The 56,148-nt window shown below is 74.1% G+C and carries 47 protein-coding genes and 1 pseudogene; 19 read left to right on the top strand and 29 right to left on the bottom strand.

Going from position 1 to position 56,148, the window contains the following annotated elements; all coding sequences use genetic code 11:
- Positions 1-127: 127 nt before the first annotated feature.
- Entirely contained in the window at positions 128-787 is a 660-nt protein-coding gene (locus ABZ449_RS06825) for a rhomboid-like protein (RefSeq protein ID WP_360341342.1), read from the bottom strand.
- Between the two features lie 251 nt (positions 788-1,038).
- Between ABZ449_RS06825 and ABZ449_RS06820 the strand changes: the two genes are divergently transcribed.
- Entirely contained in the window at positions 1,039-1,749 is a 711-nt protein-coding gene (locus ABZ449_RS06820; protein ID WP_360341339.1) for a rhomboid-like protein, read from the top strand.
- Positions 1,750-1,848: 99 nt separating this feature from the next.
- Here ABZ449_RS06820 and ABZ449_RS06815 read toward each other — a convergent pair whose 3' ends face one another.
- The 8 genes from ABZ449_RS06815 to ABZ449_RS06780 all read right to left on the bottom strand — a co-directional run bounded on the left by ABZ449_RS06815 (position 1,849) and on the right by ABZ449_RS06780 (position 10,047).
- Positions 1,849-2,229 (bottom strand): VOC family protein, encoded by a 381-nt coding sequence (locus ABZ449_RS06815; RefSeq protein ID WP_360341336.1) that lies wholly within the window; start codon positions 2,227-2,229, stop codon positions 1,849-1,851.
- A 101-nt stretch (positions 2,230-2,330) separates the two neighbouring features.
- Positions 2,331-3,488 carry a class I SAM-dependent methyltransferase gene (locus ABZ449_RS06810; protein ID WP_360341333.1) on the bottom strand — a complete coding sequence of 386 codons (1,158 nt, stop codon included), beginning with the start codon at positions 3,486-3,488 and terminating at the stop codon, positions 2,331-2,333.
- Positions 3,489-3,773: 285 nt separating this feature from the next.
- Complete coding sequence (locus tag ABZ449_RS06805; protein WP_360341330.1) at positions 3,774-4,673, bottom strand: STM4011 family radical SAM protein; 900 nt, start codon at positions 4,671-4,673, stop codon at positions 3,774-3,776.
- A gap of 11 nt (positions 4,674-4,684) precedes the next feature.
- Positions 4,685-6,019, bottom strand: a complete 1,335-nt coding sequence (locus ABZ449_RS06800; protein WP_360341327.1) for an STM4012 family radical SAM protein — start codon at positions 6,017-6,019, stop codon at positions 4,685-4,687.
- Positions 6,016-6,861, bottom strand: coding sequence for an STM4013/SEN3800 family hydrolase (locus ABZ449_RS06795; RefSeq protein WP_360341630.1), 846 nt, complete (start codon positions 6,859-6,861; stop codon positions 6,016-6,018). The genes ABZ449_RS06800 and ABZ449_RS06795 overlap by 4 nt, the downstream gene beginning before the upstream one ends.
- Before the next feature lie 53 nt (positions 6,862-6,914).
- Positions 6,915-8,039: an STM4014 family protein gene (locus tag ABZ449_RS06790; RefSeq protein ID WP_360341324.1), complete on the bottom strand. Its 1,125-nt coding sequence runs from the start codon at positions 8,037-8,039 to the stop codon at positions 6,915-6,917.
- Positions 8,040-8,053: 14 nt separating this feature from the next.
- Entirely contained in the window at positions 8,054-8,989 is a 936-nt protein-coding gene (locus ABZ449_RS06785) for an STM4015 family protein (protein ID WP_360341321.1), read from the bottom strand.
- A gap of 80 nt (positions 8,990-9,069) precedes the next feature.
- Positions 9,070-10,047 carry an STM4015 family protein gene (locus ABZ449_RS06780; protein WP_360341318.1) on the bottom strand — a complete coding sequence of 326 codons (978 nt, stop codon included), beginning with the start codon at positions 10,045-10,047 and terminating at the stop codon, positions 9,070-9,072.
- 201 nt (positions 10,048-10,248) lie between these two features.
- Here ABZ449_RS06780 and ABZ449_RS06775 point away from each other — a divergent pair, with 201 nt between their 5' ends.
- From ABZ449_RS06775 to ABZ449_RS06760, 4 genes are all read left to right on the top strand, one after another.
- Complete coding sequence (locus ABZ449_RS06775) at positions 10,249-10,575, top strand: hypothetical protein (RefSeq protein ID WP_360341315.1); 327 nt, start codon at positions 10,249-10,251, stop codon at positions 10,573-10,575.
- Positions 10,576-10,715: 140 nt separating this feature from the next.
- Positions 10,716-11,837, top strand: coding sequence for a DUF6745 domain-containing protein (locus ABZ449_RS06770; RefSeq protein WP_360341312.1), 1,122 nt, complete (start codon positions 10,716-10,718; stop codon positions 11,835-11,837).
- 115 nt (positions 11,838-11,952) lie between these two features.
- Positions 11,953-12,750: a MerR family transcriptional regulator gene (locus ABZ449_RS06765; protein WP_360341309.1), complete on the top strand. Its 798-nt coding sequence runs from the start codon at positions 11,953-11,955 to the stop codon at positions 12,748-12,750.
- Entirely contained in the window at positions 12,747-13,964 is a 1,218-nt protein-coding gene (locus ABZ449_RS06760) for a glycosyltransferase (protein ID WP_360341306.1), read from the top strand. Before ABZ449_RS06765 ends, ABZ449_RS06760 begins: the two co-directional genes overlap by 4 nt.
- A gap of 384 nt (positions 13,965-14,348) precedes the next feature.
- Here the strand turns inward: ABZ449_RS06760 and ABZ449_RS06755 are convergent, their stop codons facing one another.
- Both ABZ449_RS06755 and ABZ449_RS06750 read right to left on the bottom strand, forming a co-directional pair.
- A complete protein-coding gene (locus tag ABZ449_RS06755; protein WP_360341303.1) occupies positions 14,349-14,729 on the bottom strand; it encodes a hypothetical protein in 381 nt (126 codons plus the stop codon).
- Positions 14,730-15,022: 293 nt separating this feature from the next.
- Positions 15,023-15,796 (bottom strand): methyltransferase domain-containing protein, encoded by a 774-nt coding sequence (locus tag ABZ449_RS06750; protein ID WP_360341301.1) that lies wholly within the window; start codon positions 15,794-15,796, stop codon positions 15,023-15,025.
- A 428-nt stretch (positions 15,797-16,224) separates the two neighbouring features.
- On the opposite strand from ABZ449_RS06750, the gene ABZ449_RS06745 reads away from it, so the two are divergent.
- Both ABZ449_RS06745 and ABZ449_RS06740 read left to right on the top strand, forming a co-directional pair.
- A complete protein-coding gene (locus tag ABZ449_RS06745; protein WP_360341298.1) occupies positions 16,225-16,560 on the top strand; it encodes a hypothetical protein in 336 nt (111 codons plus the stop codon).
- A 7-nt stretch (positions 16,561-16,567) separates the two neighbouring features.
- Positions 16,568-17,329: a class I SAM-dependent methyltransferase gene (locus ABZ449_RS06740; protein WP_360341295.1), complete on the top strand. Its 762-nt coding sequence runs from the start codon at positions 16,568-16,570 to the stop codon at positions 17,327-17,329.
- 262 nt (positions 17,330-17,591) lie between these two features.
- On the opposite strand, the gene ABZ449_RS06735 is transcribed toward ABZ449_RS06740, so the two are convergent.
- Positions 17,592-19,193: an ABC-F family ATP-binding cassette domain-containing protein gene (locus tag ABZ449_RS06735; protein ID WP_360341292.1), complete on the bottom strand. Its 1,602-nt coding sequence runs from the start codon at positions 19,191-19,193 to the stop codon at positions 17,592-17,594.
- A gap of 274 nt (positions 19,194-19,467) precedes the next feature.
- Between ABZ449_RS06735 and ABZ449_RS06730 the strand changes: the two genes are divergently transcribed.
- Complete coding sequence (locus ABZ449_RS06730; protein ID WP_360341289.1) at positions 19,468-20,388, top strand: alpha-L-glutamate ligase; 921 nt, start codon at positions 19,468-19,470, stop codon at positions 20,386-20,388.
- A gap of 200 nt (positions 20,389-20,588) precedes the next feature.
- Here the strand turns inward: ABZ449_RS06730 and ABZ449_RS06725 are convergent, their stop codons facing one another.
- A complete protein-coding gene (locus ABZ449_RS06725) occupies positions 20,589-21,923 on the bottom strand; it encodes an FAD-dependent oxidoreductase (RefSeq protein ID WP_360341286.1) in 1,335 nt (444 codons plus the stop codon).
- A 483-nt stretch (positions 21,924-22,406) separates the two neighbouring features.
- Here ABZ449_RS06725 and ABZ449_RS06720 point away from each other — a divergent pair, with 483 nt between their 5' ends.
- The 4 genes from ABZ449_RS06720 to ABZ449_RS06705 all read left to right on the top strand — a co-directional run bounded on the left by ABZ449_RS06720 (position 22,407) and on the right by ABZ449_RS06705 (position 25,646).
- Positions 22,407-23,570 (top strand): magnesium and cobalt transport protein CorA, encoded by a 1,164-nt coding sequence (locus ABZ449_RS06720; RefSeq protein ID WP_360341283.1) that lies wholly within the window; start codon positions 22,407-22,409, stop codon positions 23,568-23,570.
- Positions 23,571-24,078: 508 nt separating this feature from the next.
- Positions 24,079-24,960: an SDR family NAD(P)-dependent oxidoreductase gene (locus ABZ449_RS06715; protein WP_360341280.1), complete on the top strand. Its 882-nt coding sequence runs from the start codon at positions 24,079-24,081 to the stop codon at positions 24,958-24,960.
- Between the two features lie 266 nt (positions 24,961-25,226).
- Positions 25,227-25,358: a hypothetical protein gene (locus tag ABZ449_RS06710; protein WP_360341277.1), complete on the top strand. Its 132-nt coding sequence runs from the start codon at positions 25,227-25,229 to the stop codon at positions 25,356-25,358.
- Positions 25,359-25,484: 126 nt separating this feature from the next.
- Positions 25,485-25,646: a hypothetical protein gene (locus ABZ449_RS06705; protein ID WP_360341274.1), complete on the top strand. Its 162-nt coding sequence runs from the start codon at positions 25,485-25,487 to the stop codon at positions 25,644-25,646.
- A 39-nt stretch (positions 25,647-25,685) separates the two neighbouring features.
- Here the strand turns inward: ABZ449_RS06705 and ABZ449_RS06700 are convergent, their stop codons facing one another.
- Positions 25,686-26,042, bottom strand: coding sequence for a hypothetical protein (locus ABZ449_RS06700; RefSeq protein ID WP_360341271.1), 357 nt, complete (start codon positions 26,040-26,042; stop codon positions 25,686-25,688).
- A gap of 142 nt (positions 26,043-26,184) precedes the next feature.
- On the opposite strand from ABZ449_RS06700, the gene ABZ449_RS06695 reads away from it, so the two are divergent.
- The 3 genes from ABZ449_RS06695 (at position 26,185) to ABZ449_RS06685 (ending at position 28,315) form a co-directional block, all read left to right on the top strand.
- Complete coding sequence (locus tag ABZ449_RS06695) at positions 26,185-26,781, top strand: XRE family transcriptional regulator (protein ID WP_360341268.1); 597 nt, start codon at positions 26,185-26,187, stop codon at positions 26,779-26,781.
- 63 nt (positions 26,782-26,844) lie between these two features.
- Complete coding sequence (gene lepB, locus ABZ449_RS06690; RefSeq protein WP_360341265.1) at positions 26,845-27,876, top strand: signal peptidase I; 1,032 nt, start codon at positions 26,845-26,847, stop codon at positions 27,874-27,876.
- 175 nt (positions 27,877-28,051) lie between these two features.
- On the top strand, positions 28,052-28,315 hold the full coding sequence (locus ABZ449_RS06685; RefSeq protein WP_360341262.1) for a hypothetical protein: 264 nt from the start codon (positions 28,052-28,054) through the stop codon (positions 28,313-28,315).
- A 77-nt stretch (positions 28,316-28,392) separates the two neighbouring features.
- Here the strand turns inward: ABZ449_RS06685 and ABZ449_RS06680 are convergent, their stop codons facing one another.
- On the bottom strand, positions 28,393-29,874 hold the full coding sequence (locus ABZ449_RS06680) for an LCP family protein (protein WP_360341259.1): 1,482 nt from the start codon (positions 29,872-29,874) through the stop codon (positions 28,393-28,395).
- 435 nt (positions 29,875-30,309) lie between these two features.
- Here ABZ449_RS06680 and ABZ449_RS06675 point away from each other — a divergent pair, with 435 nt between their 5' ends.
- Positions 30,310-30,711 carry a hypothetical protein gene (locus tag ABZ449_RS06675; protein WP_360341256.1) on the top strand — a complete coding sequence of 134 codons (402 nt, stop codon included), beginning with the start codon at positions 30,310-30,312 and terminating at the stop codon, positions 30,709-30,711.
- 206 nt (positions 30,712-30,917) lie between these two features.
- The gene (locus ABZ449_RS06670) at positions 30,918-32,126 is read left to right on the top strand and encodes an aminotransferase class I/II-fold pyridoxal phosphate-dependent enzyme (protein ID WP_360341253.1); all 1,209 of its coding nucleotides are present in this window, start codon (positions 30,918-30,920) and stop codon (positions 32,124-32,126) included.
- A gap of 186 nt (positions 32,127-32,312) precedes the next feature.
- Here the strand turns inward: ABZ449_RS06670 and ABZ449_RS06665 are convergent, their stop codons facing one another.
- Positions 32,313-34,037, bottom strand: a complete 1,725-nt coding sequence (locus ABZ449_RS06665) for a SpoIIE family protein phosphatase (protein ID WP_360341250.1) — start codon at positions 34,035-34,037, stop codon at positions 32,313-32,315.
- A 326-nt stretch (positions 34,038-34,363) separates the two neighbouring features.
- Between ABZ449_RS06665 and ABZ449_RS06660 the strand changes: the two genes are divergently transcribed.
- Together ABZ449_RS06660 and ABZ449_RS06655 are read left to right on the top strand one after the other, a co-directional pair.
- On the top strand, positions 34,364-35,587 hold the full coding sequence (locus ABZ449_RS06660; RefSeq protein ID WP_360341247.1) for an ROK family protein: 1,224 nt from the start codon (positions 34,364-34,366) through the stop codon (positions 35,585-35,587).
- Between the two features lie 202 nt (positions 35,588-35,789).
- On the top strand, positions 35,790-36,326 hold the full coding sequence (locus ABZ449_RS06655) for a hypothetical protein (RefSeq protein ID WP_360341244.1): 537 nt from the start codon (positions 35,790-35,792) through the stop codon (positions 36,324-36,326).
- A 34-nt stretch (positions 36,327-36,360) separates the two neighbouring features.
- Here ABZ449_RS06655 and ABZ449_RS06650 read toward each other — a convergent pair whose 3' ends face one another.
- The 13 genes and pseudogenes from ABZ449_RS06650 to ABZ449_RS06590 form a co-directional block, all read right to left on the bottom strand.
- Entirely contained in the window at positions 36,361-37,020 is a 660-nt protein-coding gene (locus tag ABZ449_RS06650; RefSeq protein ID WP_360341241.1) for a transcriptional regulator, read from the bottom strand.
- 174 nt (positions 37,021-37,194) lie between these two features.
- Positions 37,195-38,610 carry a DUF6519 domain-containing protein gene (locus ABZ449_RS06645; RefSeq protein ID WP_360341238.1) on the bottom strand — a complete coding sequence of 472 codons (1,416 nt, stop codon included), beginning with the start codon at positions 38,608-38,610 and terminating at the stop codon, positions 37,195-37,197.
- Positions 38,611-38,639: 29 nt separating this feature from the next.
- Positions 38,640-40,859: a hypothetical protein gene (locus ABZ449_RS06640; RefSeq protein ID WP_360341236.1), complete on the bottom strand. Its 2,220-nt coding sequence runs from the start codon at positions 40,857-40,859 to the stop codon at positions 38,640-38,642.
- Positions 40,860-40,924: 65 nt separating this feature from the next.
- Positions 40,925-44,698: a putative baseplate assembly protein gene (locus ABZ449_RS06635; RefSeq protein WP_360341233.1), complete on the bottom strand. Its 3,774-nt coding sequence runs from the start codon at positions 44,696-44,698 to the stop codon at positions 40,925-40,927.
- Positions 44,695-47,904 carry a putative baseplate assembly protein gene (locus tag ABZ449_RS06630; RefSeq protein ID WP_360341230.1) on the bottom strand — a complete coding sequence of 1,070 codons (3,210 nt, stop codon included), beginning with the start codon at positions 47,902-47,904 and terminating at the stop codon, positions 44,695-44,697. The genes ABZ449_RS06635 and ABZ449_RS06630 overlap by 4 nt, the downstream gene beginning before the upstream one ends.
- A complete protein-coding gene (locus ABZ449_RS06625) occupies positions 47,901-48,281 on the bottom strand; it encodes a GPW/gp25 family protein (RefSeq protein ID WP_360341627.1) in 381 nt (126 codons plus the stop codon). The genes ABZ449_RS06630 and ABZ449_RS06625 overlap by 4 nt, the downstream gene beginning before the upstream one ends.
- A gap of 56 nt (positions 48,282-48,337) precedes the next feature.
- Positions 48,338-48,670 carry a hypothetical protein gene (locus ABZ449_RS06620; RefSeq protein ID WP_360341227.1) on the bottom strand — a complete coding sequence of 111 codons (333 nt, stop codon included), beginning with the start codon at positions 48,668-48,670 and terminating at the stop codon, positions 48,338-48,340.
- Positions 48,671-48,684: 14 nt separating this feature from the next.
- Complete coding sequence (locus ABZ449_RS06615) at positions 48,685-49,194, bottom strand: phage baseplate assembly protein V (RefSeq protein WP_360341224.1); 510 nt, start codon at positions 49,192-49,194, stop codon at positions 48,685-48,687.
- A gap of 22 nt (positions 49,195-49,216) precedes the next feature.
- Positions 49,217-50,386: a hypothetical protein gene (locus ABZ449_RS06610; protein ID WP_360341221.1), complete on the bottom strand. Its 1,170-nt coding sequence runs from the start codon at positions 50,384-50,386 to the stop codon at positions 49,217-49,219.
- A complete protein-coding gene (locus ABZ449_RS06605; RefSeq protein ID WP_360341218.1) occupies positions 50,379-50,735 on the bottom strand; it encodes a hypothetical protein in 357 nt (118 codons plus the stop codon). Before ABZ449_RS06605 ends, ABZ449_RS06610 begins: the two co-directional genes overlap by 8 nt.
- A complete protein-coding gene (locus ABZ449_RS06600; protein ID WP_360341215.1) occupies positions 50,732-51,379 on the bottom strand; it encodes a hypothetical protein in 648 nt (215 codons plus the stop codon). Before ABZ449_RS06600 ends, ABZ449_RS06605 begins: the two co-directional genes overlap by 4 nt.
- A complete protein-coding gene (locus ABZ449_RS06595) occupies positions 51,376-51,981 on the bottom strand; it encodes a hypothetical protein (RefSeq protein ID WP_360341212.1) in 606 nt (201 codons plus the stop codon). The genes ABZ449_RS06600 and ABZ449_RS06595 overlap by 4 nt, the downstream gene beginning before the upstream one ends.
- Before the next feature lie 15 nt (positions 51,982-51,996).
- A pseudogene (locus ABZ449_RS06590) lies at positions 51,997-56,148 on the bottom strand (hypothetical protein); the annotation flags it as partial.

Below are 56,148 nucleotides of genomic sequence, written 5' to 3'. Positions count from 1 at the left end.
CTGGCATAGATTTGCAGAGCAATGCAAGAGCATACGAAGACCGGATGGTGGCGGGAGCTCGCCCGGCCGCCGGTCGCCGAGCGATGATCCGGCCGACTCGGTTGGTTGGGGCGGGAGTTGAGGCGGATCAGGAGGCCGGGGCGGGTGCCCGGGTGCGTAGCCAGGCGGTACGGGAGGCGAGCGCGCCCAGCCCGAGGGCGACCAGGTGGCCGGCGTCGGCCAGCTGCTGGTCCAGCGCCCAGACGATGGCCAGGGCCAGGGCGAGTGCCGGCAGGCCGTAGCGGCGCAGCGCGAGTGGGCCGAGCGCGAGGAGGTAGGCACCGGTGGCCACCAGGCCGTAGCTGATGCCCACGTCCCGGGCTCGGGAGAGCGCGCCCGGGATGCGGAGCGTCAGCATCACCCACATGGCGCCCTCGGTGAGCAGGGTGGCGCCCAGGTGACCGAAGACGAAGACCGCACCCGCCCGGGCCGGACCCCAGCGCCACTCGGCCAGGCCCAGGACGACGGCGACCGCCGCGATGCCTGCCCAGGACGGAACCCCGTCGACCACGAGGCCGCTGGTGAACATGGTCCACCACTTGCCCAATTCCATGTGGTGGACGTTGCTGCTGTTGTGCCGTACGAACCGGGCCCGCTCGGCGTGGCTCTGGCTCGCCAGCCAGGCGGCGGTCACGGTCAGCAGCAGGACGTACGCCGTGGTGAGCCGTAGCCGGACGGCGGCTCTCAGTGCGGGGCGGCGGGACGCAACGGGGCCGGTCGGTGTCCTCGTGGCGAGGCGATCGCTCATCTGCCTGGTGCCCTTGTTCGGCGGTTCCCGGAACCGGCTCGCCCGGTGCGTGGCCGGGAGGGTCGCGGCCGGGGCGGTCCGAGCGTCAGCGTACGCGAGCGGCGGGACGGCCTCGGGCCCGGAGGCGGGGTGGAGACGGGGTGGAGGCGGCGCGTGTGGAGGGCCGGGGCGGCGGGTGCGCGTGGTGGCGTGGGTGGCGGTGGGGCCGGGCGGGGGTGAGGGTGAGGGGAAGGAGTGTCGAGGAGGCGTCGATGGCCGACAGCACCGCCAAGGACTCCGAGGTGCACCGGCGGCCCCCGTGGACGCGTGGCGCCCACGGGGTGTGGGCGTACGTCCGGCGCGCGCCGGGCACCTACATCTGGCTGGCGATCCTGCTCGTCACCACCCAGGTGATCCGGCACGTCGACCCGGCGACCGCCGACCGCATCCTGGAACGGCGTTCGACCAACCTGCATCACCTCCAGGTCTCGCCGGTGCGCGTCCTGGTGACCAGTGCCCTGTGGATCGCGGGCGGCGGCTGGCCGTTCTACTTCCTGCTGTACAACCTCTTCCATGTGCCCGCAGAGCGCTGGCTCGGGACGCTGCGCTGGATCTCGGTGGCGGGGCTCGCGCACGTCGGCGCCACCTACCTCAGCGAGGGTGTGCTCGGCTGGGCGATCCACCGTGGGCTGGCCCCGCCGAGGGCGGTCTACACCCTGGACTACGGCGTCAGCTACGCGCTGGCCGGAGTGGTCGCGGTACTCACCTATCTGATCGTGCGGCCCTGGCGGTACCTCTACGCGGCGGGAGTGCTGTTGGTCTACGGGCTGGGTGTGCTGCAGAGCCGGGACTACACCAGTGTCGGCCACTTGAGTGCGGCGCTGATCGGATTCGCCTGCTACCCGCTGACCCGGGACCGCCCGGGCTCCTTCGATCCGGTCGCCGCGGCCCGCACGGTCTGGCGGCGGGCACGCGGGCGGTGACCGACGGCGGTGACCGACGGCGGTGCCGTGTCGTGGGTCGGACGGGTCGGCGGGCGGATTCCGAAGATCGCCCGCCGACCGGGCCGGGCGGCGGTACGACTACCGGCCGACCCGCTGGGACACGCAGAGGATGTTGCCCTCGCTGTCCTTGAACCACGCCGCGCGCATGCCCTCGCCTTCGGCGACGCCGTTGACGGTCTGCAGACCGGGGAAGTCGTACTCCTCGAAGGTGATGCCGCGATCGCGCAGGCTCGCCATCTCGCCGTCGAGGTCGGAGACCTTGAAGCTGGCGAGGGTGTGGGCGGCCTGCCCGCCGCTGGGGGTGCGGTAGACGGTGAACTGGGTGCCGCCGGTGTCGCAGATGAACTCCTCCTCACCCTCCTCGGTGAGCTTGAGGCCGAGGATGTCGGTGTAGAAGGCCTTGGCGCGGGCGAGATCGGTGGCGGGGATGACTGCTTGCAGCGGAGCGTCTCCAAGCATGGTGTTTCGCCTCCTCCCTGTCACCAGGCTAGGGACGTACGGGCGGTACCGCCCGGTGAGGGCGGAGCCGCTTCGGGCTGTGTGCAGGAGGTCGCCGGGTGTCATGCCGGGGCGAGCCTCCAGAGCGAGGTGACCTCGGCGCCGCGGGCGGCGCGCAGGAGGGGGTCGGCCCGGTCGTCGGCGGTGGCCCGAGGGTGGCGGGGGGCGGTGTCGAGGCGTCCGGTGACGCGTAGTCCGGCTCCGGAGACGGTGCCGAGCAGGTCGGCGCGGGACCGCAGGCCGAGGCGCTCTGCGAGGTCGGACAGGACGAGCCAGCCCTCGCCGCCGGGGAGCAGGCGGTCGGCCAGGCCGTCGAGGAAACCGCGGAGCATGCGGCTGTCCCGGTCGTAGACGCCCTCGTCGAGGGTGGAGCTCGGCCGGCCGGGCAGCCAGGGGGGATTGCACACGACCAGGGCGGCACGGCCCCGGCCGGGAGGGTAGAGGCCGGTGCCGGCGGTCTCGACTCGGTCGGCGAGACCGAGGCGGCGGGCGTTGTCGCGGGCACAGGCGAGGGCGCGTGGATTGGCGTCGGTGACCAGGACCTCGCGCAGGCCGCGTCGGGCGAGGAGCGCGGCGAGCACACCCGTTCCCGTGCCGAGGTCGTACGCGGTGGGGTGGACCCGGGCGGCCGGTGGCAGCGGCGCCCGGGCGACGAGGTCGACGTACTCGCCGCGGACGGGGGAGAAGACCCCGTAGTGCGGGTGGATACGAGCGCCGAGGGCCGGAACCTCGACGCCCCTGGTGCGCCACTGGTGTGCGCCGATCACACCGAGGAGTTCGCGGAGGGACACGATTCTGTTGTCAAGGAGCGGTCCGTAGGCCGCCAGGCAGGCCTCGCGGACGTCGGGCGCCCGGTCGAGCCGGATGCGGTGATCCGCGTCGAGCGGCACCAGTAGTGTGCCGAGGACGCGCGCGAGGCGGGCGCGCTCCTGTCGGTGCTGCCGGAAGGCCTCGGCCGGGGAGCCGGGGGCGGATCGGGGTCGGCGCCGCTCGGCGCGGCGGCGCATGGCGTGCAGGAGACGGGGTGCGCCGGGGTAGTCGCCCTGCCAGAGCAGGGCGGTGCCCTCGCAGGCCAGCCGGTAGGCGGCCTCGGCGCCCAGGGTGCCATCGGCGGCGATCAGGCGGCGCGGCGGGGGCGTGCCGTTCTCGCTGTGCCAGGGTGCGGGCAGGACGGAGAGGGTGGACAGGGGGACGATGCTGGGCCGGCGGGTGTCGGACACCGGGGCTCCTCGTGGTCGAACGTGCAAGGGGGCACGAAGAGCACTTCGACGAGGAGGTGAGCAGCAGGCGCGTCGGGCCGGGGCATCGCCAGGAGGCGGGTGCGGGCGTCAGGCCGGGTGCGGCTCACGCGTCGAAGCGCGAGCCGGGGTGTCACCGAGCACGAGGCCCGGCACGACGGCGAGCCGTATGCCACTGATCATCTGCGGGCCTCCTTTCCGAACCTGCTGGAGCTGCACGGTCGTTCGTACGCTTTCACACAGAGTGGCCGGCCCGCAACCGATTTATCACCGATCCTGCGGCCAGCCGTGCGGCACGCGCTCCAGCACTCCCGCACCGAACAGCTCGTACAGCGGGAGGGTCTCCAGGTGGACGTAGCCGATGTGGCAATCGCAGACCGGCAACGGGCAGGCCCGAGAGCGTAGTTGGGCGCGGTAGCTGCCGTCGTAGAGGTTGCCGAGGACGTCCCGGACGAAGTGGCAGCGGCGGACGGTGCCGTCGCCGTCCACCGACAGCACGGACTCGCCGGTGCGGCATGGCAGCCCAGCGCTGGGATGGGCGTGCCGGCTGTAGCCGAAGTGCGGGTCGAGGGCCGTCCACCGGGCGGCCTCGGCGTCGGTGTAGCCGAGGCCCTCGGCGGCGTTGACCCACAGGTAGACGTCCTCGGCGAGCTCGGCGCGCAGCCGGCGGGCCTCGTCGAGGTGCTCGGGCCGACCGACGACGCCCACGCTGTAGCGCACACCGAGCGCGTCCAGCTCGCGGCACTTGGCGAGGAAGCGGTCGCGAGTGACCTGTCCGGGGTGGAAGGTGACCCAGAGGGCGAGGGTGTCGAGGTCCGCCTCGGCGAGCCAGCCCGTGCGGCAGCTGAGGTTGGTCTGGATCGCGACGCGGCGCACGTGCGGCAGACGGCTCAGCTCGACCAGTGCCCGGCGGTACCAGGACCGCACCAGCCCCTCGCCCCAGGGGGTGAACAGCAGCGACAGGGTGTCGCCGGTGCCCGCGCGCCCGGCGGCCCAGCCGGTGAAGCGCTCCAACGCGGCCCGGTCGGACCGCAGTTGCCCGGGGCTGTCGCGCCGCTTCGCGAACGGGCAGTACGGGCAGTCGTAGTCGCAGGAGGAGAGCGGACCGCGGTAGAGCAGGGTGAGGTCCCGCGCGCCGTCCTCCGGCGGCGGGGAGGCGGAGGGCATGCCGAGGAAGGTCATTTCGCCTCGTACGCCGCCATCAGGGCCCGGACCCCGGGCGAGAACAGCATCGGCCCGACGGCGTCCGAGTGCGCCAGCCCCTCCGGGCTGAGCCGCAGGACCGCCGCATCGCCCTCGGCGAGCCAGCCGCGCTCGGCGAACTCCGCCAGTTCCGCAGGGAAGTCCTCGGCCGGTGAACCGCCGAACCGGGCGCGGTAGTCCGCCAGCGGCATGCCCTCGGCCTGGAGCAGCGACTGCACCAGATGGCGCCGGCGCGGCTCCGTACCGTCCATCCAGTGGCCCACTTCGGCACGGTGGAAGTCCTCGGTGGCGACGTAGTCGTCGATGATGCCGCGCACCTGGGTGGCGTTCACCGCGTAGTCGAAGGAGTAGTGCAGCCGCGAGGTGTAGGAGCGGGCGCCGCAGCCCAGGCCGACCATGCCGTCGGTCTGGCAGGCGTACTCGCTCGCCCCGGCCTGCGGGGAGGCGGAGCGGCGGAACATCCGCATCGACACCTGCTGGTAGCCGTGGGCGAGCAGGTGATCGCGACCGGCCCGGTAGAGGGCGAGCCGCCGGGCGTCCCAGGCCGACCGGCTCTCCTGCTCCCCGCGCCGGGCCAGGCCGGTCAGCGGACGGACGTACAGCGGGTAGAGGTACAGCTCCTCGGGCTGCCACGCGAGCGCGGTGTCCAGCGAGCGGAGCCAGCTCGCCTCGGTCTGGCCGTCGATGCCGTAGATGAGGTCGATGTTGAGCACCGGGAAACCGGCCGCGCGGATCCGGCCGAGGGCGGCCTCCACTTCGGCCCGTTTCTGCGGGCGGACGGCGGAGCGCGCCTCGGCGTCGTCGAAGGACTGCACGCCCAGGCTCAGTCGGGTGGTGCCCCGGGCGGCCAGCACCTCCAGCCGGTCGGCGGTCGCGGTGGCGGGCGAGGCCTCCACCGAGAGTGGTATCGCCCGCAGATCGGCACCCATCCGCCGCTCGGCGATGTCGCACAGCCGCTCCAGCTCACCGGCCGTCAGATAGGTGGGGGTGCCGCCACCGAACGCGGCCAGCGCGAACCGGGCCCCGTCGTCCAGGGCCGCGCGGACGGCCATGGCCTGCCGCTCCAGGGCGTCCAGGTAGGCCGTGGTCAGGCCCTCCGGGCTGCCGATCCGGGTGAACAGGTTGCAGAAGCCGCAGCGGACCTCGCAGAACGGGATGTGCAGGTAGAGCGAGAGCGCCTGCTGCGCTTCGCCGGCCCACAGCTCGCGCAGCGGCGGACGCCCGGGCAGCGGGCGGTAGGCCGTCTTGTGCGGGTACGCGTAGACGTAGGAATGGTACGGCGAGTCCGGGCGCAGGGGTGCGGTGGTCATGCGTGCTCCTCGGAGGTCGCGGTGGCGCCCGCCGCCGATCGGACGGGGAGGGTGAAGTGGGCGTACGGGACCGTCCAGACCACCTCGTGGCCGATCCGGTGCCCGGTGTAGCCGTCCTCGCCGTAGGCGGTGCCGTGGTCGGAACAGACGATCGCGAAGCAGGGGCGGCGGGCGCTCATCGCGGCGAACAGCCGGCCGATGTGCGCGTCCACGTACTCCAGGGCGGCGGCGTGGCTGGCCCGCGAGTCCCCGTGCTCGCGGGTGGCGCCGGGCAGGTGGAACCAGTTCGGCTGGTGCAGCGCCGAGACGTTCAGGAAGAGGAACAGCGGCTGTTCGGCGGGCTGTTCGGCGGCGACCCGCTCGGCCCGGGCGACCTGCTCCTCGAAGGACGTCGGCGAGGCCACGCCCGACTCGGGTGCCCAGTGGCTCTCCTGGAAGAGGCCGGGGAGCACCGAGCCCAGCGGGCCCTGCTTGTTGAAGAACCCGACGCCGCCGATGCACACCGTGCGGTACCCGGCCGCGGCCAGGGCCGTCGGCAGGTCGGGGGCGTCGAAGACCCAGGTGCGCGGGGCGGTGCTCTCGGAGCCGGCGAAGCGTGCCGCGAACAGGCGCGGGTGCGGGCCGCCGGGGTTGGCCGGGGTAGGCAGGAAGCCGGCCAGGATCGCCTGGTGGGAGGCGTAAGTGAAGCTGCCGGGCGCGTGTCGGCGTTCCCAGCGGCCGCCGGGGAGGACAGCGGCGAGGTTAGGGATGCGGCCGGCGGCGGCCAGTTCCTCGGCGACGTCGAAGCGGAGCGTGTCGAGGGTGACGAGCAGCAGGTCGTGACTGCCCACGACGGTGTTCATGTCGGGAGCGGGAGCGGGAGCGGGAGCCGGGGCAGGGGCGGTGGTCAGGTGGTTCATCGAGCGGGTTCCGTGATCTGGTGGTCCGTCGTCGCGGGCGACGTCGGGGAGGGGACGGTGAGCGCGGCCAGCTGGGCGCCGTAGGTGTCGAGGCCCTCGGCCGGGCCGCCGGGCAGGCCGGTGAGGTTGGGGAGCAGGTCGCCGAAGGCGTTCACCTCGCCGACCAGGGCGCGCCGCCACCCGGCCGTGGGCAGCACGTCGACGCCGACCATCGGCGAGCCGGGGAAGCAGGCGGCCGCGCGCTCGGCCGTCTCCAGCAGGGCCGGCCAGCCCGGGCCGGCGGCCTCCCGGACCTGCTCGATGCTGCCCCGGGCGCCGCCGAGGTGAAGGTTGGTCATCGGCTGGGTGCTGGTGCGCACCACGGCGTGGGTGGCCCGGCCGGCGACCACCACGACCCGCAGGTCCGCCGAGCGCCCCGCCTGCGAGGCCTTCGGGATCCACTGCTCGACGTGCAGCCCGTCCGGTGCCAGGCCGTCGACGATCGCGGCGACCTCCCGCTCGGTGCGGTAGCGGCGCACCCGCAGCGAGTTGTGCAGGCCGCCGTCGGCGAGTTCCACCGAGGTGGTGGCCTGCAGCTGCCCGCGCGGCCCGAACTCCAGGGCCACCACCCCGGAGGCGGAGGAGCCGTGCGCCGGCTTGACGAAGACCCGGCGCAGACCGGCCTCGGCGAGCCGCTCGCGCAGGTGTTCCCAGCCGGTGACCTCGCCGCCGAGCGCCCTGGGCACCGGCACCCCGGCCGCGGTGAGCAGCGCGTGCGCCCGGCGCTTGTCGAACATCACGGCGATCTCCGCCGGATCGCCGAGCAGCCGTACGCCGGGCCGGGCGGCCAGCCCGCGCAGCGCGGCCACGACCCCCGCGTACCAGACGGCCGTGCCCTCGACCCTGGTCGGCGCGTAACCGGGGCCGAGCGCCGGGCCGCGCAGCAGTCGGTCGACCTCGGGCTCCTCGCCGGGCGACTCGATGCGCAGCAGACCGCCCTCGGGCAGCCGGTACCGGCCGCGCAGCACGTCCAGCCAGGGCAGGATGGCGGGCTCGGGCAGTCCGGCGGCCCGGGCGGCGGCCGCGAACAGCGTCACCCGTCGGTGCCCCGGGTTGCCGAGGACGGTCAGTCGCACAGTCATCGCCTCCGCGCCGGCTACTCGGCGACCGAGACGTAGCGGTCGTCCTCGTCGTCCATCTCGTCCGCCTCGGCGTCACTGAGGTCGATCTCGACCCCGGGGAGGGCCTCGCGCAGACGTCCCTGCATCGCGTCGCTCAGGTAGTGGTGGTGCAGGTCGAGGGAGCGCAGGTGGGTGAGCGGCTGGCCCTCCAGCAGGGCGGTGGCGCCCTCGTCGGAGAGCACACCCATGGAGAGGTCGAGCGACTCCAGCCGGGCGACCACCGGGGCGTGGGTGACGGCGGCGGCGATCTCGTCCTGGATCTCGCTGTTGGCCAGCCCGAGGTGGCGCAGCCTCGGCAGCCGGGAACCGTCCAGGAACGGCGCCAGGTCGTCGATCCCCGTGTCACCGCCGTACTCGTCCACGCCGAGCCAGAGGCTCAGCCGCTCCAGCGCGGGCAGTTCGGAGCCGGCCACCGCGCGCACCACGGTGGCCGGGAGGCCGCCGGACTCGAAGCGCAGGCTGGTCAGCCGGTCGTGCCGCACCGGCTCCAGGGCGAGGTCCGTGCCGCCGCGCACGGCCAGCGACCTCAGCCCGGGGAAGGCGTTCAGCAAGGGGGTGACGTCGTCCATCTCCAGCCAGGAGATCTCGCACTCGTCGAAGGTCACCTCGCCCAGGAACAGCGCCTCCAGGGCGGGCAGGCGCCGGGCCTCGGCGGTGATGGCCTCGATCGCGGGGCGAACGGAGGTGTAGCCGTCCTGCCACCAGGCGCCGATCACCACGGCGCGGACGCCGGCCGGGTCGACCTTCTCCAGGAAGGACCGCCAGAGCTGGACGAAGTCCCGCTTGGAGCCGTACTCGAGGGACAGCCGCCAGGCTACGCCGCCCGCGGCGGGCAGCGGCCGGGCGTCGTCGGGCGTGAACTCGTGGATCGGAAGCTCGTGGAAGCGTTCGATGTGGCGGGAGACGGCCATGGCGGATCCTGGTGGGTCGAGTGGTCGGACGGATGGGCGGACGGACGGATGGGCGGTAGGGCGGGTGCGGGCGGTGACGGTTACTCGGCCACGGCCACGTAGCGCCACCGGTCGTCGGGCTTTCCGGGCTCGGAGAGGTCGACCTCGACCCCGGTCAGGGCCTGGCGCAGACGCTCCTGCACCTCCTCGGTGAGGTAGTGGTGGTGGAGGTCGAGCGAGCGCAGGTGGGTCAGTGGCTGGCCCTCCAGCAGGGCGGTGGCGCCCTGATCGGTCAGCACGCCCATGGAGAGGCTGAGCGACTCCAGCCGGGCGACGACGGGCGCGTGCGCCACCGCGGCCGCGATGTCGTCCTGAAACTCGCTGTTCTGGAGGCCGAGGTGGCGCAGCGCGGGGAAGCGGGTGCCGTCCAGGAACGGCGCGAGGTCGGCCATCGTCGCGTCACCGCCGTAGTTGTCCACGCCCAGCCAGAGCTCCAGCCGCTCCAGGGCGGGGAGGTCGCAGCCGGCCACCGAACGCACGACCGAGCCCGGCAGACCGCCGGCCTCGAAGCGCAGCGCCTTGAGCGCCTCGTGCCGCAGCGGCTCCAGGGCCAGGCCGCCCTTGCCGTCCCAGTCCTGCGAGGCGCCGCGGACCACCAGCTCGGCCAGCTGCGGGAAGGCCTTCACCAGCGGCGTGATGTCGCACTGCTGGATCCAGGAGATCTCGCACTCCTCGTAGGTGATGTCGCCGACGAACAGCGCGCGCAGGGCGGGAAGTCGGTCGGCCGCTGCGAGGATCGCCTCCATCGGCTCCTGGAAGCTCTCCGGCTCCTCCGGCGCCCACTGGCCGATCACCAGGGCGGTGACCCGCGCGGTGTCGACGGTGCCGAGGAACCGCTCCCAGCGCTCGACGAACGTCGCCTCGGACTCGTAGTCGAGCCGGATCCGCCACGCGGCCGCGTCCGCCGCCGGCAGCTGGGCGGCCCCGGATCCGTCCTTCTCCTCGGCTTCCTCCAGGGCCGCCACGAAGTCGAAGACGGGGAGACCGTGGAACCGCTCGATGTGGTCGTTGACAGTCATGCGCTGCTCCTCTGGGGTCGGGGCCGAACAACTGTCTACCAGCCGGGACTGACAATCCGGCGCCCGGGTCGCCGCCCGGGCGCGTTGTCAGACCCTTGCTCTATGTTCGGGTCCTGGCTCCGGAGAGTGACCGCGGTGGACGCGGCGGAGCCGTGGATTCCGGCGTCCGTCGGGGTCCGGCCGTACGGCGAGGGAGGACTGATGTACCGCCAGGGCGATGTGCTGATCGTGCCGGTCGAGGAGAGCGCGGTGCCGCCGCGGGTGGCCGAGCTGGCCGTGCAGCCCCGGGACGCCCGGGGCCGGATGGTGCTGGCGCTCGGAGAGGTCACCGGGCATGCGCACGCCGTGGTCGGCCCCGGCGAGCTGCGCCGCGAGTCCGGGCCGTTCGGTGCGGGCTGGCTGCACCTGCCCGAGGGCGGCCGGGTGGTGCACGAGGAGCACGCGGCGATACCGCTGCCCAAGAGCTGGTACCGGGTGGTCCGTCAACGCGAGTACGTGCCCGGCGCGGTGCGGATGGTCGCGGACTGACGACCGCTCCGCCCACCGGACGGGGGCGCGGGTGAGGACGAGGGCACGGCATGGCACGGCACGGCACGATGCGGTCGGGGCCGCAGCACGGAACGGGAACGGACGGCCGGGTGGGGAGCCCGACCGGGAACGGAGCAGGGATGGAGACGGTGATCCACGACGAGGTCCACGGTGACCGGGCCCAGGCGCAGGCGCGGACGCTGCCCGGGCCGGCCGAGGCGACGGCCCGTTGGCGGGCGGCCGCGGCGGCCACCGGGCCTGGCGACAGGGCGGCGGCCGAGCACGCCGTCCGGGCCGCCTACCGGGCGGCCGGACTGCCCGAGCCCGCGGCCGTCCGCTGGTTCGACTCGCCGCTCGCCGCGACCGAGGCGGCCCTGGAGCTGCGGGCCGCCGGTGCGGAGAGCGTGCGGGAGGCCGTGCGCACCCGGCCCTGGGAACGGGCCCGGCGAGGGGCCGTCGAGCAACTCGGCACCGCCGGCTGGGCGGGCCACTGGGCGCTCACCGGTGGCGAGCTCGGGCCGGTCACCACCCCGCTCGCCGACCGGCTGCGCAACGCCGTGCTCGACCGGCTCGCCCCCGAGGCCGACCGGGAGTCCGATGTCGCGGTGGCCGAGGAGGCACGGGACCGCCGCACCGCCGTCCGGCTCGCGCTGCTGGACGCCGTGCGCGGCCAGCACGACGCGCCGTGGTTCGCCGCCTTCGAGTCCGCCGCGAGCGCCGAAGCCGTCGCACCGCTCGCCGAACTGGCCCGGGAGGCCGGCTGGTGGTGGCCGTACCGGGACGTGGCCCTGCTCAGCGAGCGGCCGACCGCCCTGCACCGCGACGAGGCCGGGCGGCTCGACCGTGCGGACGGGCCCGCCCTGGAGTACGCCGACGGCTTCGCCCTGCACGCCTGGCGCGGCATGCCCGTCCCGCCCGAGTTCCTGGCCGGCCTGGTCGAGGTGACCGTCGAGCGGATCCGCACCGAGGAGAACGCCGAGCTGCGCCGGGTCCTGCTGGAGCACTACGGCTACGAGCGTTACCTGGCCGACTCCGGCGCCGAGCCCATCCACCGGGACGAGACCGGGGTGCTCTGGCGGATCGTCCTGCCCGACGACGAGCCGGTGGTGATGGTCGAGGTGGTCAACTCCACCCCCGAGCCCGACGGCACCCACCGCACGTACTGGCTGCGCGTCCCTCCGAGCACCCGTACCGCGCGCGCCGGGGTCGCCTGGACCTTCGGCATACCCGAGAGCGCCTACCGCCCGCAGCGCGAGACCTGAGCCCAGGTGTCTCCAGGCATCCGGAGCAGGCCCCTGAGCTGCGCGTGTTGACCCTTACCCCACGTCAGGCCGCACGGTGGGGGCGCAGCGAACGAACGGATGATCGGAGGGACGCATGAGCTGGTCGGTGGGCCAGGTCTCCGGCTTCGCCGGGGTCACGATCCGGACCCTGCACTACTACGACCGGTCCGGGCTGCTCTCGCCCAGTGAGCGCAGCCCGGCCGGGTACCGGCTCTACAACGGTGCGGACCTCGCCAGGCTCCAGCAGGTCCTCTTCTACCGGGAGCTCGGATTCCCGCTCGACGAGATCGCGGACATCCTGGCGGATCCGCAGGCCAACGCGCTCGACCACCTGCTGGCGCGGCGACAGGCCCTCACCGGGCAGATCGCCCGGCTGCAGAAGCTGGTCGACGTCGCGGAGCGGGCCATCGAGGTCCAGCGCACCGGGGTCGAGCTGACCCCGGAGGAGCGCTTCGAGGTCTTCGGGGACGTGGTCTTCGACCTCAGCTACGCGGCTGAGGCCCACCTCAAGTGGGGCGAGCGGGACAGCCACCAGGAGGCCCTGGCCCGCGCCGCCACCCACTCGAAGGAGGACTGGCGGCAGCTGATGGCGGAGGCCGCCGAGTGGCGCGGCCGGCTGCTGGAGGCCTTCGACGCGGGGCTGCCGGTCGACGACCCGGCGGTGCTGGACCTCGCGGAGCAGCACCGGCAGCACATCACCCGGTGGTTCACGCCCTGCCCGCCGGAGATGCACTGCCGGATCGCCGACGACTACGAGGCGGACGCCCGCGCCTTCGCCCTGGTCGTCCCGCCGGCCGAGCAGCGCCCGGGCCTGGCCGGCTACCTGCGTGCGGCCATCGGCGTCAACGCCGGGCAACGCGACCGGAACGACCTCGACGGGGCGGACCGATGAGGATCCTCGTCATGGCCGCCGGATCGCACGGCGACGTCGCCCCCTACACCGGGCTCGGGGCGCACCTGCGCGGTGCCGGGCACGAGGTCGCGCTCGCGGCGCCCGAGGCCTTCCGCGAGCTGGTGGCCGGCAGCGGCCTCGACTTCCGGCCGCTCCCGGTCGATCCACGCGGGGCGGGCACCGGTTCGACGGGCGGGCGCTCCGACCTGCTCGCGCGGGCCGCGGCGTTCATCGGACAACTGGGCGACGGGCTCGCGGACGCCGCCGCACCCGGAGCCGATCTGCTCCTGCTGAGCACCACCACCGCGCCGCTGGGCTGGCACCTCGCGGAGGCGATGAACGTTCCCAGCCTCGGGGTCTACCTGCAACCCACGCTGCCGACACGGGAGTTCCCTCCGGTCGTCGGGGGTGGTCGCTCGTTGGGGAGCTGGGGCAACCGGGCGGCGGGGGCGCTCGGCCAGCGGGTCGTCGACCGTCTGCACGCCGGGGCCGCACGCGGGATGAGGTCGCGGCTCGGCCTCCCGGCGCTTTCCCAGACCGCGCGTCGAAGGGCCGGGGAGCGGGCGCACTGGCCGGTGCTGCACGGCTTCAGCCCGACCGTCGTACCGCGGCCGGCCGACTGGCGGCAGGGTCTGCGGGTGGTCGGCAACTGGTGGCCGTACGTGCCGGACGACTACCGCCTCCCGGTCGAGGTCGAGGACTTCCTGCGGAAGGGGCCGCCGCCGGTGTTCATCGGCTTCGGCAGCATGGCCGCGGGGCAGGGCGAGCGGCTGAGCACCCTCGCGGTGGAGGCCCTGCGCCGGGCGGGCGTCCGGGGCGTGGTGCAGGCAGGTTGGGCCGGCATCGCGGGGGAGGGCGAGGACGTGCTGACCGTCGGGGAACTCCCGCACGCCCGACTGTTCCCGCACATGGCGGCCGTCGTGCACCACGCCGGCGCGGGTACGGCGGCTGCGGCACTGCGCGCGGGCGTGCCGAGCGTCCCGGTCCCGGTGACGGCGGACCAGCCGTTCTGGGCCGGCCGGCTCACCCGGCTCGGTGCCGCCACCACTCCGGTGCGGTTCGCCGACCTGACCGCCGACCGGCTGGCGCAGGCCATCCGTCAGGCCGTCGAGGAGCAGCGGCTGAGGGAAGGGGCACAGGAGGCGGCCCGTGCGATGGCGAAGGAGGACGGAGCGGCCCGGGTCGCGGAGGCGGTGGCGGCCTTGGACGGTTAGAACATGTTTTCGAGATCCAGGGGAGTGTGTGTGTCCGGGCTGGGAATCGAACGCCACAGAGGGCGCAAGACGGTCACCGCGGGCACCGCTCCCGGCGGCGGGTTGTGGTCCGAATCCCATGGGGCCGGGCCGGGGGAGCGGTCGGGGCACCAGGACATGACCGCTGCGCCGTGACCGCCTGAGCGCGCTTGGCCGGGCCAGCCGACGACGGCAGCGACGGCGGGAAGCAGCCCAGGGCGGTCGACGTGAAGGCGTACCGGGCGCTGTACCAGTAGCGCCTGACCGAAGCCCTCACCCGGCGGCCGACGACTGTGCCCGCCTGACACCGGTCCTGTGTCCCGGAATCTCGCGTGGGTGCTGCCGCGGCTGCCCAACGCGTGGTGGCTACGGCGTACCGCTCTGCCGACTCATCCAGTCAACGATCGCCTGCTCGGTCCTCGCCAGTTGGTCGGTCGGGCTGAACTGGAGCAGTTCGGTGCCGGCGTCGACGTACGGCCGGTGGCCCGGCGGTTGGTAATAGGCGTCACCGGCCTCGTACACCTCCTCGTGCTCCTCGAAGACGAAGCGCATGCGTCCAGCGATGACGTAACCCCAGTGCGGGCACTGACACATTCCGCCGGGAAGCGCCTGAAGCGGCCCGTCGAGGTCGGCGTCGGCGCTGAAAGAGACGAACTCCACCGTGTAGCCGTTCATCTCCTCCCGGCGGTCGGTCACCGGGCCGAACTCCTGAACGTTCGTTGCTGACTGCTTGGACACCTTCGGCATCCGTTCACTCCTCAGTTCTTGGGCGACATGTCTGGAGGATGACGAACCGGTGATCCCTCCCGCAGCCGCCACACCCGATCTGCGAGGTACTTCCCCCGTTCAGCTGGCCTCGGGCGACCCGTGGCCGCCGCCCGGCGAACGGCGAATCCGGCGCCGACACGATGCCGGTCGTGCTCCGTCCGGTCATGGCGACCCGGTCGGGGGTGAGGAGCTGGTGAGACGAGCGGAGAGCGGAGGAGGTGACCGCGGGAAACCGTGCCGGAGCCTTTCGGGAGGTCAGGACGCCCGGGCGATCAGGACGCGCGGGCGATCAGGACGGGCTGGAAGAAGCCGGTGTCAACGGGCTGCTCCCAGCGGATGCCGGCCAGGCCGGCCTCGGTGGCGAAGCCACTCAACTGGTCCTGGGTGAGCGCCCAGTAGGTGGCGCGGTGCACGGCGACCTGCCACTGGCCGGAGTCGCCCGCCAGGAGCCGGAAGAGCTCCAGGTCGTACCGCTCGCCGTCCTCGTGCCACTTCCAGAGCTGGAAGACGACCGACCGTCGGCCGTCGTGCTCGGCGGTCTGCGGTGGTGTGGAGGTGGGCCGGGTGCGGCGCAGCTCGTCGTACGGGCGGGTGGTGACCAGGAGCAGTCCGCCCGGGCGCAGGACCCGCCGTAGCTCACCGAGCGCGGTGCGCACGTCCTCGGCCGTAAGGAGGTGCGGCAGCGCGTTGTCAGCACAGACGGCGACGTCGAACCGCCCGTCCGGAAAGGGGAGTTCCCGCATGTCGGCGGCGGCGGTGGGCAGTCGGAGGCCGCGCTCGGCGGCCTCGGCGGTGGCGCGGGCGGCGGAGACCGGGCTGAGGTCGGTGCCGGTGACGCGGTGGCCGAGCGCGGCCAGGCCGAGGGCCTGGGTGCCGATGCCGCAGGCGCAGTCCAGCACCTCGGTGGGGCGGTCACCGAGGTTCGCGCGGATCAGGGCGTCCAGCGCGGCGCCCTGGCGGGCGATCGAGCCGTTCCAGTCGGCGTAGACGAGGTGGTAGTCATCGGCGAACGCGTCGTAGAAGCGGCCGAGGGAGGGCTGGGTCATGGCGTCGGGCCCTTCAGGGGACGTCGGCGGGGCATCGAGCGGGCGAAAACGCGGCAGGGCAGGGCAGGTCAGGGCAGGGCACGGACGGCGCGACGTCGAGCGGAACGCGGAGACCGCTCTGTCGGTCACGGCGCTATCCTCGCTCGGCACACCGGGGCCGGGTACCGGTTTTCGGGGCCACCGAGAGGGCGGGCAGATGGCACGGATACCGGACGATGACGACTGGTCGGACGGCCCGTCGCCGTGCCGTGACGGCGCCTCGGCACGCGATGACGGCGCCTCGCCGCGGCTCGGTGGCTGCGGCGACGGCGACGACGGCCGATGCGACCGACGCGGGCCGGTCGGACCGGTCGCCGGGGTGACCGAGCTGCCGGAGGGCAGCTGGTGGGACTGGGACGTGTGGTCCCTGGCGCCCCGGTGAGCTGCGGTTGGCCGCCGGGTACGGCCTCTGCTACCACCACGGCCTGGAGCTGGTCTTCGCCGACCCGCTGTACGTCCGCTGTCCGGACTCCTTCCAGGACCCGGTGTTCCGCTCGCCCACGCCCGAGGAGCGGTGGCTGGTGGAGCGCCAGTGCGGCGGGGAACCGGGGGTGCTGGTCGCGTTCGAGGCGGACGGCGGCGGTGCGGAGCCGGTGAGCGGGCTGATCGCCGCCGGGAGTCTGGAGGTACGGGTCGGCAGCGTCCTGCGGTACCTGTCGGCTCCTCGACCCGCGGACGTCCCGGACGGGAAATTCGCTGGCCGGACGGCACCGTCACTGCGATGATGCGCACATGCGGACCTTCGAAGAACTGATCGCCGAGGCCGAGTCCGTGTCCGTGGACGGCTGGGACTTCTCCTGGCTGGACGGCCGGGCCGCCGAGGAACGGCCCTCCTGGGGCTACCAGCGGCTGCTGGCCGGTCGACTGGGCACGGCGACCGCCGCCCTGGACATCCAGACCGGTGGCGGCGAGGTGCTCGCTGGCGCCGTACGGCTGGGCGGGCGCCCGCCCGTGCTCGCGGCCACCGAGTCGTGGCCGCCCAACGCGGCCCGTGCCACCCAACTGCTGCACCCGCTGGGCGCGGTGGTGGTCGCGGACCCGGACGAGCCGCCGCTGCCGTTCGCCGACGGGGCCTTCGACCTGGTCAGTAGCCGGCATCCGGTGCGGGCCTGGTGGACGGAGATCGCCCGGGTGCTGAGCCCCGGCGGCACGTACTTCGCCCAGCACGTGGGTCCGGCGTCGGCCTTCGAACTGGTCGAGTACTTCCTCGGGCCGCAGCCGGAGGCGCGCGAGGGCCGTCGCCCCGAACGGGAGAGCGCCGAGGCCCGGGAGGCCGGGCTGGAGGTGCTGGACCTGCGGTCCGAGCGGCTGCGGATGGAGTTCCGGGACATCGGCGCGGTGGTGTACTTCCTGCGCAAGGTGATCTGGATGGTCCCGGGCTTCACCGTGGCCGGATACCTCGACCGGCTGCGCGAACTGGACGGGCGGATCCGGGCCGAGGGCCCGTTCGTGGCCCACTCGGCGCGCTTCCTGATCGAGGCGCGCAAGCCGTAGCCGAGGCGGCGACGTCCGGCCCACCGGAACGAGCCTGCCTGGCGGAGGCCCGCCACGCGGAGACCCGCCTGGCCGGGGCCCGAGGCGAGCCTGCCCGCCGCCTGCCGCGAGCCTGGCCGGGGCCCGAGGCGAGCCTGCCCGCCGCGAGCCTGCCCGCCGCCTGCCGCGAGCCTGGCCGGGGCCCGCCGCGAGCCTGCCCGCCGCGAGTCGCCTGCCGCGAGCCGGCCCGCCGGGCAGAAACCCGGCGGGCCGGCACCGCGGCTCAGGACTGCGCGACCAGGTCCAGGTACGCGTCGTGCCAGAGGTCCTCGTCCCCGTCCGGCAGGAGCAGCACGCGGTCGGGCCGGAGGGCCTCGATGGCGCCGGGGTCGTGGGTGACCATCACGATCGCGCCCGGGTAGGTGCCGACCGCGGCCAGGACCTCCGTGCGGGAGGCCGGGTCGAGGTTGTTGGTCGGTTCGTCCAGAAGCAGGACGTTGGCGCCGGAGTGCACCAGGGCGGCCAGGGCGAGCCGGGTCTTCTCGCCGCCGGACAGCACCCCGGCCGGCTTGTCGGCGTCGTCGCCGCGGAAGAGGAACGCGCCGAGCACGTGCCGCAGCTCACCGTCGGTCAGGGCGGGTGCAGCCGCGGCGAGGTTGTCGCGCACGCTGAGCGCCGGGTCGAGGGTGTCGTGCTCCTGGGCGAAGTAGCCGAGCCGCAGGCCGGTGCCGGGGACGACGCGGCCGGAGTCCGGCGTCTCCCGGCCGGCCAGGATGCGCAGCAGCGTGGTCTTTCCGGCCCCGTTCAGGCCGAGCACGACCAGTCGGCTGCCGCGGTCCACGGCCAGGTCCAGCCCGGTCAGCACCGGCCGGCCGTCGTAGGACTTGGTGAGGCTGATCGCCCCGAGCGGCATCCGGCCGCACGGGGCGGGCTCGGGCAGCCGGATCCGGGCGGTGCGCTCGGCCTGCCGGACGGGTTCGAGTTCGGCGAGCATCCGGTCGGCCCGGCGGGCCATGCTGCGGGCGGTGGTCGCCGTGGCGACGTTGGCCCGCATCCGGTCGGCCTGCGCGTGCAGGGAGGCTGCCTTGCGCTCGGCGTTGGCCCGCTCCCGGGTGCGGCGGCGCTCGTCGGCGGCGCGCTGGGTCAGGTAGGCCTCCCAGCCGGTGTTGTGGACGTCGATCGTGGCGCGCTGCGGGTCCAGGTGGAAGACCCGGTTGACGGTCTCCGCGAGCAGGCCGAGGTCGTGGCTGATCAGTACCAGCCCGCCCCGGTGGGTGGCGAGGAAGCCGCGCAGCCAGGCCGTGGAGTCGGCGTCCAGGTGGTTGGTCGGCTCGTCCAGCAGCAGGGTGCCGTGGTCGGCGAACAGGATGCGGGCCAGCTCGACCCGGCGGCGCTGGCCGCCGGAGAGCGTGCCGACGGGCGAGCCCATCAGGTGGGTGGGCAGGCCGAGCCCGGCCGCGACCCGGGCTGCCTCGGCCTCGGCGGCGTAGCCGCCACGGGACTCGAACCCGGCCTCGGCCAGGACGTACGCGTCCATCGCCCGCCGCTCCTCGGCCGGCGATCCGGCGCGGGCCATCGCCGCCTCGGCGGCGCGCAGCGCGTGGACGGCGGTGTCCAGACCGCGGGCGGACAGGATGCGGTCGGTGACGGTGGCCGACGGGTCGGCGGCGCGGGGGTCCTGCGGGAGGTAGCCGACGGCGCCGGTCCGGGTGACCGTGCCGGCGGCGGGCGCCAGCTGCCCGGCCAGGGTGGCGAGCAGCGTGGTCTTGCCGGCTCCGTTGCGGCCGACGAGGCCGATCCGGTCGCCGGGCGCGATGTGCAGGGTGACGTCGGACAGCAGGAGGCGGGCGCCGACGCGCACGTCGACACCACGGGTGGTGATCATGGGATAACGCTCCGAAACGGCTAGCGGACAGACGGGTGGCGTGGAAGCGGGCCGTCCGGCTAGGAAATTCGGGGCGTGGACATGAGGGGCACGGTAGCGGGAGGGGCGGGTCGGGCGCATCCGGATTAACGGGGCGGCGCGGGGCGGGCGGCCGCAGCAGGCCCGGGGTGCACGTGCCGTCCGCTCGTGGACGTGCGGTTTCGGCCATACCGGGCGACGGATGGCGGACGGGGCGTCCTTGTCGTGGTCGCGCCGCACTCGCTTGCATGTCCGCATGGCCCGACGCGACCTCGTACTCCTGACCGACCACAGCTCGACCGAAGGCAGCCGACAGGTGCTCGCCGCCGCCGCGCGGACGCTGACCGGCCGGGAACCCGTCCAACTGGACGCCCGGCACTTCATGACCGGCGGCAGCGGTCTGATCGAGGCCGACGACGCGGGCGGTTTCCGGCTGGAGGCGGGCGGCCGGTCGGTGACCGCCGACACGGTGATCGTCTACGAGATCCCGCCGCACCGGCGCCGGGCGTTCGAGGACTGCCAACGGCGGCTGCGCGGATTCGGCGCCCGCTCGCTCGGCACCGACGCCGAGGCGTGGCGGGCGGCCACCGAGAAGGACATCACCGTCGGCCGCTTCGTCCGGGACGGCGTGCCGCACATGCCCAGCATCGCGCTCTCCGGGCCGAGCCCGGAGGACGCCGCCGACGCCTTCGCGGCACTCGGCGGCGACGTCTGGGCCCGGCCCTGCGTCGGGATGGGCGGCGACGACGTCTTCCACGTCACCTCCCGCGCCCAGCTCGACGCCGCCACGCGGCACTACGCCAGGGCGGGCGCGGACTGGCTGATCGCCCGCGACGCCCGGAACCTCCTCCCGGACGGGCGCCGCCACCAGTACCGGGTGGTGGTGCTTCACGGGCGTGTGGTCCGGGTCGTCGAGCACGTCCAGGCGGACCCGGACGCACCCTGCAACGAGAGCCGGGGAGCCGTCTCCACGCTGCTCGACTACACCGAACTGCCGGACGGGCTCGCGGAGTCGGCCATCGCGGCGGCCGCCTCCGTGGGCCTCGACCTCGCCGGGGTGGACCTCGCCGCCGAGAGCGGCGGCGTGGTCTTCGAGGTCAACGTCCACCCCGCCTTCGGCCGGCGCGGCCTGGAGCAGGTGGCGCTGCCGTACGTCGCCGCGCACCTCGGCCAGTAGGGCCGGGGACATCCCGCCGACGCCCGGAGTGCCCCGGTGGTGCCGAGCGCCGCGCGGCCACCCCGGAGGGCCGGGCAGTACGCGGGCACCCCGCGGACACCCGGACGCCCCCGCGGCGGCCGGTCCCGCCCCCGGGCGGCGGGCCCGGCTCCGCCCTCAAGCCCGCAGAACCGCTTCCTCCGTCACGCGGAACCGCCCCCTCAGGCCCGCAGTACCGCCGCGAGCACCGACGGCCGGAACAGCAGCGACGGCGGCCCCACCAGCGACATCACCTCGTGGAACACCGCGGTGACCGCCGGGTCCTCGGTGCTGGCCGCCAGCACCTTGTCGAAGAAGCGGTGCTGGAGTTCGACCAGGGCGCCGGACGGCGCTCCGGTGGTGGCACGGAAGCGGGCGTCCTCGGCGCAGGAGATCATCCAGGGGATCTTGGACACCGCGGCGACGGCGCGCCGTGCGGCCCGGGCGGTGGCGTGCCCGATGCCGCCGTGCCGCTTCGCGGTGCGGCGGAGCTCCCGGGCGCAGAACAGCGCGACCGTGACGCCCTGCCCGTACACCGGGTTGAAGGTGCTCGCGGCGTCGCCGACCACCACCAGCCCGTCCGGACAGCTGCGTTCGTAGTGCCGGCGCACGCCCGGACCGGGGTGGAAGCCCCGCACCTCGCCCGCCGGTTCGGCGTCCCGCAGCACCTCCTGGAGGAGGGGGTCGCGCAGCAGGCTCAGGTGTTCGGTGAACCCCTCGGCGCCGGCCGCCGGCTCGGCGCCGCGCATCCCGGCGAGGCTGACGATCCAGCGGTCGCGCTCGACCGGCAGCAGCACGCCCAGACGCTGCGCGTCCGGCGCCTTGGTCTGGAGGTAGACCGCCTGGGCGCCGAGGTCGGACCCGGCCGGGCGGTGGAACATCCGGGAGGCGTACGCGACGCCCGCGTCCACCCGCTCCTCGGGCACCGGCGGGCAGCCCAGCTCGGTGAGCCACTTCGGCACCGAGGTCGAGCGGCCCGTCGCGTCGACCACCAACTCTGCCGGTATCTCGCGGACTTCGGCGCGCTCCGGACCGCGCTCGCGGACCTTCACACCGGTGACCGTGGTCGCCGAGCCGAGCAGTCCGACCGTGTCCGTGCCCTCCAGGAACTCGATCGCGGGGTGGGCGCGGACCCGGTCCAGCACGAACGAGTCCAGCAGCGGCCGGGTGCAGGAGAGGAAGGCCATCTGGGCCGGGTAGTCGGCCAGCCATCCGGCGGAGCAGAGCCACTTGACGTCCGAGGCGGCCACCCGCTGCGCGCCCGCGGCCATCAGCTCCTGTTTGATGCCGGGCATCATCTCCTCCAGCAGCCGGTGCCCGGCCTCCAGCACCAGGTGGGCGTGCCGGCCCTGCGGCACCCCGGCCCGGAACTCCGTCCCCGCCGGGTACCGGTCCCGCTCCACCACCACGATCCGCTCGGCGAAGCCGCGCAGCGCCCACGCGGCCGCCATCCCCGCGAGTCCGCCGCCGATCACCACCGCCGTACCCCGCCCCGGGGCCCTCTCCGAAGAAGTCATGCCACGTAGCGTAGTGGCGCGCTCGCCTCCCCGTGATCACTTCGCTGCGGACGAACAGCCCTGCCCGGCCGGGGCGTTGAGACCGCGTGGCGGCGGCTCCGGGCGGCCGCCGAGGCGTGCACGCGAGCGGTGGGCGCGGGCCGCGGCGGGGCCCGGCGGGAGGGCGGGTCGTACGGGTACGAGAACGGGTACTAGACTCGGCGGGGTTGTGCTGGCGCCTCTCCCGGTGCGTGGGCGCGCGGAGGCGAGGAGGTGAGAGCCGTGGAGTGCAGTAGTACGGGTCGAAGTCGGCCCCGCCCCCGGTTGTCCCGCACCACTCGCGGCCCCCGGCACACCTCCTCCCGTACGGCTCCCGCGCGGCACTGACCTCGTCGTACTCGACGAGCGCCGCCCGTCGCGCCGTGCGCGTGGCGGCCGGCCGGGCGCCTCCGGCCCGCCGTGTTCCCGTACGGCGGCCGGGCATCCACCGTGGAGGTCCCCGCCATGTCCGACTGGCGTGTGCGCGCCGTGCGCGCGAGCAAGCGTCCGTTCTCCCGTTCCGTCGTCCGGCCCGCGGACACCCAGCCCGCGCCCGAGCACTCGATGGACCCGCGCCCCGACCAGCCCGTCGAGCCGGTGACGCTGGAACGCTCCGTCGTGGACGCGGCGGTCTACCGGGACGGCCGCCGGATAGAGGCGCCCACCGACCTCGCCGACATCTACCGCACGCTGCCCGACCGCCCCGGCACGATGGCCTGGATCGGCCTCTTCCGCCCCGCCGAGGCGCAGCTGCTGGAGGCCGCCGACCGGTTCAACCTGCACGAGCTGGCCCTCGAGGACGCCATCGTCGCCCACCAGCGGCCGAAGCTGGAGCGCTACGGCGACACCCTGTTCGTGGTGCTGCGCGCCGCCCGCTACCTGGACGAGGCGGAGGAGGTCGACTTCGGCGAGATCCACCTCTTCGTCGGCCCCGACTTCGTGCTCACCGTCCGGCACTCCCAGGCGCCGGACCTCTCGGCGGTGCGCCGCCGGCTGGAGGACGACCCCGAGCTGCTGGCGCTCGGCCCGGAGGCGGTGCTGTACGCGGTGCTGGACGCCGTGGTCGACGGCTACGCGCCGGTGATCGCCGGACTCCAGCACGACATCGACGAGATCGAGACCGAGGTGTTCGGCGGCGACCCGCAGGTCTCCCGCCGCATCTACGAGCTGTCCCGTGAGGTGATCGAGTTCCAGCGGGCCACCCGCCCGCTGCTGGAGATCATGAAGAGCCTGGAGGCGGGCTTCGGCAAGTACGGCACCGACGAGGAGCTCCAGCGCTACCTGCGCGACGTCGCCGACCACGCCACCTACGCCGCCGAGCGGGTGGACGGCTTCCGGCAGATGCTGCAGAACATCCTGACCGTCAACGCGACCCTGGTCTCGCAGCGGCAGAACGAGGAGATGAAGCAGCTCGCCGAAGCCGGGCACGCGCAGAACGACGAGATCAAGAAGATCTCCTCCTGGGCGGCCATCCTCTTCGCGCCGACACTGATCGGAACGGTGTACGGGATGAACTTCGAGAAGATGCCGGAGCTCAAGTGGGCCTTCGGCTACCCGTTCGCGATCGGGCTGATGGCGCTGGTGTGTACCGGGCTGTACCTGGTGTTCAAGAAGCGGGACTGGCTGTAGGCCGGAGCCCGGAGCCGTCGGGACGCGAGACGGCCGGGCCCACGGCGCGGAGGGACGACCGCGGCCGCGGGCGGATGGGCGGCCGCGTCAGGGATTCGTCAGGGCGTCGGCGCGGCGCTTGCCCGGGTGGGGGAGGGCCGATTGGATGAGGAGCATGAACCGCCCGGTACGCCATCACGACCGTCCGCCGCATAGGCGGCTGACGGTCCGTGCAGCCGTGGCCGTCATCGCCGTGCGCTGATCCGCGCCTCCCCGCCGGAGGGCACGGTACGTGCCGCACCCCGTCCCGGCGCCGTCGCGGCGGGCGGGGGCGGGTACGTGAAGCCCTCGTCCGGGGACCGCCGCGATCGGCGGCCGGCGTTCCACAGATCCGCGTTCCACAGATCCGCGCTCCGCGTTTCCGCGCTCCGCGTTTTCTGTGTCTCGCATTCCTCAATCCATCGGGCCAGTTGGGCCCGCACCCCCGGCCCGGGCAGGGCCGGTGGTGTCACGCACCCTGGGAACGGTCATGTCCGACTCCGTCCTGTCCACCTCCACCCCCGCCGTGCTCGAAATGTCCGGAGCTGCGGCGTCCGGCACCGTGCTGTCCGGCCGCACCGCCCTGGTCACCGGGGCCTCCTCCGGGATCGGCTGGGAGACCGCCCGACTGCTGGCCGGGCTGGGCGCCACCGTGCTGGTGCACGCCCGGACCGCCGCCGAAGCCGAGGCGGCCGTCGGGCGCCTGGTCGCCGCGGGTGCCCGGCGGGACCAACTCGTGGAGCTGGCAGCCGACTTCAGTCACCTCGCCGAGATCGCCGTGCTGGCCGGCACGGTCGTCAAGCACTACCCTGCGCTGGACCTGCTGGTGAACAACGCCGCGGCGATGGCGCCCGAGCGCTGCACGCTCACCGACGACGGCAACGAGGTCTCGCTCCAGGTCAACTTCCTGGCCGCGCACCTGCTGGCGAAGCTGCTGCGGGCCCCGCTCTCGGCGGCCGGCGACGCCCGGATCGTCAACGTCTCCTCCTCGCTGCACCGCACCGCCTCGATGAACTGGTCGGACCCGCACCGGACGAAGAAGTACTCGCGGGTCGCCGCGTACGCGCAGTCGCAGCTCGCGCTCACCATGGCGACCGCCGAGATGGCCCCGGCCGGCTCCGGCATCACCGCCGCCAGCCTCAACCCGGGCCAGTGCGCCACGGCGCTGCTGCCGCTGTACGGGCGGACCGGCGCGCCGGCCGTGGAGGGGGCGGCGGCCGTGGTGTGGCTCTGCCTGCCCGGCGTCGCACTCGCCAACGGCGCCTACTACGAAGGGGGTTCGGTCGCGAGGACGGCGCCGGCCGTCCAGGAGGAGCGCTCGCTGAAGCGGCTGGCGAAGCTCGCCGACCAGCTGGTCGGCCAGGCGGCCTGAACACCGTTCGCGAGCACGATCGGACCCGGGAGGCCGGAGGAGTCGCGATGTCCAAGCGCGCCCGCAAGAAGCGGACCCGCCGGAAGAAGAGGGCGATCCACGGCGGCAAGGCCGGCCGGGGCTGATCCGCCCGGCCTTCGCCGAAGGGAGATGGCCGCCGGGCGTCGGGAGGGCGCCGAAGATGCGTCAAGAACGGCGCCCGGCGACGTCAAGGAGGCGTCAGGGAAGGCCTTGTGGCGGCCGGCGCGGCACCAGACGCCGGTTCGATGGACCGGGCGATCGCCGCGACCGACGCCGACCTCGACGGCACCGCGGTGGCCCTGGCCGCCGGGGTGCTGCTGCTGGCGCTCGGCCCCACCGCGGCCGGGGTGCGGGCCCGGCTGCGCGAGTGCCGGTAGGCCGGCCGGACCGCCCGGTGGGAGCCGTTGCTCACCGGACGGTGACAACTCGGCCTCGGTCCAAGGACGTTCGGTTCCGGTGCACGGCCGGTGGGGGACCCTCCCCGGGACGGGGAGGAGGCCCGGATGCGGGCGATCGCGGGGATGGTGGTGGCGGCCGTGGCGATCGGGCTGCTGCTGGGAGGCGCGGTGGGCGTGCTGCTGTTCGTCGTCACGGACTGGTTCGATCCGATCGAGCGGGCGTTGCTTGAGCAGGAGCACTTCTTCTGGTTCCTCGGCACACCCTGACCGCGGGCGGCAGTGGGAGCCAGTGGGCGGCCGTCGAGCCTAACCGGCCAGCAGCCGCTGGTACTCGGCCTCCGGGTCCAGCTGGCGCCGGTACTCGACGTGCAGTCGGACGGTGCCGTCCGCTCCGGCCAGGCGGCCGAGCGGCCCCCGGGCGGCCGGGAGCGGCCGGGGCCGGGGCCACTGCTGTGCGAGGACGGCCAGCGGGGTGCCGTCGGCGCCGCGCACCACCCAGGTGGCGCGGCCGCCGCCGATCAGCGGGAGCCGGGGCCGGGGGAGGCCGAGGGCGGTGAGCGCCGCCGGGGCGTCCAGGTGGTCGGGGAGTGTGACGGTCCCGGCGTGCGGGGCGTCGGCGTCGTCGCCGGCCGCGACGCTGTCCCGGGTGAGGAGGATGCGCATGGTGGGAGGATAGGCCGCACCGCGGGCGCTCCGGGGTGATGACCGGCAGGGACGATGGTCGGGGCGGTGGTCGGGGCGACGCCGGGGCCTCACCCGGGTGCCGGATTGACAAGGATCCTTGCCGTAGCGGCAAATGGCAGGCATGGCCGACGAAGAGTTCGAGAACGTCCTCACCACGGTGGGCCCGCGGCTGCGGGCGCTGCGCCGGGAGCGCGGCACCACGCTCGCCAAACTGGCCGCCGTCACCGGCATCTCGCTCAGCACGCTGTCCCGGCTGGAGTCCGGGCAGCGCAAACCGACGCTGGAGCTGCTGCTGCCGCTGGCCCGGGAGTACCGGGTGCCGCTGGACGAGCTGGTCGGCGCCCCGGCCACCGGCGACCCGCGGATCCACCCGCGCCCGGTGACCAGGAACGGCCAGACCATCGTCCCGCTCACCCGCCACCTGGGCGGCCTGCACGCCTACAAGCACATCGTGCCGCCGGGCCGCAACGAGGGACCGGAGCTGGAACTGAAGGTCCACGAGGGGTACGAGTGGCTGTACGTACTGTCCGGACGGCTGCGACTGGTCCTCGGCACCCACGACCTGGTGCTGACGGCCGGTGAGGCCGCCGAGTTCGACACCCGCACCCCGCACGCCTTCGGCAACGCGGGCCCGCAGCCGGTGGAGTTCCTCAGCCTGTTCGGGCCGCAGGGGGAGCGCATCCACGTCAGGGCGCGCCCGGGAACCTCTGTTCGGTAGGTTCGTTCCTGACAGGGGGTCTTCGTACCGGCTCCCACCAGGCCATCGGGAGGGGCCGAGGAGATGAGTGTGCAGCAGAGCGCGGAGTCCGGCGAGAGCGGCGGAGCCGGGGAGCGGGAGGCGGCCGGGGGCGGCCGGGCGGAGGCGAGTGCGGGCGGCGCGGCGACGGAGGGCGCGGGGGCCGGGGCTTCCAAGGAGGCCGATGCTCCCGGGAAGTCCGAGGAGCAGGCCGAGCGCCCCCGGAAGAAGCGACCGTTCTGGCAGGAGCTGCCGATCCTGCTGGTGATCGCGCTGGTGCTCTCCCTCGGCATCAAGACCTTCTTCGTGCAGGCCTTCTCCATCCCCTCCGGCTCGATGGAGCAGACCCTCGCGATCGGCGACCGCGTACTGGTCGACAAGTTCACCCCGTGGTTCGGCGCCGAGCCCGAGCGCGGTGAGGTGGTGGTGTTCCGCGATCCGGGCGGCTGGCTGGAGGGCACGCCGACGACCTCGGGCGACTCGGTGATGGGCGCCGTGCAGAAGGCGCTCAGCACCGTCGGCCTGATGCCCTCGGCGGACGAGAAGGACCTGATCAAGCGGGTGATCGCGGTCGGCGGTGACACCGTCGAATGCGCGGCGGGCGCGCCGCTGAAGGTGAACAACGTCGCGCTGGACGAGCCGTACCTCTTCCCCGGCTCGACGCCCTGCGACAACGACCCGGTCGGCACCATCACCGTGCCCAAGGGCAAGCTGTGGGTGATGGGCGACCACCGCAACAACTCGCGGGACTCCCGCTGGCACCACAACGAGACCGGCGACGGCTTCGTGCCGGTGGACAACGTGGTCGGCCGGGCCTTCGTGGTCGCCTGGCCGCTGTCCGACTGGTCCACCCTGCCGGTCCCCGACACCTTCGACAAGGTGCCCGCCGGGGCGGCGGGCGCGGCCGGCGCGCCGTTCGAGGCGCCGCCGGCGCCGGAGGCCGCCGCGCTGGCCGGCATCGTGCCGCTCGCCCTGTGGCGGCGGCGCTCGGCCCGCGGCGCCGCAGCGGATGGGGCGCACGGGGTGTCGTCGAGCGGGGCCGCGGCTCGCAGGGCGTCGGCGCGGAAGGGCGGCTGAGGCCGGCTCGCCCCGGATACCGCGACCGCCGTCCCGCCCGGGTCGATCGTCTTCGATGGAACTCCTCCCACTGACATCTACACGCCTGTAGAGTTCAGGAGGTGAGCTGCACCCCGGCCGTCGGCCGCCCGCACGGGGGCGACCGGCGCCAGGGTCCGGGCCGGGAGGCGGAGCCGTGGTGGAGAGTCAGTGCAGTCCCGGGCGTACCGGAGGGCCGACCGGACCGGAGCCGGCGGACCGGGACGTCCGGTGGGTCTACCAGCCGGTCGAGGTGGACCTCGGGGGCGGCACCTGGGCGCTCGGCAGGGTCAGCGCGTGGTGGCAGGACACGGCCGGGCGGCGGTGGTGCCGACTGCGGGTCGGCCGCAGCGGACAGCCCGCGCTCTGGCAGCCGTTCGACCCGGCGCGGGTGCTGCTGCTCCCGGTGTCCGGGATCTGAGCGGGGCGGCCGGGCGCTCCCCCGGAGCAGCGAGCCGGAGGAGGCGCCCCGCCGTCGTGTGTGCGGGGTGGACCGGCTCAGCCGTACGAGAGGTTGGCGCAGGGATCGTCGTCGGCCGAGCGGGCGGCGCCGCTGACGCTGGTGGGCAGCGGGGCCGGGGCGGTGGCGGCGGGGGCCGGAGTGGCGGGGCCCGCCGGGTTGGCGGCGGCGAAGTCGTGGCCGAGGACGACGCTGACGCCCCGGCCGCCGGGCTGCACGGTCGCGCCGGGGAACAGCTTGGCGACCGCCTCGGCGGCGGTGCGCTCGCCGGTGCCGTACTCGACGACGGTGGTGCTGCGCGGCCTGCCCGCCGCGTTGCCGACGCCGGTGACGGTGTAGCCGGCGCCCTTGACGGTCTCCGCGGCCCGGCTGCCGAGTCCGGTCTCACCGGTGCTGTTGAGCACGGAGACCTTCACCTCGGCGGCCTTGGCGTCCGGTGCGGGCGTCGGGGTGGGCGCGGCCGCGGCGGCGGGAGCGGCGGACGGGGTGGCGCCGGAGCCGGCGTCGGCCGGGGCGCTCGCGTCCTGGCCGTCGATGGTGCGGTCGGCCTTGAGCGCGGCCCACAGTTGGTCCACGTCGGGGTGCACCAGGGCGACCCGCGGTCCCTCGTAACGCCAGGGCACGGTGAGGAACTTGATGTCGTGCAGGTCCACGTCCTCGAGTTCCATGGCGAAGGAGAGCAGCTTGGCGGCCGAGCCGAGGCCGGGGTCGACGGTCAGTGACCTGGTGGCCGCGTCGGCCAGCGGCAGCAGCGTGGTCGGGTCCATGCCGCGGGACTTGACCTCCTTGATGAGGGAGGACATGAAGGCCTGCTGGCGCTTGGTGCGGCCGATGTCGGAGCCGTCGCCGATGCCGTGCCGGACCCGGACGTAGTCCAGTGCGGCCTGGCCCTCGACCTTCTGTTTGCCCTTGGCGAAGAGCAGCTTCCCCTTGTGGCCGAGGTTGGGGTTGAGGTCCCCCTCGTGGATGTCGTTGGGCAGGCAGACCTCGACGCCGCCGACCGCCTTGGTCATCGAGGCGAAGCCGTTGAAGTCCACCACGATGGTGTGGTCGACGCGCAGGTTGGTCAGCTTCTCGACGGCGTTCTGGGTGCAGGCCGGGTTGCCCTGCTCGCTGTCGCCGACCGAGAAGGCACTGTTGAACATCACATTGGTCTGCTCCTTGGTCCACTTGCCGTTGGGGAGCTTGCACGGCGGGAGGGTGACCAGGGAGTCGCGGGGGACGGAGATGCCGACGGCGTGCTTGTGGTCGGCGTAGACGTGCAGCAGGATCGCGGTGTCCGAGCGGGCTCCGCCGTCCCCGCCGCCGCCGAGGTCGCTGTTGCCGTTGCCGCGACTGTCCGAGCCGATCAGCAGCACGTTGACCGGGGTGCGGCCCTGGGCGTCCGGGGCCGCGGCCTCCGGGCGGTCCTTGCTGAGGGCGTCGCCGTCGAAGGTGCTGATGTTGCCGTTCAGCCGGAGGTAGAGGCCGGCGCCGCCGAGGACGGCGAGGGCGGTGCAGCCGGCGGTCGCCCAGAGCACCTTCTCCCTGGTGCTGCGCTTGGGCTTCTTGCGGGCCCGGCCCGCTGAACGGCCGTCCGGTATGTCCGTTCCGTCCGTACTATCCGTGCTGTCCGGGTTCCGGTCGTCCTTCCGGTCGTCCCCCTGGCCGGTTCTCCGACCGGTCGCCCGGCGCCCACCCGTCCGGTGCGGCGAATTCTCGGCTTCGGGGGAACCCTTGCGGCCAGGCACGTCGTCATCCTCCACAGTTGCCACGCGAGCCCCCGTCGACCGGCGGCGGGTTCGCGTGGCTCGGGGCCGGAGCCGATCCGGGCGGGGCCCGTCGCTAAACTTTTACACCGCTGTAGAACTTCAGTGGAGCATACTAGGCGCGGATGAGAAAACCAGCTGGTCAGACCATGAGAAATTGGTCAGAGCGGCTGGTCCGCGCTGCTCCGGACCCGTACGAGGAGCACGATGACTGATCGCATCGCACGTTCGATAGCCGGCGCCCTGGTGGCCCTGCTGGCCGCCGTCGGCCTCACCGCCGCCGCATCGGGCGCGGCGGCGGTGGCCGCACCCCGAACCGTCGTGGCCGCCGCCGTCAACCCGGGGGCCGCCCCGGGCGGCTCTGTCGCTGTCGCTGTCGCCGGCTCGGAGGTCCGTGCCGAAGCGCGCGGCGCCGCCGCCTCCGCTTCCGTCGCCTCCGCCGATGTCGCGCACCTCGCGGCCAAGGACGAGAAGAAGAAGAAAAAGGGCTTCTTCGCCAAGCTGGGGAAGTTCCTGCTGGTCGTGGTCATTCTGCTCATCCTGCTCGTCGTCCTGCTGATCGTCGGGATCGTCTACGCCGCGAAGCGGATCTTCAGCCGTCGCAAGTAGCCGCAGGCAGTCGGGGGCAGCTGCGAGCAGCCGTGGGTAGCCGCCGGTGGCCGCCCGTCCGCGGCCGAGCGGGGCCCGCGTACGGCCGCGACCCGGGCGTTCGCCGTCGCCCGCCGGGCGGCGGAGCCGGAACGACCGCCCGGGGCAGTCCACTTGACGCCGATTGGCCCTGGCCGGGGTGCCGGGGCCGCCCCAGGATGAGCGTCATGAGCGACTTCCACTCCCACGAGGCCCCCGAGGAACTGCACCCCGAGAGCCGGGTTGTCCACCCGCCGCTCGTCGAGGCCACCGGCAGCCGTCCGCTCGGCGTCCCGCTGCACCAGGGTCACCTGTTCGCCTTCGACACCGGCGACGCACTCGCCGGGGCCCACGGCGGACCGGACGGCGCCTTCTTCTACAACCGCTTCGGCAACCCCACCGTCCGCTCGCTGGAGCAGGCCGTCGCCGGACTGGAGGGCGGCACCGGTGCCCTCGCCAGCGCCTCCGGCATGGGCGCGATCAGCACTGCGCTGCTCGCCCTGCTGAGCGCCGGCGACCACGTGATCGCGCAGCGCAGCCTGTACGGCGGCACCATCGGCGCGCTGACCGACCTCACCGAGCGCTGGGGCGTCGAGGTCAGCTATGTGAGCGGCGACGACCCCGCCGGGGTGGCGGCCGCACTGCGGCCCGAGACCCGGGTGCTGCTCCTGGAGACCGTCTCCAACCCCACCACCCGGATCACCGACCTGCCCGGGCTGATCGCCGTCGCCAAGCGGGCCGGGGTGGTGAGCGTGGTGGACAACACCTTCGCGACCCCGCTGCTCTGCCGCCCGATCGAGCACGGCGCGGACATCGTGATCCACTCCGTGACCAAGTACCTGGGCGGGCACTCGGACGTGCTCGGCGGCGTCGCCGTCTTCGCCGACCCGGAACTGCACCGGCGGGTCTGGCGGCGCTCGCTCGAACTCGGTGCCTCCGCCGACCCGTTCGCCGCCTGGCTGACCCTGCGCGGCATGCAGACCCTCGCCCTGCGGGTCCGCCGCCACTGCGAGAGCGCGCTCGAGCTGGCCGGCCGGCTCGCCGCCCACCCCGCGGTCACCGCCGTCCACTACCCGGGCCTGCCCAGCCACCCCGACCACGAACTCGCCCGCCGGCTGCTGCCCGACGGCCACGGCGGCGTCCTGGCCTTCGACCTGGCCGGTGGCCGGGAGGCGGCCGGTACGTTCACCGAGTCCGTCCGGCTCGCCTCGCTGGCCCCGTCCCTGGGAGACGTGCACACCCTGGTACTGCACCCGGCCAGCACCTCCCACCGGCAGCTGTCGGACGAGGAGTTGGCGGCGGCGGGCATCGGGCCGGGGACGGTACGGGTCTCGGTGGGCATCGAGCACCCGGAGGACATCTGGGCGGACGTCGCGCGGGCGCTGGCGAAGGTGTGAGCCGAAGCGGGGTGGCCACCGGCGTGGACACCGGCAGGGCGGGGAGCGGCCGCGAAGCCGCCGCCCGTCCGCGCAGGCCGACCGTCCGGCCGTCCGCCGGGCGCTCTCCTCGGCGGTCATCGCCCGAGGCCTGGACGGTCGCCCCCCGTTGCGGAGCGGGTGGAGGCGGGCGGGCTCGGCGGCCCGTCAGCGCTGCCGGGGCCGGGCCACCAGGAGTGCGATGTCGTCCTCGGCGGCGGGGGACGGCGGCGGCGCGAGGGAGCGGAGGACGGCGTCGAGCAGGCCGTCGAGGTCTCCGGCGGCGGGCAGTCGCAGGGCGGCGAGCCGCTCCAGCGAGACGTCGATGTCCTCGCCCCGACGCTCGACCAGGCCGTCGGTGTAGAGCAGCAGGGTCTGCCCCGGCAGGAGCGGGTGGGTGGTCTGCTCGTAGCCGCCGAGGCCGGTGCCGAGCGGTGGGCCGGTGGGGATGCGCAGCAGCTCGGTCGGACGGCCGGGGGCGATCAGGGCGGGCGGCAGGTGACCCGCGCTGGAGAGGGTCCAGCGGCCGCGGCCGGGGTCGGCGACGGACAGCAGGCAGGTGGCCGGGCGGGCGGAGTCGTCGGCGGAGATGATGCTGTCGAGCTGACGCAGGATCCGGTGCGGGGGCAGGTCCATTCCGGCGAGGTCGCGCAGTGCCGAGCGGTAGTGGCTCATGTCGACGGCGGCCTCGACGCCGTGCCCCATGACGTCGCCCATGGCGAGCAGGGTGCGCCCGAACGGCAGCCGGACCGTCTCGAACCAGTCGCCGCCGACCACCGAGGCGCTCCCGGAGGGCAGGTAGCGGGAGGCGAGGGCGAGGTTCTGGTGCGGGTTGCCGGGTTCGCTCAGCAGCGCTCGCTGGAGTTCGAGGGCGATGCCCTGGGAACGGGCGAAGCGGCGGGCGTTGTCCAGGGCGGTGGCGGCGCGGGCGGCGAGGTCGCCGAGCAGGGCGGCCTCGCCGGGGGTGAAGGCCGGGCAGGCGGCGGTGCGGCCGAGGGTGAGCAGCCCGATCAGGCGGCCGCGGGCGGCCAGCGGCAGGACGAGCAGCGAGGCCGTCCCGGCCGGGCAGGCGTCCTCGGGGCCGGGCTCGGTGAGCACGGCGACACCGCCGGCCAGGCTGCGGGCGGCGGCCGAGCCCTCCCGGTGGCGGATCGATTCTCCGGGCCGGGGCAGCTCGGCGAGCGCGGTGTCCAGCGCGGGCACGGACCGGGCACCGACGCGGCGCAGCCGCTGGGGTGCACCGTGACCGGCCCGGGCGGGTTCGGCCTCGGGAGGCAGCAGGTCCACGACGGCGAGTTCGGCGAGCCGGGGCACGGCGAAGGCGGCGAGCTCGGCGCCGGTGGAGGCGATGTCGAGGGTGGTGCCGATCCGTTCGGTGGCGGCGTCCAGCAGGGCGAGCCGGGCCCGCGCCTGTTCCAGCTCGCGCAGCTGGTCGCGGGCGGGGTCGGGGTCGTCCAGTACGACGACGATCACCCCGGTGGTCCGCCCGGAGTGCCGCAGCGCCCGGTAGCGCACCCGCAGGCCGGGCGGTACGGGGGCGCCCGCGCCGTCCGGGCCTCCGGTGGCGTGTTCGCGGGCGAGCCCGTCGGCGAGCACCCGGCGCAGGATGCCGAGGGCCCCGGCGAAGGCGGTGGTCGCGGCGGCTCGGCCGAGCAGGTCCGCGCGGCGCAGCCCGGTGGCGGTGGTGAAGGCCGCGTTCAGGTACTGCCAGCGCAGGTGCTCGTCGAGCAGCGCGACGCCGACCGGGGCGGCGGCGAGGACCTCGCGGAGCCGTTCCGGATCGTCGCCGCCGCGGTCGTCGCCGCTGTCACTGCTGTCACCCTCGGTGATCGCACCCAGCCGGGCGGCGAGGGCCGCCGCGGTCGCCGCCAGGGAGCGGGCGTCCGGTGTCACGGGTCGTGGGCCCTCTGCTCGGTTGCCGTGCCGGAAGTGCATACTCCCATGATCACGCGCCCGCGCGCGGCACGCCCACGGGCGGGTGAAACGTTGACCGGCCGGAGACGGTGTTGTGACGGAGCCCGCGGCCGGTCGGCCGGCCACCGGGTCGCGCGCGGGGATGTCCGGGGGAACGCCCGCGGGGCCGTGCGGATACGGCAGGCGAACGCCGGATGATCACCGGTCATACTTGGGCGGCGGCGCCCGGCCCCCGGACGCCCCGGGCCGGCCCCGCCGGCCGTACCGAGCCCACCCGCGACCGAAGATCCAGACCGGAGGACCCGATGAGCCCCCACCAGCCGACCAGTCGCCCGGCGGCCGGGGCCCCCGGGGTGCCGTGGAACCGGCAGCGCCTCCGCAGCAACAACGAGTGGCTGCTGCTGGAGCTGCTGCGCACGGGCGGCGGCTCCTCGCGCGCCCAGCTGGCTCGGGACACCGGTCTGTCCAAGCCGACGGTCTCCGCCGCGCTGGCCGAGCTGGAGCGGGCCGGCCTGGTCCGGGAGGCCGGGCGGCTGGCCCCCGAGCGGGGCCGCACGGCCGTGCTGTACGAGGTCGATCCGACGGCCGGGCACGTGCTCGGCGTGGACATCGGCCGGGCCCGGCTGCGGGTGGCGGTGGCGGACCTGGCCGGGACGGTGGTCGCCCGCCGGGACGTGGCCAACCGGGGCCGCTCGGCGAACGCCGTCGCGGACGCGGTGGTCGCCGCCGCGCACGAGGCGATCACCGAGGCCGGACTGGCCGCCGGGGACATCGTGCACGCGGTGATCGGCACCCCTGGGGTGTGGGACGAGCAGCGGCGCGGGGTGCGCTACGCCAGCAGTCTGCCCGGCTGGGGCAGGCCGGGGCTGTTCGACCGGATAGGGGCGGGCCTGGGAACGGCCGTCTCGGTGGCCAACGACGCCAACCTGGCGGCGCTCGGCGAGTACACCCTGGGCGCCGGGCGGGGCAGCCGGATGTTCGCCTACCTGCTGGTCGGCACGGGGCTCGGGCTGGGCGTGGTGAAGGACGGCGAACTGCTGCTCGGCGCGCACGGCGCGCTGGGCGAGATCGGTCTGGTCCCGCTGCCGGGGCGATCCGGCGAGCCGGCCGCGACCATCGAGCAGGAGGCGGCCGCGGACGCCGTGGTGCGGGCCGCCCGGGACTTCGGGCTGGACGGGGAGTCCGCGACGCGGCAGCTGACGGCGAAGCAGGTGTTCGAGCGGGCCCGGGCCGGCGAGCCGGCGGCGGTCCGGGCGGTGGAGCGGGAGGCCGAGCGGCTCGCCTACGCGGTGGCCGTGCTGTCGGCCGTCCTGGACCCGGACCTGGTGGTGCTGGGCGGAGGGATCGGCAACAGTGCGGACCTGCTCCTGGAGCCGCTGGAGCAGGCCCTGCACCGGCTCGCCCCGATGCGTCCGACGCTCGCGCCGAGCCTGCTGGGGGAGGAGGCGGTGCTCCTGGGCGCGGTCTCCACGGCGCTGGAGAGCGCCCGCCCCGAGGTGTTCGAACGCCGGACCGCGGGGCTGCGCTGACGGTCCGTCGGTGGGACCGGTCGGCCGCCGGGGACGGTCGGTGGGGCGAGGAGGCGTCGTCGTCGCGGCACGGGCCGGCCGGCGACGTTCGGTGGCCGGAAGGTCTCGATCTGCCAACGAGTGAGGGTTCGGTGGACGGTGCGTGTGCAGCTCCTGCTTCAATCGCACGACCCATCCATACGGAACGGAGCGTTCTCCTCCCATGCCTTCACGGATACCCGGTCGCCGCCGGGCCGGCCTGGCCGGATTCGCCGGACTCGTCCTCACCGTCGGTCTGGCGCTGACCGGGTGCGACCCGTCGGCGGCCGACGGCGGCGCCAAGGCCTCGGCCTCGGCCTCGGCCTCGGCGACGCCGACCGCCGTCGCCACCGCGACCACGGCCGCGGTGACCACCCCGCCGGTGACGCCCGCCGCCCCGGCCCCGATCAGCACCCCGCCGGCCCCCGCGGCGCCGGTGGCCACGCCCCCGCCCGTCGCCCCGCCGGCCCAGCCGAGCGCCCACGCGCAGCCGTCCGTCAGCAAGGCGCCGCAGCCGAAGGTGACCACGGCCCAGCCGCCGAACGACCCCGAGCCCCCGGCGGCGGCCGGTGCCGGATGCGAGATCCGCTCGAACGCGGGCAACTGCTACGAGGCCGGACAGTTCTGCCGCAACGCGGACCTGGGCAAGAGCACCCACGACGCCGGCGGCCGGGTCATCTACTGCCGGATGGTCAGCGGGAAGCCGCACTGGCAGGCCTGAGGCCGCTCGGGCCCGGGCCCGGGGTGGTCCGGGCTCAGGAGCCGATGACACCCAGGGTGTCCCAGAACAGGTGCTCGTAGGTTTGGAGCAGCAGCCCGTACTCGCGTGCGGCGGCCAGGGTCGGCTCGTCCAGCCGGTCCGGGCCCAGTGCGTCGGCGGCCTGCTGCTCCAGCTCGGGCGCGGGCTGGGCGAAGAAGTCGAAGAACGCGCAGGCCTCGTCGGAGAAGCCGTACCGGCGGCGCAGCGCCTGCGCGATCGTGGCGCAATAGCCGCCCCAGGCCGCGAAGTTGGCGACCAGGGCGGCGGCCGCGGCCGCGGGCCCGCTGTTCAGGGCGAGCCAGGCGAGGAAGTGCGGGTAGGCCTGGCAGCCCGGAAGCGGTGGACGGGACTCCAGGGCGCCGCGGTCGAGGCCGACGGCGGCGCCGAGCGCGGGAAGGGTGCGCAGCGCGGCGCTCTCGCCCTCGGCCAGGGCGGCGAACCAGGCGCTGACCGGCCGGTCGGCGCAGCGGCCGGCGAGCAGCAGCAGGCTGCGGCGGTCGGAGCGGATGATCCGGTGCTGCTGGGCGGCGAGTTCGGCCAGTGCCGAGCGTGGTGCGGTGCCGTCGGCGAGTGCGGTGACCAGCGCGGGGGCGGTGTCGCCGGGCGCCAATCGGGCGCGCAGGTCCTGGATCTGGTCGAGGATCGGGTGGTTCACCGGCGCCTCCGGGGTGCGGTTCGGTCCGCTGCCATTCCTACCGTCCGGCGGTGCCGGTGCGGTGGCGACAGGCCGGGGCGGTGTGGCGACGCGCTCCCGGCCGGGCTGTGCGCCGGGCCGGGAGCCGGTGGAGCGGGCGACCGCCCCGCATCCGCTTCCACCCGGCTGCACGCCCTACTGCGGGGTGGGGGCGGTCAGCGGGGCGAAGGTCTGTCGGAGGTCGACGACCGTGGTCGGGCCCTTCACCCAGGCGAGCGGGGCATGGTGCACCCGGACCCCGGCCGGTTCCCGGAGCAGCGCTTCGCCGGCCGCGTTCTGCGGCCACTCCACCGAGCCGGTGGAGGTCCGCGCGGGGATGAGCCAGTAGTCGCCCCGGGTGTATGCGCCGCCCGATCGGAAGTACACCTGGACGCCGTCCTCCAGGTCGAGCCAGGCGCCCTCCCGGAGCTGCAGGGCGCCGCCGGCCAGCGGCAGGGCGTCCCGGCCGCGGGGCGCCCGGTGGTCCCAGCGGCGCAGGAACGGGTGACGCTCGGCCAGCCGCCCGACCTCCGGCACCGGTTCGGCGGACAGCCGCACCCGGCGCCCCGGCAGGTCGGTCTCCTCGACCTGGAGCAGGTTCGCCGCCTCGCCCCGGCTGACGTACGCGCTGTCCGCGACCTCGACCCAGTCGCCGACCGAGAGGCTGAGCTTGTCGTCGTCGCCCAGCGTGGTGAGGTCGACCCAGACGCCCTCGATCGAGGCGATCGGCAGGACGACCGAGCCGTTCTCCCGGGACCACTTGAACGTGGCGCAGCCCTCCGCCGAGCCGCCGTGGTGGACCTCCACCCGGTACAGCTGGTTCTCCGGACCCCGGTAGCCGGCCTCGGGGTGGGCCAGACACGGGTCCTCGCTCGCCCGCTCCGGCCGCCGGGCGCGCGCGGCCAGCAGCCCGCCCGGCCGCTCGTACGCCTCGGCCCACGCGTCGAAGGCCTCCCGCACCCGGGACGCCCCGCCGTCCGGAACGCTCAACTCCGAGGCGGGCAGGGCGAGCACCTGCCAGACGAGCTTGGCCCGGGCCGCCGTGTCGGGCATCGCCGCACCGAGCGCGACCTCGCGGATCTCCGGGTCCTCGACGGCGGTGACGCTGCGCTCCCAGACCTTCAGGTAGACCAGGAACGGGAATTCGCCGGGCAGCCGGTCGTCGTCGCGCTCCTGGTCCCGGTAGGCGTCCGGCTGGTCCCAGTACGTCCAGCCGACGGGCGCCTCCCGGGCGTCGCCGCTGTTGTCCTGGCCGCCGTCGTCGGGCACGGCGATGCCGGGCTCGGGCCGGTCGGCCTCGCACAGGATGCCGTCCACGTAGTAGCGGCCGCCGCCGATGGTGAGGTCGTCCACGTCGTGGTTGCCCGGCACGTAGCCGATCGCGAATCCGGCCGCCGCGGCCGGCCCGCCGCGGCGGCCGATCAGGTCGGCGGCGAGCGCGCGCAGCTGGTACCGCTCGATCGCGGCCTGCTCGTTGGCGTCGGCGTCGAGCTGCACCCGGCCCTGCTGGGTCAGCACCGCGGAGTAGTGCTTGCCGGGCCGGAAGGTCAGGCGCGAGAAGTCTGCGTGCACGGTTTCCCTTTCGGGGTCATCGGGGCGGGTCAGGAGACGAAGAAGATCCCGGCGTCGGTGCCGGCCGGCGTGTACTCGGCCAGCCGCGCCCGCAGGTTGTCCTCGCGCTGGGGCTGGAACAGGTCGTGGAAGGCGCCGAGTTCGGAGCGGTCCTCGGCACCGCGGGTGATCTCCGGCGCGCACCCGGCGGCCAACCGGCCGTAGCCGGGCGTGCCGTACCGCAGGTTGGTGAACAGCGGCCGGACCCGCTCGGCCTCCAGCTCGCGCAGCCGGGCTGCCTGCGTCGGGTCCAGCTCGCCGCGCTCGACCAGCTCGGTCACCGCCGAGCGCGCCAGGTCCGGCTGGCACCCGTACCGGCGCGGGGTGCGCGAGCACGGCGGGACGTAGCAGAACCGCAGGCAGCCGAGCGAGCGGCGGGCCACCCGCAGCCGCCCGGTGAACACGCAGTCCTCGGCGATCGGCACCGCGTGGGTGTGCACCTCGCCGACCACCGTGGAGCGGTGGGCGTGCAGCAGCGCGTGGGCGTGCTCGCAGTCGGGCCCGGAGAGCGCCGGGCGCTCGGGCCCGGTGGCGTCCAGGATGCTGTCGGCGAGGTGGATCTCCAGCGGATCGGTGTCCACCTCGTCGCCGACGACCTGGATCGTGCCCAGGATGCTGCGCTCGATCCTCACGCAGGCGGTGGTGTGGTCCAGCACGAGGCTGGGTTCCTGCGGCGAGTGCGGTTCGCAGTGCGGCTCCAGCGACCAGCCCGGCACCAGGGTGCAGTGCCGCAGGGTGACGGAGGCCAGCGGTCCGGTGACGTTGACCCCACGACCGGTGATCAGCAGCCCGTCCAGGACCAGCCGCCCGCCCGGGCAGACGCCCCGCACGTTGAGCGCGTCCGGCCGGTTGCTGTACCAGTCGAGCAGCCGGATCACCGGCCGGGTGCCCTCGGCGGCGCGCAGTTCGAGGCGGTCGTCCTCCGCCAGGTCGAAGTCCAGCTGTTCCTGGTAGGCGCCGCTGTGGGTGATCTCGATGACGGCGGCGCCGCCCGCGCTGCCGTCCTCCTGGTCGGCGCGCCACTGTTGGTAGGCGTCGTTGATCCGCTCGTACGGCCCGCCGGGGCCGACCCGGTAGAGCGCCCGCTGCCCGGTCTCCGGGCGGTCGCGCGGGTACTCGCCGCCGCCGGTGTCGTCGCCGAACGCGTAGTGGTAGTCGACCCAGACGCCGCGGCGCGGGGCGGAGCGGGCGCCGAAGGCGATCCGGCCGAGCAGCGGGTCGACGGCGACCTGGCCGCGCTTGGGCCGGTACGTCCAGTCGCTCAGGTCGGCCACCGTGATCTCGGCGGGCGGGACCGGCTCCTGGGCGCCGTCGCGCCAGATGGCGAAGCTCTTGCCCGGCCCGTAGTAGTCGGCCAGGCGCTCGGCGAGCTGCCGGCGCCGGATCGGGGCCGGCACGTTGTCGATCGCCGCCAGATGGGTGGTCGAAGGCTCCGGCTCGGGTTCGGTGACCAGCTGGGCGTCGTTGCCGAGGACCGAGAACGTGAAGAGGTTCCTGGCCCGGTCGATGCAGTACGCGGGCGCCCGGGTGACCGGGTAGGGCTTCAGCCGCCAGACGTACAGGGCGACCCCGGCCGGCGTGTAGCCGCCCTGGCGGCGGGTGGAGGCGGCCCGGCGCACGTCGGCGGTGTGCGCCTGCCCGTCGAAGGGCCCGCCGAGCAGGTCCAGCTCGGCGCCGCGCCGGACGTCGACCAGCCGGCCCCGGCTCAGCCGCTGACGGTCGGCCGCCTCCTCGTCCGGGCGCAGCAGCCGCACCGGCTGGGTGCCGCCGAGCAGCCGGGAGAGTTCCACCGCTCGGGCCGGCCAGTCGGCGACCGAGGCGGACAGCTCCTCCAGCAGGGCGAGCGTGCCCTTGCGCCGGCGGTAGGCGACGGTGTTCGCCACGTCGTGCCGCGGCGCCAGCCGGGCGGCGAGCCGGTCGCGGGCCGCGGCCCGCTCCGGGGAGGCCCCGCCGTGCAGTCCGGTGGCGAGCACCTCCTCGTAGCCGGGCAGGATCCGGTAGCCGACCAGGTCGCCGAGGTAGGCGACGGCCCAGTCGGCGGCGGTCTCCACGAACCAGTCCTGGTAGCCCTGTTCGATGCCGCTGCGCACGACGTCGACCTGCTCGGCGACGACGGCCAGCAGGGCGCGCAGCGGCTCGCCCTGCTCGGCGTCGCGCAGCCGGTGCCACTGCGGCAGCAGCTCCAGCAGTCCGTCCGGGTCTCGGCTCATCGGACGCACCTCCCGACGATTCGCTCTCCCTGAGCCTCCGGCCGGGGGGGACCCCCATCGCTCACTCATGCGCGGATCTCCTTGAGGATCAACGTGTCGGGCAGGTTCGGCGACAGCAGGGCGAGTTGGGCCGGACGGATGCCGCGGAACACCGTCAGCACGCGGCCGGCCGGCAGCGGGCGGGTGTCGGTGACGGCCGGGTTGAGGCGCAGCAGCTCCGCGACCGAGATGCCGTTGCGGGCGGCGATGTCGGTGAGGGTCTCCCCGTCGGGGTCCCGCACCCGGTAGCGCTGTTCGTCGAAGCGGGCGAGCCGGGCCGGGACGGTCGGCTGCGGCTGGGCGAGCTGCTCGGACAGGTGCTCCAGGCCCATCGGGGTGAGGCTGCCGGGCACGCCGGTGAAGGCGTCGACGTCGACCCGGTCCACGCCGGGGACGGCCTGGGCGACGGCGAGCACCTCGGACAGGTGGGCACTCTGGCCGAGTTGGCGTCCGGCGTAGCCGAGCCGGTCGAGCAGGGCGCGGCGCAGCGCCGGCTCGACCAGGTCCCAGGAGTGGTCCGGGTCGACCTTCACGTTCACGGCGAGGACCAGCAGGACGAGTTCGCGCAGCGCGACCTCGACCGGCAGCCGCGGGTCGCCGTAGGTGGTGAGCGAGGAGCGCAGGGTGCGGATCAGGTCGGAGTCGGGGGTGAGCGGGATGTCGTCCACCCCGGCGACCGTGACGTGGACGAGCTCTCGCCGGCCGTCCGAGAGCCGGGTGGCGCTGGCGCGCCCGATGCCGGCCCGGGAGCGGGTGAAGTCCTCGTAGTCGGGTACCGAGACCAGCCGGTCCAGTGCCGTGACGGCGAGCGGGATGTTGCGCCGGGCGAGGCCGGGGCCGTCAGGGCCGGCGCCGCCGGTGGCGGGCAGCGGGTTGACGACGGCGGAGACGCCGAGCGGGCGGGTGGTGAGCTGGGTGATCCGGCCGGCGCCGACGTTGCCCGACTCGCCGATGCCGATCCGGTAGCGGGCTCGGACGTTCTCCCGGCCGGTGGGCAGGCGTGAACCGTGCACGCCGTCGCCGAAGGTGACGGTGGTGCGGCCGTCGGCCGCGGTCGAGGTGACGTGGACCCGTTCGTCGGCGCCGCGCCCGGCGAGGCTGTCGACCTCGTACCAGCGCACCCCGTCGACCCGGATCTCCAGGGTGCTGCGCGCGCCCCCGGGGGTGTCGGCGGCGAGCCAGGTGAGCGGCGACTGCCACAGCGTGAAGCGCTGCCCGGGGACGCCGGCGTCGCCGCTGCCGATGGCCTCGTCGCGGGTGGCGCCCTGGGTGGCGCGGACCACGTTGCCGAGGACCTGGACGGTGTCGCGCCGGTAGCGGTAGGCGAGCGGGGCACTGAGCGTGATCGTGGTGCGGACGGTGTCCCCGGGCAGGCGCGGGTCGACGCTCTGCTCGACGCCGGCGATCATGGCGAGTTCGGTGCCCCGGACGCCGGTGGTGTTCGGGATGTCGGTCCGCTCGCCGCTGACGGCGATCCACCGGCCGGGGGTCAGCCCGTCGTAGAGCCGGGCGAGTTCGATCCGATCGCCGTGGACCTCCTCGGTGACGGGCTCGTCGGCGAGCCGCAGCGACTCGCCGCGGGCGTAGACGGTGGTGTCCCGGATGTCCGAGAGCTGGGTGTCCTTCTCGTCCAACCACGGTTGCTGCAGGGACAGTTCGGTCACCTTGCCGGTGATGCCGAAGTCGGCGCGGGAGATCACGCGCACGTCGGTCACCCGGGTGATGACCTCGGCGAGGTCGCGGCTGCCCGGGATGCCGCCGTCGATTCCCTTGCGCGGGCGCTGGATGACCACCCAACTGCCGGGCGCGATCTGGTCGTACACGGCGTCGAGGGTGAGGACCGTGCCGGAGACCGGCTGCAGCTTGGTGGTGAACACCACCTCGACCGCGGGCGGCGACTCGTCGGTGGCGGTGTAGCGGTGGACCCGGACGTTCAGCTCGCCGGACTCGCCGGTCTTCTCCTGGCCCGGTTCGAGCTGGTAGTCGAGTGCGGAGCCGGGCCCGCCGTCCACCTTCACGTGGATGCGCCCGTCGGCCTGCGGACGGGACACGAAGACGGTGCGTTCGGGCAGTTCGGCCAGGAACTCGGCGCTGACCCCGGCCTCCTGGTCGGGAGCGGGCACGGCGGCGCGCACGGCGGCGGCGTGCGGGTTCGGCGTCGGTGCGGGCGGCTCGGTGGTGACCACCTTGACCTGCCCGGGGCCGAGGGTGAAGGTGTGGTCCCACGGCAGCGAGAAGCCGTCGTGTGTCAGGCTGCCGGCCTCGACGTACGTGAAGTCGGCGGTCTTCGGGACGGTGCCGGCGGTGTCGAAGCCGATCCGGACGCCGATCAGCGTGCTGCCGGCGAGCGGCCAGTCCACGTAGCGGTCGATCCGGCCGTCGTTGCCGTAGACGGGCTTGAGCGGCGCGGTGGCGCCGAACGGGGTGGCGACCACCCGCATCGCCTGGATCTCGTGCACGGCGAGCGGCGCCGTCAGGTCGACCCGCCGCCAGGCCGGGTAGAGGCCGTCGCGCAGCCGGGGGTCGAGCGCGGACAGGAGCTGCGCGCCGAGGTCCGAGCCGGGCGCGAACAGGCGCTGCGGGTCGCGGGCGAGGTCCCGGGCGCTCAGCGGGGGCCGGGCAGGGGCGGTGCGCAGCGCCGCCAGCACCGAGCCGAGTCCGCGGACGGCCGGGTCGGAGGTGCCGGGAGGGTTCGGCCCGGGCTTGTCGGGAGCCTGCGGCGGCTCCAGCTGGTGGGCGCGGTCGCGCAGGCCGGTCAGCTCCTCGCCGAGGCGCCCGAACCAGTCGGCCACCGGCTGCTGGGACCGGGCCAGTTCGGCGGCCTCGGCCGCCCGGGCGATCACCGGGGCGAGCCGCTCGGCGAAGTCGGCCGGGGTGCTCAGCGGGCCGGTCGGCCGGTCGAGGTCGGCGCGCAGCGGGGCCAGGACCTGTTCGTCGAAGTCCCGGATGATCCGGCTGTGCCCGGGCCTGGGGTTCGGGGCGCCCTCGGAGACGGTGATCCAGTCCGCCAGCTCGGCGCGCAGGTCCTTGAGGGTGCGCAGGTCCCGGGGCAGCCCGATCACCGTGACGTCGTTCTCGCGGTCGAGCCGCACCTCGGGCACCAGCCGCAGCACCCGGTGGACCGGGTCGGCGGCCTTGTCGGCGCTGAAGACGAACAGCAGCCGGTCGCCGGGCTTGATGTTGTTGGCGGTGCCGGCGGCGAACAGTTCGGCCCGGCCGCCGGGGTTCAGCTGTCCGGGCGTCAGCTGGTACGGGCGGCGGCGCAGCACGGCCAGCTCGTTCCAGGCCGAGCGGGCGGCGAGGTCCTCGGCGGTCTCGAAGGACTGCGGGTCCTCGCCGGGGCCGGGCACGCTCTGGCTGCGGGCGCCGCGCGGGACGACCACGGTCGGGTCCTCGGCGGACCGCGGGTCGTGGTCGAGGGTGTAGGCGAGGTAGGTGTCGGCGGCCACGCCGGGCCGGGGCCGGTGCCCGACGAGGCGGCCGAGCAGGGTGAGCGAGCCCTCCTCGACGGCGGTGCGCAGGTATCCCTCGTTGGCGATCCGCTCCGAGTAGAAGGTGAGCACGTCGGCGAGCACGGCCCAGGAGTCCAGCAGCGCGATCGCCGGGTCGTCCGGGGTGCGGACGGTCAGGTCGCGCAGCGCCGGGTAGGCGGGTCCGGACAGCCGGGCGAGCAGGCTGTCGAGGAACTCCCCGTAGCGGCCGACCCGGTAGCCGATGGCGTCCAGCCCGGGCGGGTTGAACAGCGGGACGGGCGTCGTGGTGGCGGTGCCCGAGCAGCCGCAGGTGCACTGGCCGTTCATCGGCCGCCTCCGATCACGATCGAGAGCCGGCCGTTCTCCGGCCGGTCGGGGTCGTTGTCGCAACCGGCGATCTCCAGCGCGCCGAGCCGCAGCAGCCCGTCGGCCAGCTCGCCGTCGTCCCGTCCGAACTGCCGCCGCAGCCGGGTGACCTGGGCGCTGACCACGCCCGGAACGGCGGCGGCGACGGCCACCAGCCGGGAGACCCGGACCGGCTCGCCGAAGCCCAGCGCGTCCGGGTGGAAGAAGCCGAGGCGGCCGTCCGGCAGGGCGCGGTTGCCCAGCACCCGGCGCAACTCGGCGAGTACGTGGCCGCGTTGGTAGCCGGGGGCGGCGCAGACCTGCAGTTCGAGGTCGAGCGGCACCACCAGGGCGGGGCGGACGACCAGGTCGTGGCCGATCCGGCGGTACGCCTCCAGGCCGTCGCCGACCGCCGCCAGCAGGTCGGTGCCCGCGGTGGCCTGCCCGTACGGCTCGACGGCGACGTGGACCTCCTGGACGCTGCCGGTCCAGCGGAGTTCGGCGGCGGCCCGCCGGACGCCCGGCAGGGCGGCGGCCAGCTCCGCGTAGTCGGCGGCGGTGACGGCGCGCAGCCGGGTGCGGCTCGGCGCGAGCGGGGCCAGCTGCCGTACCTGGTCGAGCGGTTCGGGATCGGTGCCGCCGCTCGCGGGCATCGGATTGCGGACCCGGAGCAGTGCGTCCTGCGGCGGTGTGACGGTGCTGCGCCCCCTCGGGTGGGACGGCTGGTCCTGGCAGACCACCAGGTGGTTGATGGCCTCCGCGCCCACGTTCCCGGCCGTGCCGTTGCCGATGCGGTACGCGACCCGCAACTCCGCTCCGGGTCGGGGTGGTTGACCGTGCTGCCCGTCGCCGAAGCGCAGCGCGAGGCGGCCGTCATCCTCCGGCTCGCCGACGAAGTGCCGGTCGCGCGGGCTGTCGGAGAGCAGGTCCCGGCGGGGAGTCCACTCCTGGCCCCCGGCGGTGGCCCGGACGGCCGGCAGCGCGGCACGAGGGTCCTGGACGGCGATCCCGGACGCCGGGCCGGCCAGCGCGGGGGAGTCGGGGTCGAGCCCGGAGGCGTACCGCCCGCCCCAGCTCTGCGCCACCTCCCAGACGCCGGGCCGCCGGAGCACCCCGCCGGAGCGGGCCCGCGCGGTGAGCACCTCGAGGCGGCGAAGCTTGGCGGCGAGCAGGCGGGTGCGGCGGGCCAGCAGCTCGCGCAGTCCGGCGGCGGGCCGGTCGGCGAGGTGCAGATCGTGCACCACCTGGGCCCCGAACAGCAGGGTCAGTTCGGCGAGTTCGGCGCGGGAGAGGGAGTGGCCGCAGTCCGCCCGGTGCCACAGCTCCTCCAGGCGCTGCCGGACCCGTTCGGGGATGCCGGCGAGCAGGACGGCCTGCCGGGCGCAGACGTGCGCCCGGTCCGGGTAGGCGGCGGCCCGGGTGACCGGCGCATAGCGCAGCACCGGGCGGAAGGGCTGCGGCAGGACGGGGTAGCGGGTCTGGTCGAGCAGTGTCTCCAGCGCCGCCGCCTGGGCGTCGGCGGTGGGCGGCTCGACCACGGCGCCCTGGCCGTCCTCGCCCTCCGCGCCCGCGCCCGGCGCGAGCTGGATGCTCAGCCCGGACCGCCGGACCGCCGCCTCGCCGAGCAGCGCGTACAACTCGCGGACCTGTGGCGGGCCGAGCTGGCGGCCGGTCCTGGTCCGGTCGAGCAGTTCGTGGATCGCCTCCGCCGCGGGGCTGCCCCCGGTGCGGTCCGCGCAGCCGGACCCGCCCGGCCCGCAGGGCGCCGTACGGACCGGCTCCGGTGGCACCGCGAAGGTCTCCGGGGCCCCGCCGCAGAAGGTGAGCGAGCGGCCGTGGTCGACCAGGACGACGTTGCCGCGGGCGACGCTCACGTCGGGGACCGGACCGCAGTCGGTGCCGCCGCGCGCGGACAGGCAGACCGGGAAGGTGAGCGCGTCCTCCGGCGCCCAGCCGACCTCGACCACGGGCTGCTCGTACAACTCGTCGACCAGGTGGGTGACCGAGGTCAGCCGGACGGCCTGGCGGTGCGCGGGGTCGGCGTCGGCGGCGGCACCGGTGCGCGGGCCGAGCACCTCCTCGATGACCAGCAGGTCGCCGGGACGCAGTGCCAGGTGCCGGGTGCGGGCCTCCGGCTGGTCGGCCTCGTGCCAGTCGTCGCGCAGGGTGGCGGAGGTCGCGCCCTTCGGCAGGACGCAGTCCTGGTCGCCCCAGGTCCAGAACCGGATGGTGTTGTGCGCGGGGTGCAGCACCAGGTCCGCCCGGCCGAGCGGTTCGAACACCTCGACGGCGGCGGTCCGGGTGAGCGCGTCCAGTTGCCCGTCGGGGATCACCGTGGACAGCTCCGGGCGTTCCTGCGGGCCGAGCCGGCTGACGTCGACGGCGGCGAAGCGGAAGCTGCCGGGGTGGAGGGTGAGCGGACGGTCCGTCGCCAGGGCGACGAACGCCCGGGCGTTGCAGCCGTCGTGCACGGCGTAGTCGATCAGCCGGACGTGCCGGCGCACCGACACCCGGCGGCGGGCCGTGTCGAGGTACGCCTCGGTGGCCACCGCGTCCTGCTGGTAGGAGAGTTGGTCGGCGGTGTAGGCGAGCAGCTCGACCAGGGTGACGCCGAGGTCGGGCAGGTGCCGCTCGGTCCAGCCGGGGGTGGTGAGGCTCATCCGGTCCAGCACGAGCCGCCGCAGGCTCTCGTAGTCGCGGGCGGTGTAGTCGATGACCGGGGCCGGCCGGACGGCGGGCGGGCAGTCCTCCTCGGTGCGGCAGTCGTAGGGGGAGGGGCAGTCGGCGCCGAAGGAGAACCCGGTGCTCGCGTACCTCGGGTCGAAGCCCGGGTACGGGCGGGTGCCCGGCCGGCCGTAGGCGTCCGCCTCGACCACGGTCAGCCGGTAGCGGGAGGTGTCGCCGGTGCGGTCGAGGGTGACGTACATCCGGTCGTCCAGCTCCGGGTCGTCCGCGCGTTCGATGTCGACCGCGACGGCGCGCAGCCCGGTGATCCGGCGGCCGCCGTCGACGCGGATGTTCTCCGGGCCCAGCTCCTGCGGCGCCCGGCCGAGGAAGGTCACGCTCAGCGTGCGCCCGTCGTCGTCCGGCTCGGCGCCGTCGAGGCCCAGCAGCTGCGCCGCTCGCACGTCGGCGCGGCGCAGTTCCGTCCCGCACCGTGCCGTCGGACGTTCGGATCGCCCGGTCATGCCGCCACCCCGCCCTCGAACACGTCCTGCCGCTGGGTACCGGTCCGGCGCACGACGTACGCCAGCTCGACCCGCACCACGTTGTCCTCGCTCTCCACGTCGAGCGAGACGACCTCGATCACGTCGCCGAGCCACCGTTGCAGCGCCGCCTGGACGGACAGTTGCAGGGTGGCCGCCAGCTCCGGGCTGTTCGGCGCGAAGACCAGGTCGAGCAGCCCGCAGCCGAAGTCCGGGTGCATGACCCGCTCGCCGGGGCTGGTGAACAGCAACTGCTCGATCAGGTCGCGCACGTGGTCGTCGTACGCCGCCTCGGCGGTGCGTCCGCGGCTGTCGATCCGGAACGGGAACGCGAGGTCCGTCCGGGCCGGGCCGGGCAGCGGAGCCGCCGGCTGGGCGCCGGGCCCGTCGTGCGGTGCGGTGCTCGTCGTGGTGCTCACACCCCCACCGCCCTCTGCTGGACGACGGTCACGATCGGCGGCCCCTGCGGGACCTGCTCGGCGCTCTGGCACAGCCCGACGGCGGACTGCGGCAGCGCGGGGGAGCCGTTCACCCGGATCCGGGCGGACGGCACCACCCAGCGGATCGTGACGCAGGGCTGGGGCTTGCCGGCCACGTTGAACGGGCAGCCGGTGACGGTGTACAGGTCGGCCGTGCTGGTCACGGCCTGGCCGGCGACCAGCACCCGGGCCTGGGCGGGCAGGGCCGTCGCCTGGGCGCCGTGCGGGCAGGTCACCGTCGCATTGACGTGCAGCAGATTTCCGGGCACGAGTCTCTCCCCCGTCAGGTCACGCTCAGGGCGTCCTGGTTGATGGAAACGGTGGCGCCGACGAGCGAGATCGAGGCGCCCTGGCCGTTGCTGATCCGGATGCCCGAGTCGTTGATCACGATCGAGGCCCCGCTCGGTGTGCGGAGGGTGATCCCCGTGGTCGGGTCGTCGGACAGCACGATCACCCGCCGCCCGGTGGTCTCCAGCACCTGGTTCGGCACGCCCGGCGGGCCGGTCGTCGCCTCCACCGGCACCTCGGAGGCGGAGCCGTACCAGCAGCCCGTCCAGATCGGGTAGCTCTGGTCGCCCTGCTCGAACTCCATCCACACGCCCGCCCCCACCGGCGGGACGGCGTAGTGCCCCATGCCAGGACCGGCCACCGGGAAGCAGGGCATCGCCCAGGTCGACGCGACCTCGCCCAGCACGTCGGGCACCTGGGCCTGGATGCGGCCGATCCCGAGCGGGTCGGCGTTGTTCACCACCGTCCCCCGGAACTTGCCGAGGTAGCGGGTCGGTTCGGCCATGCGGGCAACTCCTGCCGCAGCGTTAGGGGATGACGGTCGGCTGGAGGGCGATCAGGCCCTCGCGGGTCAGCGTGAAGTTCTGGGTGTACGAGCCGCGCTTGAGGTTGTGGGTGACGCTCTTGACGAAGTACAGGCCGTCGTAGGTGAGCCCGGCGCCGCGGACACCGACCAGCTCGCGCGGCCGCAGCACGTGGCCGTACCGGACGACGTCGAGCTGGCCGGAGCCCGAGACGGCGTCCGCCGACTGCATCGCCTTGGCGATGGTCTCGGCGACGGCCTGGGAGCTGTCCTTCTTGGCGGTGTCGGCGATGACCTTCTTCTTCAGTGCCGGCGCGGGCCTGAGCGCGAGCGGCGGACGCAGGATGCTGACCTCCGGCACCGGCAGGACGGCGGACACCTTGGTCGCCGGGAGCTGGACGCGGGCCTCCGGCTCCTCGCGGGCGGTCCCGTCGAAGGCGAAGGTGAGCTGGTCGACGTTGGACAGCGCGTCCATGTTCACGTTCAGCGCGTGTTGCGGCACGCCGAGCCGGATCTCCGGCCCCCAGTAGCCGCGGCTCATCCCGGGGGCCGGGCCGGGGTCGAGGTAGAACACGTAACCGTTGGCCTTCGCCAGCTCGTTGACGTACCCGAGGTCGGTGCCCTTCTGGAAGTCGATCCGCCGGGTCGGCATCGGCGTCTGCGGCACCAGCTCGGGGATGACCAGCGGCACGATGCCGTACTGCCCGTACTTGGCGATGATCGCGGCCACCCGGGCCGCCGGGGACATCGCGGGGAACGGCACGCCGGCCTGCTCCTCCAGGTCCATCAGCACCGTCAGGTCCTCGCCGGTGACGGTGAGCGTGGACTGGCCGGGCTGGTTGCTGATGCCGACCTCCTGGCGGATGATCACACCGTCCATCAGCACGGTCGGGGTGCCCGTGACGGTCACCATCAGCACGACCCGGATCTTCGGGTCGAAGAAGCCGCCCGGCAGCAGCGCGGTGTTGATCAGACCGTGCTTCGACAGGTCGAAGGCCAGCTGGAACCCGCTGCGCTGCCCGGACGCCACCGTGACCTGCGCCGACAGCAGCGCGTCGGTCACCGGCTGCGGCACCGGCACCGGGAGCTGCGGGCCCATCAGCAGACTGAGGTGGATCGACCCGATCGGCCCGCCCCCGGTGACGGCGCCCGTGACGGCCGAGGCGTCAGCCATTCCCCACCCCCGGCCCCGGCACCGCGCCGGGCAGCGCGATGGTGATCCGCCGGCCCGGCGTCGCGGTCAACTCCCGCGGATCGATCACGGGGTTGGCGTCGGCGATCCGCCACCACTGGTCGGCGCTGCCGAGGTAGCGGTAGGCCAGCAGGTCGGGGCGCTCGCCGGCGCTGACGGTGTGCTCGGCGAGCGGGGTCAGGCCGTCGGTGCCGGGCAGCAGCCTCCTGGTGAGGTACGGGACCTGCCGCCCGTCCGGCCCCGTGTGCAACGCGACCGGAACGCCGTGGTACCTGCTGGTCAACGGGTACGGCGAGGGCGCGGGCAGCGCGTTGAGCGGGTCGACGGTCACTGGAACCCCCCTCCCAGCCCGAGCGCACTCAGTCGCCCGCCGGTCGCGGAACCGACCAGCCGCTCCTTCTGCGCCAGGTGCGCGAGGTACAGCTCCGCCCCGCGGTGCCCGGTCGGCAGATCACTGACGGTCAGAACGCGCAGGCCGATCGCGACGGCGGCCCTGATCGGATTCAGGTCGATGTCGAACGCCTCCTCGGTGATGGTCAGTTCGGTCAGCCGCACCGGCAGGATCCGCTTCCCGCCCCAGGTGAACAGGGTGAGCGGCGCCTCGATCGGGGTGATCTCGAGCGTGCCGAGCGCGGCCAGCGCCTGATTGGCCCGCAGCTGCGAACTGGCCGGCTGCGCCAGCAGCTCCAAGGTGGCCAGCTGCGGATGGATCCCGGTCGGCGCCGGCACCTCCAACTGGTCGGTGGCGTCCAGCTCCGCCGTGAACTTCCAGGTCTCGACGGCCGGCCCCTTGAGGCGCAGCGCCTCCGTCCGGTCCCCGGTCCCGTCAGCGCCTGCCACCTGGGGGGCCAGCGAGCGCTCCAGGCTGTCGGGGTTGAACTGCAACACGACGACCCGCTGGGGCGTCCCCCGCAACGCGTCGACGATCACCAGCCCGGCCCTGATCGGCTTGGGCGCGTCCGTGTACCCGGTCATTCCCGTGCAACTCCCATGTTGTCGAATGCCGCGAGCGTCGCGCGTGCACGGTCCCGCAGGTCCTGGACGGCGTCCTGCTCGGAAACGGACTTCAGCAGCGGGCGGAGGTTCGGATACGCCGCGTAGAGCGAGGCGAGGATCGACATGTCCCGGACTTCCTTCGCGGAGTCCTCGAGACCGGCGGCGATCCGCGCGAACACCTCACTGTCAGAGCCGGTGGGGGCCCCCACTCCCAGCCGGATGAGTGCCAGGCCCCGTGGAATGGGCTCCTCGGCGAGATCGACCTGCTCGATGAGGTCTTCCAAGGTCCGGACCGGGAGCTCTTCATCGGCGATGCGCGCGTAGTGCTCCAGGAGCTGCATGTTCGAGCTGGAGGTCTGGACGTACCGTTGCCCGGCAAGCTCGTCCTCCACGTAGTGGATCTTCACCGCGGGCCCGCAGGACCAGGTGATCTTGTATTCCCACTTGGTCTCCGGATCCAGCCAGCCCTCCCTGACCCGCGGCCACGCGTGGGCCGCGCAGAAGGCCTCGACCTCGGCCTCCCCCGGGCCCGGTCGGAGTACGCGTCGGCGGGACCCGAACTCGATGGCACGTTCATTCATTGCCGCTCACCCTGTTCATTCCGATGACCCACTGTGTTGCTCCCAAAGCTTCTCAAGTCTGGCGCGGACGAGCTTCTCGAGCTGGGCGAGTCTCGCTTCGACGACTTCCCGGCTCTCCGCCGCGAGCCCCTCCAGTTCCTTCGCCCACGCCTTCAGGTCGTCAACGCTGGTGAGCCAGGCGCGGAATATCCGGAGCTGCCTTCGACGCATGTCGGACTTCTCCTGGCCGGCCTTCTTGTCCGAGTTTATGAGCGGGCGCTTGCGGGGATTTCCACTGACTCCCACGGGATTGTTCCAGTGGTTCTGGACCGTCTCAAGGTGTTTGTGGAGGCCTTTCCGGATCTTCTTGGCCTTCAACTCGCGCATCGGGAAGTCCCGCGCAAAGTTCGCGAGATCCGAGTAGTCCACCGATTCGTTGCCGAGCCTCAGCCGGCCGCGGCCCCGTGAGGCCATGTCAAGCCCCATGGTGGTCAGCGCGAACGTTGCCGGGTCGCGGCCGCCCTCAACTTCGAAGTGCCATTGCGCGAGCTCAGCCGCATTCTGTTGGTGCGGGCCTGCGGGGTTGCCTCCGGTGATGACGGACAGGGCGCTGGTCGCCAGCGCGCGGCGCTCTGCGGGAGTCCACTCGTTCTCCAGTTTGTCCGTCCACTCGTTGTGCTTGAGAGCGGCCGACTTCAGGGCGCCACCCTCGCGTGAGGTCCAGTGCACCAGCTGGTCCTCCCGTTGGACCTTTCCCGAATAGGACGGCCCCTGGTCCCGCCGTACGCTGGCCAGGATCTGATCACGGTCGCGATACTCGACGTAGCTCGAGAAGTTCATCTGCTCGCGAGCGGGAATGCTCTGGACGATGCCGGACGCCTGGTACGCAGTCCGGTTGGCATCGACCTCGAACCGTTCGGACGTCTGACGCCGCTCCATGTTCCGCTGGCTGACCAGCTGGCTGAGGGCGGAGGTGTCCCTTTCCCCTGATGCCGGCTGGGGTTGAGCCCCGCCGTTGGCCTGCAGGGCCCTCGCCCTGTACTCCTCGCCGATCCTGTTGATCATCAGGATCACGCGGTCGGCGATGTCGACATCGATCCCGTCGACTGCGGTTTCCTGCGGATTGAGCGTCACCAGCACGTGGAAGGCGGAGGAGCCGACCTTCTCGAGTCCGGTGAGCCGGTACCAGACCCGGAGTGCTCGGAGCACTGCGCCCAGGACCCTGTCCGGCAACCCTCGACCGAGCAACCGGTGCAGTTTCGGGCGCAGGCGGGCCAAAATGGCTGCCAGCCGTTGATTCTTCGCCTCCGGCGAGTTCTCGTGGGCGCGGCGTTGGGCGCGCTGCTGCTGGCGCTTCTGGTTCCAGGCACGGAGGCGGTCGCGTTGCTTGCGGTAGGCGTCGCGGATCTTGTGGGCGCCGTTGGTGAGGGCGCGGCCCAGCTTGCTGTTGAGGAGTTTGCGGCCGAGGGTGCGGGCGGCGGTCCGCACGCGGTTGAGGGCGGCCTTGACGGTCTGCCGGCTGGCGTTGAGGGCGCGGCCGACGGGGGAGGTGGGGCGGCGGCGGGGGGTGGTGGGCTTCGGGCGGGGGCGTCCGGGGGTGGCGGCCGACGGGTGGCGCTCCGCGTGGCCGGCGGTGTGGCGGGCCGGTCCGGTGCGGGTGGGGCGGGTGCGGCCGGGGGAGGGCCGCTTGCGTAGCGCCTGGGTGGCCCGGCGCAGGCTTGCCCGGGCCTTGTTGACGGCGTTGCCGGCCGCCTTGCGGGCGCCCTTGCCGGCCTTGGCCAGGCCCTTGAGGATCCGCTGCGCGATCCCCTTGAGCTTGGTCCCGACCGCCTTCCCCGCCCCCTTGAGCTTGCTGAGCAGGAAGTTGGAGATGAAGTCCAGCAGCGCGACCACGCCCGCCGCGACCGCGTCGGCGAACAAGCAGGCCGCCGACCCGGACTTGACGGCCTTGAGGAAGGCGACGAACTTCCCGATCGCGGCGACGATCTTGCTGATGGTGTTCCACGCCGCCACCAGCCCCTGGATGATCGCCATGATCGCGCCCGCCGCCGGCACGATCAGCGACACCAGCTTCTCGACGACGATCGAGACGATCATCCCGGGCAGCGCCGCCACGATCGCCTGCCAGGCCATCCGGCCGATCTGGGCCATCGAGATGCAGCCCTTGACCAGGACGTTGACGATGGTGGAGGTCAGGCCGACGACCGACTCCACCTTCTCGTTGAACCACGTCCGCACCGCGCTCTTGATCGCGCCCCACAAGTAGTGCTGGATGCCGTCGATCGCGGCACTGCCGAGCTTCTTCAGCCAGCCGCCCGGGTCAGGGGCGATGTCGCCGATCAGGGCCGCGAACTCGCCGAAGACCGCGATCGCCTTCTGCACGAAGTCGATCGCGTCCAGCACCGCCTTGCGGACCGCCTCGATCGCGGCCTTCAAGCCCGCCTCCAGCGCGTCCAGCAGGGCGTTCAGCCCGGCTGCCAGCACGTCCAGCAGCTTGTTGACGGCGTTCTTGAGCTTGTCCGCCCACTCGTTGACCTTGGCGACGGCCTTGTCGCGCCACTCCTCGATCTTCTTGCGGAACTTGTCCCGCAGTTCGGGGAAGGCCGCCAGCAGGACGTCGCAGATCTTGATCAGCGCGTCCGCGAGCTTGTTGATCAGGTCGACGGCGAACTTGCGCGCCTGGTCGATCGCCCAGTTCGCGAACTTGCGGAAGCCGTCGATGATGTCGTTGATCAGGCCGCGGAAGAAGTCGAAGACCTTGGTGACCGCCTCGACCAGCGCATCGAAGGCCGCCTTGACCTTGGACTTGACCCAGCCCCACCAGCCCTCGGACTCCTCCTTCTTGCGGTCCTTCTCCTTCTGGGCCTTCTCCTCGGCCTCCTTGCGCTTGTCCTGGATCTTCTGGTTGTCCTGCTGCTGACGGTCCTGGACGTCCTTGTCGGCCTCGGTGCGCTTCTTGTCGATCTGGCCGCTCTTGTCCTTGTGCTCCGCGTCGGCGTCCTGGTCCGCGCCGGTGATCTTCTGGTCCTGCTCGGTGCGCCACTGCTCGCGCTCGGCCGTGACCTTCGCTGCCGCGTCGCCCCGCTCGCCGGCCTGGGCCTGGGCGTTGTCGGCGACCTCCTGGTCGATCTCGGCCTGGTTCTGCCGCCGCGCCTCGGCTTCGCCCTGCTTCTGCTCGGCCTGGGCGGAGCCCAGTTGCCCCTGCCCCTGGCCGACCGCGGCCTGGATCTGCGGGCCGCGCTCCTGCTGGGTCACGATGCCGATGCCCGGCTTGGTGCCGGCCGCACGGCCGGCGCCGGCGCCCCCGCCTTTGCGGCGGCCACCCCCGGGGACGGAGGCGGTGAGGGTCTCCTTCGGCACGTCCGGGTAGATCCGGTCCTCGCCCATCGGCTTGGCGGCGTCCTGGCGGCCGACGCCGAGGATCCTGCCGGAACTCTCCTTGAGCTTCGCCGCCTGCCGGTCGGTGCGCGCCGGGTCACTCTCCCCGGTCAGCTCGACCTTGGGCGCGGCGCCGACGGTGGTGTTCAGCGCCGGGTCGGTCGAGGGCACGCCGTCGACCGCGACCTGGGCCTGCTGGACCTCCTGCGGCGAGACCTGGTTGCCCGGGTCGTCGGCGACGTGCGGCGAGCCGACCCGGTCGCCGGGGTTGCGGCCCTCGACCTGCTTCCGCTCGGCCTTCTGCTGCTCACCGTCCGCGCCCTGCGGGCCGACCCGTTCCAGCCGCTCCGCCACCGCCTCGGCGGGCGGCGCGGCCTCGGGTGTGCCGGACTGGGTCTGCGGGGCTCCGGACGGGCGCTGGACGGCCGGCGGGGCGGCCTGGAGCGCGGCGTGCTTCTCGCCGACCGTACGGTCCACCGAGCCGTCCACGCCGTCCAGGGTGGTGGCCATCTGATCGGGCGGCAGGCTCGCGGCGGTGGCGAGCGCGCTCTGCGGGTCCTGGCCGGAGACGTCGGGCGGGGCGGCCTTCTCCTCCTGCTGCTGGGCCGGGACACCCGCCGCGCCCCCGCCCCCGGCCGCGCAGCCACCGGCGCCGCCACCGTCCGGCTCCGCCTCGGTGGTGGGCTGCTGCGGGCCCGCGCAGGCTCCGCCGCCGGACTCCAGGGAGGCGTCCGGGGCCGGCTGGGCGGCGAGTCCGGCCGGTGCGTCGGCCTGCTCGGCCGCCGGACCGGGCGCGGCGGCGTCCGGCCC

Origin of the sequence: Kitasatospora sp. NPDC005856 (assembly GCF_040629945.1) — a bacterium.
Taxonomy (GTDB): domain Bacteria; phylum Actinomycetota; class Actinomycetes; order Streptomycetales; family Streptomycetaceae; genus Kitasatospora.
This window is presented reverse-complemented; position numbering and strand designations above follow the sequence as displayed.

Bases quoted from the DNA above. Each gene is read 5' to 3' on its own strand.
- ABZ449_RS06715 (WP_360341280.1), top strand. From the start codon at position 24,079: ATGTCCGACTCCGTCCTGTCCACCTCCACCCCCGCCGTGCTCGAAATG.
- ABZ449_RS06630 (WP_360341230.1), bottom strand. From the start codon at position 47,904: ATGACCGGGCGATCCGAACGTCCGACGGCACGGTGCGGGACGGAACTG.
- ABZ449_RS06600 (WP_360341215.1), bottom strand. From the start codon at position 51,379: ATGACCGGGTACACGGACGCGCCCAAGCCGATCAGGGCCGGGCTGGTG.
- ABZ449_RS06750 (WP_360341301.1), bottom strand. From the start codon at position 15,796: ATGACCCAGCCCTCCCTCGGCCGCTTCTACGACGCGTTCGCCGATGAC.
- ABZ449_RS06805 (WP_360341330.1), bottom strand. From the start codon at position 4,673: ATGCCCTCCGCCTCCCCGCCGCCGGAGGACGGCGCGCGGGACCTCACC.
- ABZ449_RS06770 (WP_360341312.1), top strand. From the start codon at position 10,716: ATGGAGACGGTGATCCACGACGAGGTCCACGGTGACCGGGCCCAGGCG.
- ABZ449_RS06815 (WP_360341336.1), bottom strand. From the start codon at position 2,229: ATGCTTGGAGACGCTCCGCTGCAAGCAGTCATCCCCGCCACCGATCTC.
- ABZ449_RS06735 (WP_360341292.1), bottom strand. From the start codon at position 19,193: ATGATCACCACCCGTGGTGTCGACGTGCGCGTCGGCGCCCGCCTCCTG.
- ABZ449_RS06705 (WP_360341274.1), top strand. From the start codon at position 25,485: ATGCGGGCGATCGCGGGGATGGTGGTGGCGGCCGTGGCGATCGGGCTG.
- ABZ449_RS06660 (WP_360341247.1), top strand. From the start codon at position 34,364: ATGAGCCCCCACCAGCCGACCAGTCGCCCGGCGGCCGGGGCCCCCGGG.
- ABZ449_RS06775 (WP_360341315.1), top strand. From the start codon at position 10,249: ATGTACCGCCAGGGCGATGTGCTGATCGTGCCGGTCGAGGAGAGCGCG.
- ABZ449_RS06675 (WP_360341256.1), top strand. From the start codon at position 30,310: ATGACTGATCGCATCGCACGTTCGATAGCCGGCGCCCTGGTGGCCCTG.
- ABZ449_RS06640 (WP_360341236.1), bottom strand. From the start codon at position 40,859: ATGAGCCGAGACCCGGACGGACTGCTGGAGCTGCTGCCGCAGTGGCAC.
- ABZ449_RS06780 (WP_360341318.1), bottom strand. From the start codon at position 10,047: ATGACTGTCAACGACCACATCGAGCGGTTCCACGGTCTCCCCGTCTTC.
- ABZ449_RS06670 (WP_360341253.1), top strand. From the start codon at position 30,918: ATGAGCGACTTCCACTCCCACGAGGCCCCCGAGGAACTGCACCCCGAG.
- ABZ449_RS06635 (WP_360341233.1), bottom strand. From the start codon at position 44,698: ATGAACGGCCAGTGCACCTGCGGCTGCTCGGGCACCGCCACCACGACG.
- ABZ449_RS06825 (WP_360341342.1), bottom strand. From the start codon at position 787: ATGAGCGATCGCCTCGCCACGAGGACACCGACCGGCCCCGTTGCGTCC.
- ABZ449_RS06765 (WP_360341309.1), top strand. From the start codon at position 11,953: ATGAGCTGGTCGGTGGGCCAGGTCTCCGGCTTCGCCGGGGTCACGATC.
- ABZ449_RS06695 (WP_360341268.1), top strand. From the start codon at position 26,185: ATGGCCGACGAAGAGTTCGAGAACGTCCTCACCACGGTGGGCCCGCGG.
- ABZ449_RS06785 (WP_360341321.1), bottom strand. From the start codon at position 8,989: ATGGCCGTCTCCCGCCACATCGAACGCTTCCACGAGCTTCCGATCCAC.
- ABZ449_RS06615 (WP_360341224.1), bottom strand. From the start codon at position 49,194: ATGGCCGAACCGACCCGCTACCTCGGCAAGTTCCGGGGGACGGTGGTG.
- ABZ449_RS06595 (WP_360341212.1), bottom strand. From the start codon at position 51,981: ATGAATGAACGTGCCATCGAGTTCGGGTCCCGCCGACGCGTACTCCGA.
- ABZ449_RS06730 (WP_360341289.1), top strand. From the start codon at position 19,468: ATGGCCCGACGCGACCTCGTACTCCTGACCGACCACAGCTCGACCGAA.
- ABZ449_RS06820 (WP_360341339.1), top strand. From the start codon at position 1,039: ATGGCCGACAGCACCGCCAAGGACTCCGAGGTGCACCGGCGGCCCCCG.
- ABZ449_RS06710 (WP_360341277.1), top strand. From the start codon at position 25,227: ATGGACCGGGCGATCGCCGCGACCGACGCCGACCTCGACGGCACCGCG.
- ABZ449_RS06755 (WP_360341303.1), bottom strand. From the start codon at position 14,729: ATGCCGAAGGTGTCCAAGCAGTCAGCAACGAACGTTCAGGAGTTCGGC.
- ABZ449_RS06655 (WP_360341244.1), top strand. From the start codon at position 35,790: ATGCCTTCACGGATACCCGGTCGCCGCCGGGCCGGCCTGGCCGGATTC.
- ABZ449_RS06795 (WP_360341630.1), bottom strand. From the start codon at position 6,861: ATGAACACCGTCGTGGGCAGTCACGACCTGCTGCTCGTCACCCTCGAC.
- ABZ449_RS06740 (WP_360341295.1), top strand. From the start codon at position 16,568: ATGCGGACCTTCGAAGAACTGATCGCCGAGGCCGAGTCCGTGTCCGTG.
- ABZ449_RS06610 (WP_360341221.1), bottom strand. From the start codon at position 50,386: ATGGCTGACGCCTCGGCCGTCACGGGCGCCGTCACCGGGGGCGGGCCG.
- ABZ449_RS06725 (WP_360341286.1), bottom strand. From the start codon at position 21,923: ATGACTTCTTCGGAGAGGGCCCCGGGGCGGGGTACGGCGGTGGTGATC.
- ABZ449_RS06720 (WP_360341283.1), top strand. From the start codon at position 22,407: ATGTCCGACTGGCGTGTGCGCGCCGTGCGCGCGAGCAAGCGTCCGTTC.
- ABZ449_RS06800 (WP_360341327.1), bottom strand. From the start codon at position 6,019: ATGACCACCGCACCCCTGCGCCCGGACTCGCCGTACCATTCCTACGTC.
- ABZ449_RS06790 (WP_360341324.1), bottom strand. From the start codon at position 8,039: ATGACTGTGCGACTGACCGTCCTCGGCAACCCGGGGCACCGACGGGTG.
- ABZ449_RS06760 (WP_360341306.1), top strand. From the start codon at position 12,747: ATGAGGATCCTCGTCATGGCCGCCGGATCGCACGGCGACGTCGCCCCC.
- lepB (WP_360341265.1), top strand. From the start codon at position 26,845: ATGAGTGTGCAGCAGAGCGCGGAGTCCGGCGAGAGCGGCGGAGCCGGG.
- ABZ449_RS06700 (WP_360341271.1), bottom strand. From the start codon at position 26,042: ATGCGCATCCTCCTCACCCGGGACAGCGTCGCGGCCGGCGACGACGCC.